The following is a 43,158-nucleotide window of genomic DNA, read 5'->3' on the forward strand; positions in this document are numbered from 1 at the left end:
TCGGGAACCCCTCCAGGGGTGTTTTCCTATCTCTAAGTGGATAGGCTTAAGAAATGTTTTTCCCAACGCATCTCTCAAGTGCGGAGCGCATCATAGCAAACACGTTTAACCTGTAAAGAGTTTTTCTTATGGTTTTGTGTTGAATGCTGCCTTTTTGGGCAAAGATAGCGAAAAGTGCGCGTTTTGCTCGGTAAGTGAACATATGTTCTGGCTGTACCGTATTGCTGTCCTAAATTATAGAGTGGGTAATTACCGTAAATGCCGAACGTAATTGTATTTAGTCGACCATTAAAGTTGGCTGGACTCGCGATATTTTACCGAATGTCAGCATAATTTATCGACATTTACACTTCTTGACGTTATTCGTTGCTATCAGTTGATAGAATACGGTTAATTACTTTATAGAGATCTCGAATCTAACTTACAGACTATCGTTATGACACATAAATCCATTTTATCTCTACTTAGCTTATCTATCATCTTGGCGTCTCCAGCCGTAGTTGCTAAGCGCATGGGGCCAAGCTCAGTGACTGTCGTTACTGAGCAGGTCGATATTCATCAAGTTAACCAGTCACTTTCACTGGTTGGTAAGCTAGAAGCTGAGCAATCAGTGATCATCTCTTCTGAGATCTCTGGCAAAGTTGACTCTATTCATGTCAAAGCTAACCAAGAAGTTAAGAAAGATCAGTTATTGGTTCAACTGGATGACGACAAAGCCAAGGCGGCGGTGGCAGAAGCAAAAGCGTATCTAAAAGATGAACGTCGTAAATTGGCCGAGTTTGAGCGCTTAGTAAAAAGAAACGCTATCACACAAACTGAAATCGATGCGCAGAAAACCAGTGTAGAGATTGCACTTGCAAGACTAGCGGCAGCAAATGCCAACCTAAAAGATCTTCATATTTCAGCACCATTTTCTGGCACCGTGGGTTTCATCGACTTTAGCCGTGGCAAACTCGTCAGTTCAGGTACTGAATTAGTGACACTGGATGACTTATCTGTGATGCAGTTAGACCTTCAGGTTCCAGAGCGTTACCTAGCGATGCTTTCAAAAGGTATGACAGTAACAGCACGCACAAGTGCATGGGGAGATACTGAATTCTCAGGTACTGTCGTGGGTATCGACTCACGCATTAACACAGAAACACTGAACCTGCGTGTTCGTATTCACTTCGATAACCCGAACGACTATCTAAAGCCGGGTATGCTCGTTTCAGCTGAGATGGACTTCCCACCCGTTGAAGCGCCTATTATCCCTGTGCAGGCTCTGCAATACTCAGGCACTAAGCGTTACGTTTATGTCGTCGGCGAAGATAACAAAGCGACGCGTACGGAAGTATTCCTAGGTGCTCGTATTGGTAACGAAGTGGTTATCGAAAAAGGCATCAATATTGGTGAGAAGATCGTGGTCCAAGGCATTGTGAACATGCGCGATGGCGTTCAGGTACAAGAGCTTGGTGTAACAACATCAGCGAAGCGTCAACCTCAGCAAGAGGAATCTAACTAATGCTGTTATCTGATGTTTCAGTAAAAAGACCAGTAGCAGCGCTGGTTCTCAGTTTGCTGTTAGTGGTGTTTGGTATCGTTTCGTTCAGCAAACTTGCCGTACGAGAAATGCCAGATATCGAGAGCCCAGTTGTTTCTATTAGTACTCGGTATGAAGGCGCTTCTGCGACCATCATTGAAAGCCAGATTACCTCCAATCTAGAGGATCAGCTATCTGGTATTAGTGGGATTGATGAGATCGAGTCGACAACTCGAAATGGTTCTTCACGAATTACAATTACCTTTGAACTCGGTTATGACCTTAATACTGGTGTTAGTGATGTTCGTGATGCGGTAGCTCGCGCTCAACGATCTTTGCCTGATGAAGCGGACGATCCGATTGTTTATAAGAACAACGGTAGTGGTGAGGCTTCGTTATACATAAACCTTAGCTCTACTGAAATGGACCGAACCCAACTGACGGACTACACCGAGCGTGTACTTATCGATAGGTTCAGTTTGATTTCAGGTGTTAGCTCGGTTGATATCTCGGGTGGCCTATATAAGGTTATGTACGTCAAACTCAAGCCTGAGTTGATGGCGGGGCGTGGTGTGACGGCAACGGACATTACTACTGCACTACGCAACGAGAACATTGAGAGCCCGGGTGGCGAGGTACGTAACGATGCGATCGTAATGTCGGTTCGTACTGCACGTTCTTATACCCAAGCGGAAGACTTCGAGTATCTGGTTGTTAAGCGTGCATCGGACAACTCTCCGATCTACCTAAAAGACGTTGCTGATGTCTATATTGGCGCAGAGAATGAAAACTCGACCTTTAAGAGTGACGGTATCGTCAACGTGAGCATGGGTATTGTGCCGCAATCGGATGCGAACCCGCTAGAAGTGGCTGACCTTGTTCACAAAGAAGTAGAGAACATTCAAAAGTTCTTACCTGACGGTACGCGCTTAGCGATTGACTACGACTCAACTGTCTTCATTGACCGCTCAATTACAGAGGTGTACAGCACCCTGTTTATCACAGGTGGCTTGGTTATCTTGGTTTTATACGTGTTTATCGGCCAAGCACGTGCCACTTTGATTCCTGCAGTAACGGTGCCTGTATCTCTAATATCTTCATTTATTGCAGCGTACTATTTTGGATTCTCGATTAACTTGATCACCTTGATGGCGCTAATTCTATCGATTGGTCTGGTAGTGGATGACGCTATCGTTGTAGTCGAGAATATTTTCCACCACATCGAACGTGGTGAATCGCCACTGCTTGCTGCCTATAAAGGTACGCGCGAAGTTGGTTTTGCCGTTGTTGCAACAACGCTAGTACTGGTGATGGTATTCCTACCTATCTCCTTTATGGATGGCATGGTTGGCCTGCTGTTCACTGAATTCTCAGTGCTATTAGCAATGTCGGTGATCTTCTCTTCGTTAGTTGCTTTAACACTGACGCCAGTACTGGGCAGTAAGATCTTAAAAGCTAACGTGAAACCGAATCGTTTCAATCACTTCGTTGAGCGCGTTTTCGGCAAGCTAGAGAAAGGCTATCGCAGCGTTTTGCGTCGCGCTCTGGCGTGGCGTTTGGCCGCACCAATCATCATTATTGCGTGTCTGGGCGGCAGCTACGGCTTAATGCAACAAGTGCCAGCACAACTAACACCACAAGAAGACCGAGGTGTGATCTTCGCGTTTGTTCGTGGTGCAGATGCAACCAGTTATAACCGCATGTCCGCCAACATGGATCTGGTTGAAGAGCGTTTGATGCCGCTACTAGGTCAAGGGTTCTTGAAGTCGTTCAGCTTACAGTCGCCAGCATTCGGCGGTAATGCAGGTGACCAAACTGGCTTCGTGATCATGATTCTAGAAGACTGGAATGAGCGTGAAACGACCGCTCAAGAAGCGCTAGGTCAAGTGAGAAAAGCGCTGACGGGAATTCCGGATGTTCGTATTTTCCCATTCATGCCGGGTTTCCGCGGCGGTTCGAGCGAACCTGTTCAGTTTGTTCTTGGTGGTTCGGATTACCCTGAACTGCAAAAATGGGCTGAGATCCTCAAGCAAGCGGCTGAAGACTCGCCAATGATGGAAGGTGCCGATATCGACTACTCAGAGAAGACGCCTGAGCTGTTGGTAACTGTCGACAAGCAACGCGCTGCTGAGCTTGGTGTGAGTGTTTCAGATATCTCAGACACGCTAGAGATTATGCTAGGTGGTAAGAGTGAAACCACTTTTGTAGAGCGTGGTGAAGAGTACGATGTCTACCTGCGTGGTGATGAGAACAGCTTCAACAACGCCAATGATCTCAGCCAGATTTACATGAGAACCCAGTCTGGTGAGCTAGTCACGCTAGATACACTAACTAAGATTGAAGAAGTTGCATCGTCGATTCGTTTGTCTCACTACAACAAGCAGAAGTCGATCACCATTAAGGCGAACTTAATGGATGGCTATACTCTAGGTGAAGCCCTTGATTTCCTTGATGAGCAGGCGATTGAGATGCTGCCAGGTGATATCTCGGTGAGCTACTCTGGCGAGTCTAAAGACTTCAAAGAGAACCAATCGAGCATTCTAGTGGTATTTGCTTTAGCGATGTTGGTTGCTTACCTCGTGCTAGCGGCGCAGTTTGAAAGTTTCATCAACCCGTTGGTGGTGATGTTCACCGTACCTATGGGGATCTTCGGTGGTTTCTTAGGTTTGGTGCTGATGAGCCAAGGTCTGAACGTCTACAGTCAGATCGGCATGATCATGTTGATCGGGATGGTAACTAAGAATGGCATCTTGATCGTTGAGTTTGCCAACCAACTGCGTGACCGTGGCATTGAGTTTGAAAAAGCGATTGTGGATGCGTCTGCGCGTCGTTTGCGCCCAATCATGATGACAGCGTTTACTACTCTGGCAGGTGCTATTCCGCTGATTACATCGACTGGTGCGGGTTACGAGAGCCGCGTCGCGGTAGGTACAGTTATCTTCTTCGGTATGGGCTTTGCGACACTGGTAACTCTGTTTGTTATTCCAGCGATGTATCGTCTGATTTCAGGTGCGACAAGAGCTCCGGGTCACGTTGAGTCTGAACTGAATAAAGCGTTGAGTCACGACACGGTCGGTCGTACTTCACACGGGTAGACTGTCTTTAGACTGAATGTTAAAAAGCTCGGCTTCTGAATTGAAGTCGAGCTTTTTTAACGCTTGGAATCTCGGAGATGAGCAGCTAGTCGTTACGCTCTCCCGACAACCTCTTTTACCAAACGCTCGATACCAGAGTTGGCTTCTGAAATAGAGCCAGCCAACATATAAGCAGGTGTAGAGACAATGTTGTGCTGGTCATCGATAACAATATCATTCACAGGGCACTCTTGGTGCACGCCACCCAGCTGCTGGAATGCGCCAGCGGTTCCTTCATCGTTACCGATTGTGCCCTTTGCTTGAGAAGCGTAAACCATTGGAATGATCACGGGCGCAATACACATGTAGCCAGCCGGTTTGTTCGCTTGTGCAAAAGAAAGACATGCGGTCTTAACATCTTCATTGATTTGACAATCTGCTTGAGCAACGGCAAAGGTGGTTAAGTTCTTCGCTGCGCCAAAACCGCCCGGCACAATCAAAGCATCAAAGTCTTGAGCAACGAGTTGTTTTACATCTTGAACATTGCCGCGAGCAATTCGCGCCGACTCGACCAGTACGTTGCGTGACTCTTCCGTTACCTCGCCGGTAAGGTGATTGACCACATGTAATTGGTCGATATTAGGAGCAAAGCAGTGCCATGTCGCCCCTTCTTTTTCAATAGCGTGCAGCGTTAATACCGCTTCGTGGATCTCGGCTCCGTCAAATACACCGCAGCCACTTAAAATCACAGCAATCTTTTTCATGGTAGTCCCTAAGGTTTGATGGTCGTGTAATGGTGTTCAACGTTTTAGTGGCTTGAACATCTTTAACTCAGAGCCTTAGCGTTGAACTGTTAATGTTATTTTGTCGTCTTGGTTTCGAGGTAGAACCGTATCATTAGTTCTAGATTCAGCATTTTTCATCAGCAAATCAAGCGGTTGTTTGTGATTTGTTGACCTATGTTCTGATACCAAATACCGCACATTTCTTAAGATTACTCTGCAAGATAAACCAGCCATAATGGTTAGGATACTAAGCATATTTAAGGGATGACGTTTACTTTCTAATACACAACGAAAAAGCACGACTTGTGTCTGGCGCGCTTGACACTTTTTTTGTATAACAACAGAGCTCAATACAAATAGAACAGAATAAGGAATGTAAAGTGGCTGAATTCAAATATAAAAATCTGTCTCAAGAAGAACAAGACAAGCTGGATGCGGCGACTTTTCGTCGTTTGTTGGCACATCTAGATGACAACAAAGATGTTCAGAACATTGATCTAATGATTCTTGCGGGTTTCTGCCGCAACTGCTTCAGCAAGTGGTACAAAGCAGAGGCAGAGCAACAAGGTCTAGACATCGATATCGATGATGCTCGTGAGCGCGTATACGGAATGACTTATGATGAGTGGAAACAAAACCATCAACCGAAAGCGACACCAGAGCAGCTAGCCGCGTTCGAAGCGAAGCAAAAGCCTGAGTAAACAACTCGCCCCATATTAAAAAAAGCGGCATGAACCTTTTCATGCCGCTTTTTGTTTTAAGCCTTTCGGTATTGTTTAAACAAACGAGTGTTTACAGCTCGCCAGTTTGGTTAAACACTTTAAGTTTTTCCGCGAATGGTTCAATATCACCGATGTTTTCACGAACCCACTCGTCATCAAAGTATGTGTCTAGGTAACGTTCACCGCTATCACACAACAGAGTCACGATAGAGCCTTTCTCGCCACGTGCTTTCATCTCGCTTGCTAGCTGTAATACGCCGTACATATTTGTGCCTGTTGACGCGCCGACTTTACGGCCAAGCAGTTCTGATAGCCAGTGCGTTGTCGCAATACTTGCTGCATCAGGAATAGTGCGCATTTCATCGATCACACCTGTAATGAAGCTTGGCTCAACACGTGGGCGGCCAATGCCTTCTATCTTACTTCCTTTGTCGCCAGTGAGATCGACATTACCTGTCTTAAAGAAGTCGTGGAACACTGAGTTCTCTGGGTCTACCACACACAGTTGTGTTTCATGTTGTTGGTAGCGGATGAAACGACCAATGGTTGCAGATGTGCCACCGGTGCCAGGGCTCATCACGACCCATGCTGGGATAGGGTGATCTTCCATTTGCATCTGGTTGAAAATCGAGTTGGCGATGTTGTTGTTACCGCGCCAGTCGGTTGCACGCTCTGCATAGGTGAATTGATCCATGTAGTGACCATTCAGCTCTTCAGCAAGGCGACGAGACTCAGCATAAATCTGGTCAGAGCGATCAACGAGGTGAGCTTGGCCGCCGTAGAACTCAATCTGCTCAATCTTTTTCTTGGCTGTGCACTTTGGCATAACAGCAATGAAAGGTAGGCCAAGCAAACGAGCGAAATACGCCTCTGATACTGCAGTACTACCAGATGAAGATTCAATGATAGTGGTCTCTGGACCAACCCAGCCATTACAAATCGCGTATAGGAAAAGTGAACGTGCTAAGCGGTGTTTTAGAGATCCCGTAGGGTGTGTACTTTCATCTTTTAGGTAGATATCGATGCCTTCGACACTCGGTAAATCAAGCTTGATAAGGTGAGTATCAGCAGAACGTTGAAAGTCTGCTTCGATTTTGCGGATGGCGTTGTTGATCCATTTATGGTCAGTACACATAGGGGTATCTCCAGAAATTTGACGTTGTTATTTTTATCTTTGCTATGTCACTAAATTAGCGGGAACCGCAGAGAAAAACTTTGCTATATTTACTGCATATTGATGACTAAGTAGAAAAAAATTCTCTTTTATAGGCTTTTATTAAAAACATGATCGATGCCACGGACAAAAAAATACTGCGTCTGCTACAGCAAGACAGCACACTGTCACTTAACGATATTGCGGAAGCTGTGAACCTCACTACGACCCCTTGTTGGAAGCGCCTCAAGCGTTTAGAAGAAGAGGGCGTAATCGAAAAACGCGTTGCGCTACTCAACCCAGAGAAGCTTGATCTCTCGTTTACCGCCTTCGTATTGGTTAAGACCAGTGATCACTCACATGAGTGGTATGGACGCTTTGTGGGCACCGTTACTGAATTCCCCGAGGTGATGGAGTTCTACCGAATGGCAGGTGAATATGACTACATGCTTAAAGTGCAGGTAAAGGACATGAAGTGCTTTGATGAGTTCTATAAGCGTTTGGTGAACAGTGTCGATGGTATTTCGAATGTGACCTCGACATTTGCGATGGAGCCTCTGAAGTACACCACCGCACTGCCGCTATAATTAATGGATAAGGTGTCGTTTGGTTAACGTAAAACATCAATGAGCTAACTCAAGGTACCAATAAGGAAAATAAGGACGTTTATGCAAGCAAAAGTCTCAATGGCCATTCAGTTGATATTGGCGACGGCGATTTTTTATTTGGGATACAGCATCTTAGCTTTTACCAATAAGGTAGGTGAGGTAGTGGACACTTACCCGCAGGTAATTGATGACCTGTCTGTTGTTACCAAAGAGCTCAAAGTGGAAGAGTTTCTTGCGTTAGCCGAGCATATTGATGAGCTGGCACCAGAGGTACTGCTGACAGTGGAGGCGGTGCGTCAAACCGTTGATGAGGTTAATCAAACTGTCGCTTCAGTGGACAGTAAGATCCCATCTATTCTGCTTGAAGTGAAAAATGTAAGAACAGAGACGGTGCCTACCGTATTGAAAGAAATTAAAGTATTGAGAACGGATGTGATACCTCCGACTCTCAACGAAGTCACACGTTACCGTGTGGATGTGGTGCCGCCTGTGCTGGCAGAAAGCCAAGCTTATCGTGAACAGGTCATCCCTGTCGTTGTGCAGGAATCTGCTCAGTTAAGAGAAGAGGTTCCAGGGATTTTGAATCAGGCAACAGAGCTAGTGGATAAGAGTAAGGTGTTAGCACAAACTGCGACTCAAGGGGCAGTTGAAGGGACAGTGAAAGGGGTGGTGTTGTCACCAATCAACTTGATTCGCGATGCCGGTAATGGGATTAAGACTCGCGTTCAGGGTGAAGAAGAAGTACCAGTCGCAGAATAGGTATTTGAACCATTAAGAACATAGAAAAGGGCTTGATTAGTACTCAAGCCCTTTGTGTTTTGGGTTAGCAATATTGGCTACGCTCGACGAAAATTACTTAGTAAAGCGCATGACGCCTTCTTGTACTGCCGTAGCAACCAGTTGACCTTGCTGGTTGTAGATCTCACCTCGAACCAAGCCACGAGTGTTGCTCGCGGTAGGGCTCTCTATTGCGTACAGCAGCCACTCATCCATCTTAAACGGGCGGTGGAACCAGATTGAGTGGTCAATAGTGGCCACTTGGAAATTCGGTGTCATCAGAGAAACTTCATGAGGATGCAGAGCCGTCACCAGAAAGCCCCAGTCAGAAGCGTAAGCTAGCAGGTATTGGTGAATCAGATGGTTGTCTGGCATTTCACCATTTGCACGAACCCATAAGTATTGCTTTGGTTCAGTCTTCTTCGGTTTTAGCGGGTTCACAACCGTAACTGGGCGCATCTCAATTGGCTTCTCGCCACAGAAAGTCTTTCTTAGTTTCTCAGGCAGGAACTCGGCAATATGGCTAGCAAGCTCTGTTTCCGATGCAAAATTCTCCGGACCTGGAATCTCAGGCATGGTGTTTTGGTGTTCAAAGCCTTCAGCATCACCATGGTATGAAGCGGTGAGATAGAAGATAGGGCGACCATTTTGAATCGCTTTAACACGGCGAGTGCTGAAGCTGCGTCCGTCTCGTAAGTTCTCTACATCATAAATAATCGGCTTCTCTGGGTCGCCTGGATACAGAAAGTAGCTGTGAAACGAATGGACACTGCGATCTTCCTCAACCGTGTAGCGCGCAGCAGACAACGCTTGGCCAAGTACCTGTCCGCCGTAAACTTGTGGCAGACCAAGGTTTTCACTCTGTCCTCGAAACAGACCCTCTTCCAGTTTTTCTAGCTGAAGTAAACTTAGTAATTCTTTTAATGGTTGACTCATTGCCAGAGTACCTCTTAATAAAATGAGAGCAGGTTAAAGGGTTAACCGAGCCACTCAGTCAAATATCTGTCAATAAATCATAGGGTTTCAAGACAGAATATGAAAGCTCTCTTATAATTAGCATTCAGTTTTGCTATATCCAGCAAACACATTGAGAGAAATATTTTATGAAAAAGGCTTTATTAATCGCAACGTCTTTAATCTCTTTTGGCTTCCTAGCTGGCTGCCAAACCACTGAACAAAGTGAGGCACCTCAACAGGTTGTCGCAGAAAACATGAAAATGGTAACCGGTACGGTAAGTTACCGAGAGCGCATTGCACTTCCTGAAAATGCACTAGTAACGGTAACACTAGAAGATATCTCACTGGCTGATGCACCTTCAAAGGTATTGGCGACTCAAGAATTCACAACTGATGGTAAGCAGGTGCCATTTGCTTTTGAACTGAAGTACGACGCTAGCCAGATCAAAACGAACCATCGCTACAACGTACGTGCAAGCATTCATGTTGATAGCAAGCTGCGTTTCACGACTGATACGATTGCCCCTGTAATCACTGATGCAGCGAACACAGAGTCATTGGATTTGCGTTTAGTAGGTGTGCGTTAATTGGTTGCTCTCTAAAAGAGAACGAACTGAATAAAGAACAATGGCAGCGTTACGGCTGCCATTTGTATTTTCTGAGCTTAATTTTACCTGCCTCGCTCACTTCAACGCCTTCCGCTTCTAAATGACGCTTTTGTCGCTCGAAGTCCTCGCCTTTTAGCGAAATCTCACCTTTACTATTAATGACCCTAAACCAAGGGAGCTGACTTCCCTCTGGTAAATTGCCCAAAGCTTTGCCTACGTGACGCGCATAGCCTGGAAAGCCTGAAAAACGTGCTATGTCTCCATAAGTTGTTACTTTCCCATAGGGAATTTGGTGAATTACAGCAAAGATTTGGGGTAAAAATTGGTCCATACTAACTATTCCTAGTTCATTAATACCACGGATCGGTAGAAGGAGAGAGCTATGGTATTTTCAACGTTTCAGTTCTTAGTGACAACCTTATTAGCGGTTGTTTGTGCCCGAGCTATTAGTTTAAGTGATGGTGACATTCCTGTTTTGGCGATGGTTATCCCTGCGCTATGGATTTTGCCGCAAGGAGGAGTCGCAGGCTTAGCTTTGCTTGCTTCAATGACCGTATACGGCCTGACACTTCCAATGCAGCCAATAACTTTATCAGTCAGTGCGTGGGTGTTGTTCCCTCTGCTGATGGTTGTTTTCTCACGCCGCAGTAGCTTGTCAGTACTTGTGGTTTCAGGATTAATTGTCACGACTCTACAAGTCGGCATTATGGTGACTCAGTCTGCAGGTAAGCTTGACGGTACGCCTTGGGTTACGGTTCTTCAAACCCTATCCATTATAGTTATCTGGTGGGCAGCGAATCACCTCAAACCGGCCAGTCGACACAGCTGGTGGTCATTGTTTCTGATATTGCCACTCTGGATAGCAGACTTACCTTATGCGGCACTAGTAGCCTTGTGTGTAACGGGCATCATGGCGTCAATGGAGGCGATGACTAAGCTCAAAACCTTCCGCTGGAATAAACTGTTGTGCTGGACACTGCCCACTGCTGGTTTCGCTGCTCTGGTGATTACACCGAGTATTGAGGTACCGAGCCCAGTATTTGTTGTGTGGTTATGCTTGCTAGGCACTGCGTGGATGACGGACTACATTATTCGTACAGAAGATAACGAAGATATCGATATCTAAGCGAGTGAATCGTACATTCGCAACGATGATCGTTCTAGTTCGCTTCACTTTGATCGCAGGTAAATGACCAATTTCCCTGCGATTTACTCGTGGTTTGAATAAAGGATAAGCACTTAGACCACAATTGTTTAAAAATAGGGTGGAAGGGCTTGCAATGGTTGCGGGGATGCTTAATAATCCAGTCACTCTTTGAGGCAAGCCTCTTAGAAAACGAATCTATGGGGGCCTGGTCCTCCCGCAACAATAGCTCGTGAACTCGGTCAGGTCCGGAAGGAAGCAGCCGCAGCGAGTGACTTGTGTGCCGGGATGTGGCTGGGTTCCCACCCTTTATGAAGCCTGCAATATATGTTCGCATAAATTGCAGGCTTTCTTCATATTTGCACCATAAGTCTTCATAGTCTATTTTTTGTTGTAGGTTTACAACAAAAGTGATTTTGCTATGTTCGACCAAACCAAGAAATCATCTCACGTACACAACATCTGTAAGTTCATGAGCTTGAAGAATGATGCGGTTGTTCGTACTCTCTCCATTTTAGAGTTCGATTTCTGCTTTCACCTCGAATATAACGCAGACATCAAAAGCTTTACGTCCCAACCTTTTGGTTTCCACTATCAATTTAATAATCGAAAGTGCCGATATACCCCCGACTTTTTGGCGACAGATCACGATGATCATTCAACTTTCTTCGAAGTAAAACACTCCAGTCAGATTCTCAAACCTGATTTCAGGGACCGATTCGAAGAAAAACAAAGAGTTGCGTTCAGTGAGTTTAACAGACGCTTGGTTTTAGTTACTGAGAAGCAAATTAGAATGGGACCAACTTTAGATAACTTCAAGCTACTACACCGTTACTCCGGATTGCGAACCGTGACTGAGTTTCAAAAGTTAGTGTTGGCGTTTATTCAACGTAAACAAATGGTGAAGTTACAAGAAGTGTCTTTGTATTTCGGTTTATCGGAGCAGGACACACTTATCTCTACTCTACCTTGGATCTCTTCAGGGCAAGTTAAAACAGACCTCAATAATATTGGCTTTGGGCTCGAAACTTACGTTTGGTGTTAACTATGTCATCGGACTCTAATAACATATTTGGGTTCTTTGATGAGTTTGAAGCTTCAGAGGGAGAGTCTCAGCCGCTTCCAATAGAGCTAATTCAAGAACCTATTGAAATCTCTTCAACTATTGATTCTCAATCACCGAAGGTACAGAAAGAAGTTATCCGTCGTATTAAAATTATCGATTTCGTGGAGAAGCGTTTAAAAGGTGGATGGACCGAGAAAAACTTGAACCCTATTTTAAGTCTCATTGAACCAGAATTACAGCTCACTCCCCCGAGTTGGCGAACTTTAGCAACTTGGAAAAAATATTATTTTGAAGCGGGTAAAGACCCATGTGCACTTATTCCGAAGCATACGTTTAAGGGCAATCGCCAAAAAGAAATGGATTCGCAATCCTTGATTGACGAGGCAATTCAGAACGTATACCTGACACGTGAGCGACTTAGCGTTGCAGAAGCATACCGATACTATAAGAGTCGAGTGATTCAAATAAATCGTGGGATTGTTGAGGGGAAAATTAAACCAATTTCAGAGCGCTCTTTTTACAATCGAATACACGGCTTACCTCCATATGAGGTCGCGATCGCAAGGTTTGGCAAACGATACGCAGACCGAGAATTTCGTTCGGTTGGTCAGCAAGTAGCTGCGACCAAACCAATGGAATATGTCGAAATTGACCATACCCCAGTACCAGTGATTTTGATTGATGATGAGTTGGATATTCCTTTGGGGCGCCCCTACCTGACTATGCTTTATGATCGTTTCAGTAAGTGTATCGTAGGGTTGAGTGTGAATTTTAGAGATCCCAGTTTCGACTCTGTGCGGAAGGCTTTGCTTAATACTCTAATAGATAAAAGCTGGTTAAAAAATAGCTACCCTTCTATAAAGAATGATTGGCCATGTCACGGAAAGATTGACTACCTAGTTGTTGATAATGGCGCTGAATTTTGGACCGATAGCTTAGAAGATTCTTTAAGACCATTTGTAACTGACATTCAATATAGTCAAACTGCTAAACCTTGGCGAAAGTCAGGGATCGAAAAACTCTTTGACCAGATGAATAAAGGGTTAGTGAACTCACTACCTGGAAAAACATTCACCAACCCTACTCAACTAGAAGATTACAACCCAAAGAAGGATGCGGTGGTTAGAGTTTCTGTATTTCTAGAACTACTTCATAAATGGATTGTCGACTATTACCATATGGCACCTGATTCAAGAGAACGTGACATTCCATACCACAAGTGGAAACAATCGGAGTGGACTCCCTCTTACTACAGTGGTGCTGAGAAGGAGCAGTTGAGAGTTGAGCTAGGTTTACTTAGACACAGAACCATTGGAGTGTCAGGGATCAGGCTTCATAACCTCCGCTATCAGTCCTCAGAACTTATTGAATACCGTAAATATTGGGCGTCCAACAATGGCAAAAAGCTGTATGTTAAGACCAAAACAGACCCTTCTGATATCAGCTCTATTCATGTTTATCTAGAATCGGAAAAGAAGTACATAAAAGTTCCAGCGGTAGACAACACCGGATATACAAGTGGTCTATCACTTTTTGAGCACGAACGCATACAGAGAGTACGCAGGCTTAACATCAGACAACTTGCTGATGATGAGTCGCTTGCAGATACATTTTTATATATGAAAAATCGTATTCAGGAAGAAACTGATAGATTCCGCAATGCAAAAAGTAATAAGGCTAGCTTGCCTAAAACGGGCAATACTTCGAAGTTAGCAAAGTTTAATGATGTAGGTTCTGAAGGGCCAAGCTCAATTAATACGACTCCAGATAAACAAGATACCACCTCAGTGTTCGATGCCCCAGAGCAGTTATTTGATGATGATTTCGAAGATATTGAGGGGTATTAATTTGAACTTAACATCTAGTCAGTTTGAGCAGCTAAGATCTTTCGAAACCTGTTTTATCGAATACCCTGCAATAACTGAAATCTACTCTATTTTCGATCAACTTCGTTTTAATCACTCCCTTGGCGGTGAACCAGAGTCTTTCTTGTTAACAGGCGAGGCCGGAAGTGGAAAGACGGCTTTGATTAATAATTACCTATCACGCTTTCCGTCGAGTTCAACTTGGAGCAAGCAACCTGTTCTTAGCACCAGAGTGCCGAGTCGCATAAATGAACAGAGTACGCTTACGCAGTTTTTAGTCGATTTAAATGGAAAGTCCGGCGGAAGAGGTACCCGTCGACTTAATGAAATTGCCCTTGGTGAGGCAGTCGTAACGCAACTTAAACGTAAATCTGTTGAGCTGATTATCGTCAATGAAATTCAAGAGCTTGTGGAATTTTCTACAGCAGAAGAAAGGCAAGCTATTGCTAATACGTTCAAATATATAAGTGAAGAAGCAAAAGTCTCGTTTGTGTTGGTTGGTATGCCTTATGCCGATGTGATAGCGACAGAGCCACAATGGAACTCGAGGTTAAGTTGGAGACGAAAGATTGAGTATTTCAAGATCTTGAAAGCTAACAGTTATTCGAGTGGAACGGCATCTTATGCTTTTGACTTGGAACAAAAAAAGCATTTTGCGAAATTTGTCGCGGGTTTGAGTGCGAGAATGAGTTTTGATGAACCGCCAGTGCTTACAAAAAATGAAGTTTTATATCCTTTGTTTGTTATGTGTAAGGGAGAATGCCGAGCGTTGAAGCACTTCCTGAAAGATGCACTACTGATGAGTTTCAATGACAACGTTGATACGATAGACAAAGCGATATTGTCGCGCACGTTTTCATTTAAGTTCCCCTATTTGGATAACCCATTTGATGCTCCTGTAGAGGAGCTTCGTCTTCATCAAATTGACTCTGGCTCTGCGTACAACCTAAATGCTATTGCCGCAGAAGATAAAATACTTGCCCCGCGATTTACAGATGCAATTCCGTTGAGCATGTTGTTGAGTAAAAGCGGACTTAAAGCTTAGAGATTACTTTCGCCATTTAGGTTTTCCAGTAGCGCCTTTTTCTCTTCATCACTCATCTTATCAATGGCACACGCCAGTTCAGCACTTAATTCGTTCCTACAGAAAAAATAGTTCAAGGGAACATTTAACTCTTCAGCCATTCGTTCGAGTGTACCAATATCCGGTACGTGTCTACCTTTCTCATAATGGTTCATTCGCCCACTAGCAGAACTTGGTTCCATGCCGATTTTCACCCCTAAATCTTTTTGGGTGATCTTGGCTTTTTTACGCGCAGCTTTGAGCCTCGCTGGGATTGGGTTGTCTTTCTGCACTTACACATTTCTTTTCAACCTTTAGATAACTTAGATTGTCTAAGTTTTACTGATTTTTGTATACTTAGCAATCCTAAGTTTTTATTGCATGTAAGAGTCACATGAAGAAAGTAACCAGAATTAACCCTCATATGTTTAACCTATTGATTGAAAAAGGGATGGACAATTTCTCTGTTATAGAAGCTAGGGATGCTTTGTTAAATGGTACTTCAACCTTTACGAGCAGTGACGAAGCTCGAAAGTATGTTTATAAGCAACTTCTATCACTTGAGGAGAAAGGCTGGCTTTCTGCCATTGGGGCTCGTAGAGGGAAGCGTTACCATCAAACTAATGAATTCAAAGCGCTCACAATTGAGCCTCGAGCAGCTAGAAATAAGAAAGCAAACGTTGATTCAATAACTGTTCAAACTCCGGAGTTCTCTCTAAATGCACTAGAACAAGAGAAAAAACAACATGAAGGTGAGTTAGCGATTACTTTGGGCGAGATTGAGGAATATCAATCTTTGTTAACGCGTTTTCCAAACAACAAACATGATATGGAGCCGTTATTCAATGCAGCGAGAGAGCGATCAGCTAAGCTATTGGGCAAAATCAATGCACTAACCAACTGGATGCAAGTAGCCCAAAGCAAGGCTTCCCAATGTTAAGAACATGGCAAGCTGAATGTGCAGCTCAAGTTATCGATAAATTCACTTCAAACAAACGTTCACACTTCTTCTGTCAAGCGACTCCAGGAGCAGGTAAAACTGTTATGGCTGCAGAGGTTGCTAAGCGTCTTTTTCAAGAAGGTATGATTGACTTAGTGCTCTGTTTCTCACCATCACTTTCGGTCGCTGAAGGAATGAGAAAGACCTTTTCATGGAAACTGGAATGTTCCTTTAATGGAGGCTTGGGCTCTTTAGGTGGGTCTTATACCTATCAATCCATCCGTTTTTTAGATGAAAACTTCTGGAACACTGTCAGTAAATATCGGGTACTAGTCGTATTTGATGAGATCCACCATTGTTCGTTTGATGACGAAGGGAGGTCAAACTCATGGGGGCTAGAAATTGTCTCGAAGATCCAAGGCTTTGCTCATTATACTTTGGCGCTGTCCGGCACTCCTTGGCGTTCTGATCGACTGCCGATTGTTATGGCCGAGTATTCTGGTCCTGATGGCAAGGTTGTTTGCGATTACCAATACGGCTTGCAACAGGCCGTTGAAGATAAGGTATGCCGCCGCCCTAAAATCGTTTTAATCGATAATGAACACCTGAGCGTTAAGGCTGGCAGTGACAATCAACACTTCGCCTCTATTCTTGATTGCCTTAAACAATCCGATGTCTCTTATCAAAGCGTCATCCACAACGAAGACGCTATGAATTACATACTAAATAACGGTTGCCAAAAGCTAGCCCAAATAAGACAAGAGTCCCCAAATGCAGGTGGTTTAGTCGTCGCTGCTTCTATCAAGCACGCTAAACATATTCAAAAGCGACTGATTGAGCACTTTAATCAGTCAGCATGCATAGTGACTTATCATCATGATAATCCGTTGAATGAAATTGAGTCTTTTCGTCATTCGAATGTTCAGTGGATAGTCAGTGTTGGAATGATCAGTGAAGGCACGGACATCCCTCGGCTGCAGGTTTGTTGTCATATGAGTTCGGTCAAAACAGAGCTTTACTTTAGACAAGTCCTTGGAAGGATATTGAGAGTTAATGATTCACCCAACCAAGAAGCATGGTTGTATACCTTTGCCGAAGAAAGTTTGATTGGGTTTGCTGAACGAATTGAACAGGATGTTCCAGAAGTTTGTATGTTAGTAGAGTCGAATCTACATTTTGTTACTTACGAACATAGTGAATTAAAATCGGATCATCAAAGTAAAGAGCTACGTGGCTTGGTTTCTACTAAGGTGGATAATACTGTTGCTTGGGGTGACAGATTAGATTTTAGTCTAGACCCCCTCTCGTCGCTCAACAGGGAGCTTTGCTTTGGAAGTTTTAAGAAAAGGGTATTGTCAGCTTTTTTGAACTGAAGAATATTCGTCCAAGTACTAATTTGATATTCGTACTTGGACAAAACAAATCAACTAGTAACCTCGTTAACTTGTAACTGAAAGCTCACCGAGTGTGGTAATACCCCATAACTTGATTGAACTTGTTATTGGCACGTGACCAATATGCTACAAGAGACAATTAGCTTGCTTTATCTATTGCTTTAACCTGATTGATATGTCGAGAAAGTGCTTCTATGAGATCCTTTTTTATCAGAGGCTTAGTTAATACTTCGTCCGCTCCAGCCTCTAAGAAAGCATGCGTTGACGTTTGCATAATATCTGCAGTCCACCCCATGACTACAATGTTACCTTTAACTGCTTCTCGTATTCTCCTAACCGTTTCCACACCACTTATTTTCGGCATGTGATTATCAATGATTACAAGGTTGAAGTTACCTGACTCCAGATGACTCAAGGCCTCAAACCCATCCCCACAAGTAACACATTCAACGTTCAACTTATCTAAAAAACCTTTGGCGATAATCCGGTTCATCTTGTTGTCATCAGCAACAAGGGCTTTAAATTGGGATAGGTCTACTACCTGAGATTCTGTATTCTTCTCATCCGAGTGGGCAATTGTAGGGAGGTCAATGACAAAACTGAATCGACTTCCTTTAGAAAGCTCACTTTCCACACTGATTTGACCATTCATCAATGTTACAAGCTTGTGGCAAATTGCTAGCCCCAGCCCGGTGCCACCGTAGTTTCGCGTTGTTGATATATCAGCTTGTTCAAACTCATTAAAGATTGATTGCAACCTATCATTAGGGATCCCAATACCCGAGTCCTGAACAGCAAACTCCATTTTAGAATGACTTAATTGTTTAATATCAATATCAATCGAACCACTTTCAGTAAACTTCATTGCGTTTCCAGCCAAATTAAGTAGTACTTGCCGGATTCGGACAGAGTCACCGTAGTATGTTAACGACGGATCGCAATGATCGGTCAGATTGAACTTAAGGCCTTTCTCCGAACACAAAGTTTGGTAAGTGTTTAATACTGGACTAATAATTTCAGACATTTTAAATGCGTGCTGATCAATCTCAAGGCTATCGTTTTCTATTTTAGCTAGGTCCAAAATATCATTTAGAATTGCAATCAAATGTTCTCCTGAACCTAGGGCTAATCTCAGAACCTCTCTCTGTTGTTCTTGCTCTAATTCGTCTACAAGCATCTGTAGGAGCCCAAGTAAACCATTCATAGGGGTTCTAATTTCATGGCTCATCGTTGCCAAAAAGAGTGATTTCGCTTGATTGGCCTGATGTGCTTTGCTCGCTTGCTCTTCAAGCTCAAGCTCAAGCTTTTTGAAGTCAGTAACATCACGTTCAATCGCGATAAAATGTGCAATCTCGCCGTCTTCGTTACGTAAAGGCACGATGTCAATATCCACCCAATAAGGCACTTTATCAATTGTATAATTCAAAATTTCAGCTTTAACTTGTTTACCTTTCTTCAGTGCAGAGCCAATTCGGCTTGCTGTTTCATTACATGTGTCCTCACCTTGAAGAAATGAACCTGGCGTCAAACCTTTCACCGAGTCTAATTGATGCCCAGTCATGACCTCAAAAGCGTTATTGACCCACTCAATACGCCCTTCTTTATCAGTAATAACAACGGCATCTCTTGCAGCTTTGACTACTGTTGCAAGAAGGTGGCTATCATGCTCTCTTTCTGCTAGTAATTTGTTAGACTCTTCTAGTAGTTTCTTTGATCCTTCTAACTCCTTATGGGGGTTTACAAATAGCTTTTGGCCCAGTAAAAAGACCAAAATAGAACTAGTGATTAGAACGATCAAAAGTCCATTCAATAGTTCTCTTTTAAGAGTTGATAGTTGTTCTTTAAGAAAAGAGCGACTGATACCTTGGGTTAACACTAAGTTGCCTCTAGCGAGGGGGGTTTGAGTTAGCAACCAGTCCTTTTCATTGTATTTACTTGCGTGTGAGCTAAATGAGTGATGGTTGTGCTCAAGTTTACGGTTTGTCTCTACTAGAGAAGCAACTGGAGGCTCCGTCTGGCTCAATTCATACCAACGTTCCCTATTTGTTACAAATGATCCAAAAAAGTCATCGTAGTCAACGGCAGTTTCCCCATATATAACACCAGTAAACTCACCGGATTGATACAAAGGCATAAACAGTTTTATGCAAATATGGTTAGTATCGTCATGCAAAAGATACAATATACGTTCATGCACGTTTTGATTTGCGATTGCAGAAAAGATTGCTTGTTCTTGTTTAGCTGCAGGGTGGCGAAAAGTATCTTCAAACAATAATTTCCCTGTACGGTCTCGGACTGCAAATTGCATCGATTGGTTTTGCCCTTTGAAGCGCTCTAGGTGATAAGAAAGGCGTTCTATGTTCGATTGTGATGCGGCGTCAATCACTCCTTGATGTTGAGAGGCTAATACAATGCGGTCCTCCGCCACCTCTAGATACTTTTCCATAAAAATTTTAGCGGATTCAATCTCGAAACTGCTGTTGCCTTTTTGTAACTGTTTGGCAGTCGATTGACTATGATTAGAAAGCACATAGAGTGATATACCACCGAATGTTAAAGATGTGAGTAATATGAAAAGAAATAGCAACACTTTAGGGCTAACTGAGGATAGTTTGACCATATCAAATGACTTCTATGTGGTTTCGATTAATTCATATGAAAACTATAGAATAGATAACGTTGCTAAAGTAGTGAGGGAGTCCATTTTTATCAAATTGCTCAACTAAAAAGTATTTCGTTACGAAATTTTTAGAAAGCCCTATCAGTTAGGCAGAAATGCATCATCACAGCACAAAATAAATATTATGGTTGCAATATACGAAAGATCTTCAATACTAAAACTTAGCAATTCTAAGTTTTAGTGGTGGCATGTGAAAACGGACATTCAATTTTACCTTGACGAATCGCTCGAAAGCTTCTTGTTGCGTTTATCGCAAGAGCAAGGTTACGAGCGATTTTCTCATTTTGCCGAAGATATCTGGTTCGACACCATGGATCAGCATAAGGCGATTGCTGGTGCTTTCCCCTTAGAGCTCAATCGCGTCAATATCTACCACGCTCAAACGACAAGCCAAATGCGAGTGCGGGTTCTTATCCACCTTGAGAACCAATTAAAGCTCAATAACTTTGGCGTACTTCGCCTAGCGCTATCACATTCAAAAGCTCAATTCTCTCCGCAATACAAAGCTGTGCATAGATTTGGTGCTGACTACCCTTATGCTTTTCTCCGCAAATGCTTCACGCCTATTTGTCCTCTGTGTATTGACGAAGCTCCCTACATTCGCCAGCAGTGGCAATTTATCTCTCACCAAGCTTGTGAACACCATGGCTGTAAACTGGTTCATCACTGTCCTGAGTGTAAGTCGAGACTTGAATACCAAAGCACCGAGAGTATTAGTCAGTGTGAATGCGGTTATGAACTCCGAAACTCGCCAGTAGAGGATGCGCAAGAGGTTGAGGTATTGGTCGCTCAATGGTTGTCAGGAAGCGATTCAAAACTCTTGGGATTGTTAACGGGGAAAATGACGTTATCCGAGCGCTATGGCTTTTTACTTTGGTATGTAAATCGTTATGGTGATATCGATGACCCTAGCTTTGAGTCATTCATTGAATATTGTTGCGCTTGGCCAGCGGCACTGTGGCAAGACCTCGATGTTTTGAAAGAGAAGGCAGAACTTGTTCGAGTAAAAGATTGGAAAAAGGTGTTTTTCAATGAAGCTTTTGGTGCTCTGCTTAAAGATTGTCGCCAGTTACCTAGTCGGCAGTTGAGTCACAATATCGTGCTTACTCAGGTGTTAGCTTACTTTACACAGCTGATGGCAGCAGTACCTTCAAGCGTGAAAGGAAATATTGGTGATGTACTGCTCAGTCCCTTAGAAGCTTCTACATTGCTCTCTTGCACCACAGATGAGGTATATCGGTTGTATGAGTTTGGTGAGATCAAAGCCGTTATTAGGCCGAGAATGCATACAAAGATAGCGAGTCATGAATCGGCGTTTACTTTACGAAGTGTCATCGAGACAAAGCTGACTCGAATGAGCTCTGAAAGTGATGGCTTAAATGTGTATTTGCCAGAGTGGTAATTATGACGAAATTAAGTGACTTATTGGCAATTGAAGACGAAGCGGTAAAGCAGGTTACGCTAAAGAAGATGTTCATGCCCTATACGGAAGATGTCTGTGTCAAAGGGTGTGAAAAAGAAGCGTTAACGATCTTGCTCAATCTCAGCTCAAGCCATCAATCAGATAGATGCTCGGATTGGTTGGATGTTGCCCGTGCTAAAAGGCATTTAAAAGCCGCAGAGAGCCTAGAGGCATCCCTTGATGAAATTAAGTGGTTCCACACTCATAATCTCAAGTTTCCAGACTGCCGAGTTAAAGATCAGCGAATAATTGCACAGCCTCTTTTGACAACCGAGGCATTGATTTCAAGCGCAGTATTAGAGCAACGCTTAGGGTGGGCGCATAATTCTGCAGTGTATCGCCATACATTGTGGTTATTGAATCCTTTCCGCTGGCAATCACAGTCCGAGTGTCTTCTTTTACTTGTTCAGCAAGAAACCTCTGTTTGGGTTGAGCTGCTCAAAGAATTTGGTTTAGGCATTAAGTCACTTGCTCGCTTAAAACATACAATTGAAGAACAACTTCCTGAAAATAGTTTTCCTGACAGTGTCAGCACTTACAGCAAGCAACTGCGGTTTCCATGGGGGGGGGATTATGTTTCGGTGACCCCAGTGGTCAGTCATGCCATCCAAAGAGAATTAGAAGTGAGATCGAGAAGTCGAGAAAGTAAGCTCAGCTTTGTGTCTTCATCGCTGCCAAACTCGGCAAGTATCGGGAATCTGTGTGGCAGTTTAGGTGGGCATATGAAAGTCCTAAACTACCCGTTAGACGTCAAACCAGCGCAGGGTGGGACGTTAACTGAAAGTCGCAAAAAGAGTGGCCACTACTTTGATGACCATCAGGTAACTAACGTTAAAATCTGTCAGGTGTTAAATCATCTAATTGGTTCAGAGCCATCAAAAACACAGAAGCAAAGGGAGAGCGCTCGTAAGGTTAGAAGTAAGATATTGCGAAAGCAGATAGCCCTGTGGATGCTTCCATTAATTGAATTAAGAGATATCGTTGATGTTGACCCTAATCAACAGCAATTGGAACATGATGACACTTTGGCTCAAGCCTTTTTGACCCAACCAGAATCGGATTTGGGCTCTTTAGCTAGCGAGTTTAACCGTTGCTTACATCTCGCGTTTCAGAATAACAAGTATGCCGCCAAGTTTGCCTATCATCCTAAGCTAATGCAGGTCATCAAAGCCCAAATCGTATGGATACTTGAACAGCTCAGTAAACCAAATGGCAATGAAGATAAGGTAACGGGTGAGCAGTATATCTATTTGTCATCAATGAGAGTGCAAGATGCGGTCGCAATGAGTAGCCCATATCTGTGTGGTGCTCCTTCTTTGGCGGCTATTTGGGGGTTCATGCACCATTACCAAAGAGAGTTTAATAAGCTAGTTAATTGTGATTCCCCGTTTGAGTTTTCGAGTTTCTCTTTTTATGTTCGAAGCGAGAAGATTCAACCGACAGCGAAGCTTACCGAACCCAACTCTGTCGCCAAAGCACGAACGGTTTCGAACGCTAAGCGACCAACCATTCGTAGTGAACGATTGGCGGACCTAGAAATAGACTTAGTTATCAGAGTACATAGCGACAGCCGAATTTCAGATTTTAAGTCCGCGCTTAAAACGGCACTTCCCGTTGCTTTCGCCGGAGGGGCATTATACCAACCACAGCTTTCGACACAGGTTGAGTGGCTTAAGACGTTTACCAGTAGGAGCGAGCTCTTCCACGTCATAAAGGGGTTACCCGCATACGGGCGATGGTTATACCCAAGTGAGAGCCAACCGAGTAGCTTTGATGAACTAGAGCGTTTAGTGACTAAAGATGCCGATAATTTGCCAGTTTCTATTGGCTACCATTTGTTAGAACGTCCAACTAAACGGTGCAACTCGATCACTGATTGTCACGCGTATGCAGAGAACGCCATAGGGTTAGCTAAAAAGGTGAATCCAATAGAAGTACGTTCTAGTGGAAGAGATCACTTTTTAAACCATGCCTTTTGGTCGATAGAATGCAGTAGCGAAACTATTCTTATAAAAAAACTATAGGGATTAATCGTTTATGGAACTTTGCACTCAGTTAAACTACGTTCGATCACTCTCTGCTGGCAAAGCATATTTCTACTATCTATCTAAAAGTGGTGAGATGTGTCCCCTTGACATTGATAGGACTAGGTTGCGTGCGCCAAAAGGTGGTTATTCAGAAGCCTATAAAGGAGGTAAGTTCGTAAAAAAGAATGTTGCTCCACAAGATTTAGCTTACTCCAATCCACAGTTTATCGAAGAGTGTTATGTAAAACCTGGTGTCGATGATATCTACTGTGCATTCTCCCTTCGAATTCGAGCCAATTCTCTAACTCCAGATACCTGTAGTGATGACGAAGCGCGCTCTAAACTTTCGTTACTTGCGAAAACATATCAAGAGCTCAATGGGTATCAGGAACTTGCTCTTAGATACGCGAAGAACATTCTGCTTGGTACTTGGCTTTGGAGAAACAGAGAGTGTCGAAAATTGTCGATAGAAGTGGCCACCAGTGATTCACAAACCTTGATTGTAGAAAACGCAACAAGGCTTTCTTGGTATGGTCATTGGGATAAAGCTTCAGCAGAATGCCTAGAAAAGCTCACAGCCTATTTGATGCGAGCCCTATCTGACCCGACCGAATATTTCTACATGGATGTCAAAGCTAAAATTGGAGTTGGTTGGGGGGATGAGGTTTACCCAAGCCAAGAGTTCTTGGATGATCGAGAAGATGGTGTTCCTACCAAGCAGTTAGCTACTGTCGAACTATTAAACGGAAAGGAAACTGTTGCATTTCATGGTCAAAAAATTGGTGCAGCGTTGCAATCGATTGACGATTGGTGGCATGAAGATGCAGATAAGCCCTTAAGAGTGAATGAGTATGGAGCTGACCGAGAGTACGTTATAGCAAGGCGACATGTTTCCTATGGGAATGACTTTTACCAGTTAGTCAGAAATACAGAGAATTGGATTGAGACAATGATAGCTTCTCAGACCATCCCAAATGACGTGCACTTTATTATGTCGGTCTTGATTAAAGGTGGTCTCTTCAATTGTTCCAAAGCGAAGTAAGGGATAGATATGACTAAGCGTTACTATTTCTTAATACGTTACATGCCTGCACAAGCCGACCATGAATTATTGGCAGGGCGGTGTATATCTCAAGTGCACTTGTTTATGGTCAATAACCGACAAGCGATGAATAGGATTGGTGTGAGCTTTCCTGATTGGAATGAATCGACAGTCGGCCAAACTATTGCCTTTGTTGCCGAAGATAAAGAGATGATGGTTGGGCTCTCTTTTCAGCCCTATTTCTCTGTGATGGTAAATGAAGGTTTATTTGAGATCTCTAGTGTATGTGAGGTTCCAGCCAATGCTTTAGAGGTAAGGTTTACCCGTAATCAAACGATTGGGAAAAGCTTTTTAGGCTCTAAGAAACGCCGAATCAAACGTAGCATGGCGAGAGTGGAACTATCTGGCGCTGGAACATCGTTACCAGCCACTAATGAAGAGCGAGTCATCGAGAGTTTTCATCGAATCCCAGTTTCTAGCGGCTCCTCAGCGCAAGATTATATTTTGTTCGTGCAAAAGGAGTTTGTCGATGAGCGCGTTGCAGCAAACTTTAATAGCTATGGTTTAGCCACCAATCAAGAAAGAAAAGGCACGGTACCTGAGTTACGCTTTTTACCTTTTTTCTAAAGCTCTTTTTTAGAGAAGTAAAAACAAGGGCTACAGAAGTAAGAAGAAAAAGGGTATTTTGGTGAATTGTGACTTTAAGCATACAGAATGAGATAGTTAAAGACTATATTCTACAGTGTCCTGCCGAATAGGCAGCTAAGAAAATTTCCGGCGGTACTGCATTTCCGATCATCATGTGTCCTGCCGAATAGGCAGCTAAGAATAGGTCAGGAAGAAAGCAACCTACCTGCTGAACAAGCAGTAGATAATCAAAACCATCATGTTTAGGCTTGATGGTTTTTTATTAGTTGGTCGATTTTATCGGGGGTGATTTTTAATACGGAAATAAATTTATCTTTGTCCCCGCGTCAGTTAAAAAATACTCGTGCGATTATCATATTAGTTGTCCCACAACTCTTGCACTCATCAATAAAACTCCTCTTAGATTTTTTCTCAATATGCTTGACCTATGTCTAACACATAGGTTTTAAGCTACAACTAATACATCATTAATTACGAATTGGAGAGAGTTATGAGTTGTTGTAACAAAGCCCCAAATGGTGGGAGCAGTGACCCTAAGTTGTTGTTAAAACTGTTCATCGGGTTGTTTGTGATTATATTTTTAGTCGCCTTTATTTTTGGCTAGCAACATAAAACGAACAAAGTCTCATGTGCATTAAACCTTCAGAGGAGTTGGTTATGTTGACAACTGAAATTGCGAGAGTAGCGGGTGTGACCGCTGAAACAGTCAGGTTTTACACTCGAAAAGGTCTTCTTTATGCAGAGAGAGATCCTAACAATGGCTACAAGATATACCAGCAAAGTGCGGTTAATCGCCTGAAGTTCATTTCTCATGCAAGAGCTATTGGTTTTAGCCTTAGTCAGATTCAAGAAATCATTGATTACTCTGAGCAAGGGCAGACTCCTTGCCCTGCTGTGAGGCAAATGCTGACTGATAAAATCGTAGAAACCAAGCAAAAGATCGAAGAATACCAACGACATTTAGCGATGATGGAAGCGACTTATACAGAGTGGGATGAAAAACCGGATATGGAGCCCAACGGCAACGCATTGTGTTGCCTAATCGAAGACTGGTCCGAGAAACACCATCAAGTATTACCCGAGGAAAACTAACATGAACACCACACAGTATTCTCTAGCACTTTCCGGCATTAATTGTGGCCGATGTGTCGCTAAAATTGTAGATGAGTTACGTGAAAGAGACCCGGATGTATCTTTCACTATTAATGAGACAAAACACAGAGCAGAGCTTATTACCACGTTAATGCCGGAAAGCGCGATAGAAGTCATTGCAAAGTTAGGATATGTGGCTTCAATACCTACGCAACAAGAGTATCGTACATCAGTATCCAATGTTACTTGTCAACACTGTGTAGGTAAAATCACTAAAGCAATAGTTGAACTGGACGCTACCGCTCAAGTAGTTGTTGATTTAGACAAGCAAACATTGGTGGTGAATAGCAGTTTGAACGGCGATGAAATTGAAAGCGTATTAGTCGAACAGGGCTATAGCGGTAGTACTGATGGCACACAACCACAAACTACGGATGTTACTAAATCGAATAAAGTGAAAACAACACAGGCGGTGGATGTCAGTATTGAGCTGTCATTAATCGGTGTCACTTGCGCAAGTTGTGTCAATACGATTGAAGGTACGCTTAGATCGGTGTCAGGAGTCGACTCTGTTGACGTGAACTTTGCGAATCGTACGGCGACCGTGGTTTCAAGTCAGCCTGCCAGCGTACTCATTGAGGCGATACAAGGCGCAGGATATGACGCAGAAGAAATTGTCGATCAGGCGTTAGCAAGCGACCTAAAAGAAGAGCGTGAAGCTGAGGAGTATCGCTTTAAAGTAAAACAAAGCGTTATTGGTCTTGGTCTCGGCGTGCCGTTGATGGTATACGGTCTGTTCGGCGGACCAATGAATGTTAATACGCAATCTGAGCAGTTGCTATGGTTGGCCGTAGGTTTAGTGACATTTTTTATTTTAGTCCGTGCGGGCAAGCACTTTTTTACTGGAGCTTGGAAGACCTTTCTGAGCCGTAATGCGAACATGGATACGTTGATAGCGTTGGGAACGGGTACCGCCTGGCTCTATTCAATGGTGGTCGTAGTCGGGCCGCAGTGGCTTCCAGAAAGTGCAAGGCATCTCTACTTTGAAGCTACTGCCATGATCATTGGTTTAATCAATTTAGGACAGGCGCTTGAGTTAAAGGCGCGAGGCAGAACTTCGCAGGCCATCAAGCGTTTGCTTGATTTGAGAGTCAAAACTGCCATGGTGATTCGTGACGGCAAAGAGATGTCTATACCGATTGAACAAGTTATCGCACGCGACTTGATTCGCGTTAGAGCCGGTGAAAAAGTCCCTGTTGATGGTGTGATTACAGAGGGGGAGACAACCATTGATGAGTCTATGCTCACTGGAGAGCCAATTCCTGTTGTTAAACAAGTGGGCAGCTCAGTGTCTGCCGGGACGATTAATGACCACGGAAGTTTCGTTTTTGAGGCACAGAAAGTGGGCAGTGATACTGTTCTTGCTCAGATCATCAGTATGGTGTCGAACGCGCAAAACTCAAAGCCACCAATCAGCCATCTAGCCGATAAAGTGTCTTCAGTGTTTGTACCAACTGTGATGATTCTATCGATTCTGACAGCGCTGGCTTGGTATAACTTTGGCCCTCAACCTTCCTTAGTTTATATGATTGTGGCAGCAACCTCGGTGTTGATCATCGCATGCCCATGTGCACTTGGTCTCGCAACGCCGATTTCTACTATGATCGGTGTCGGTAAGGCCGCCGAGTTTGGTGGGCTAATCCGAAATGGTGAAGCACTGCAAAGAGCCAGTGAATTGGATGTCGTTGTATTGGATAAAACTGGCACGATTACTCAAGGTAAACCTGAAGTAACAAATTTTGTCTTGTTGTCAGAGGACTCAGAGCTTCTGCCTTTGGTCAATGCTTTGGAGAAAGGGTCTAACCACCCGCTAGCTAAAGCGTTAATCGCATTTACTCAAAGTGAAGTGAGTGATGAAGCGAATCTACTAGAAGTGTCAGACTTCGAGTCATTAACCGGACTTGGTGTTCAGGCTCAGTATGCGAGTCAACGCGTGTTGCTTGGCAATCGCAAGCTGATGAACCAGTTTAAGGTCAATGTTGAATCGGTAACAGAGCATGCGTTGCAGTGGGAGCAAGAAGCTAACACAGTGGTGTATTTTGCGATAGGCGATCAACTGAAAGCGCTGTTCGGTATCAGTGATCCGATTCGAGATGATGCTCGAAGTGCGATAAATCGTTTTCATCAGCAAGGCATCCATGTCGTGATGCTAACGGGGGATAACCACAATACAGCGAAAGCGGTGGCATCACTCGCGAATGTTGATGAATATCACGCGCAATTGATGCCTGAGGATAAGCTTCACTGGATCAAGCAGTTGCAAGCGAAAGGGCATGTTGTTGGCATGGTCGGTGATGGTATCAATGATGCGCCAGCACTTGCTCAATCAGACGTTGGCTTTGCTATTGGCAGTGGTACGGATGTCGCGATTGAAAGTGCCGATATTACCTTGATGCGCAGCTCACTCCACGGTATCTCAGATGTGATTGGGATCAGTACTGCCACAATGAAGAACATTAAGCAGAACTTGTGGGGGGCGTTTATCTATAACAGCTTAGGTATTCCCGTGGCTGCAGGGCTTCTGTTTCCGTTCACAGGGTGGCTATTAAGTCCGATCATCGCTGGGGCAGCGATGTCACTGTCCTCTGTTACCGTCGTAACCAATGCGAACCGCTTGCGCTTATATACCCCACCTTCAGCCCCTACAACCAATGAGGAGTAGTACCATGTTAGTCAATTTTTTAGGTCTTACAGCAATCGTATTTATCGTCTGGTGGTTTTGGGGTAAGAAGAACGGCTAAGATGACAAAATTGTCATGAACCCCTCCCCATTACTGATCTAAGTGCTGCGATAAACTGAGTCTAAGTTAAACGAGTTCAAGTAACTTTGGAGAGCAAGAGAATGAAAAGCAAAAAGCCTGATTGTCACAAGAATGGTCATCACAAAGGTCATGGATGGATGATGATTCTATGTGCGTTATTAATGGTAGGTATTCCATTGTTTATTCTCACTTCTAGTCAAGAAGTGTTTAGTTGGGCATACCTGAGTAGTGCGATTGTTCCGTTAATCATCTGTTTAGCTATGCACGGTTTAATGATGAAGATGATTATGCCGAGTGAAAAGAAAGATTCAGAAACTAACGATCAATCGATGGCAAAGATTGAAAACAATCCAGAGTTCAAAGCATAAGTAAGGGTTTAGGTGATTTTATGAAAAAGTTATATGTATCAGTAATTCTTAGTAGTTTGATAGCTGCACCAGTGTTTGCGACTAGTACTAGTGAGCAGCATCTCAAGAGTTATACAAATCAAGATGTTCAGACACACATGAAGCAATCTAAGATGAGCAGTCAACAGGAATCCAATAGTATGATGGATGGTAAGAGTATGGAGAATATGCTTAACGATTGCAGAAAAATGATGGATAAGGTCTAAACATGGAAATGTAGGATTAGCGAAAGGACTTCAATTCTTCCAATTAAGTAAAGAGCTACTTTTGAAGTAGCTCTTTTTTTAATGAACATCAAACATAGTGCTGAAGCTTTGAAAGGTGTAGGACGAATTATAAGAACTGTTGATATTTTTGGCCAATTGAGCTCCCAGCATTTACGTGATCTGTATCTATTGGCTAACGGCCCTACCAGCCCCAACCTTGATCTCCTGGATTGATAGACACAGCTAACTAACGGTTCCATATATAAAATACAAATTAGTTTTAGGCGATTTCGAATTGCGGATTAACGATAAAAATGAAGGGCTCATCCAATTATGACAAAAATGTCATAATTGGATACCAATAGAGTCAGACCTGACCTGCTAAATTAAATTCGTCAACAACGAGAAAGGAAAGACGAATGAATACTCTTAATAAGATTTTGTTATCAGTTACTTGTTTATTGGTTAGTTCAGTATCAATTGCACAGCCATTACATTCCTCTGGTAATTATGTGAGCAGAGTAGACCATAAAACTGTTTCTATCGATGCGGTTAGCTCAAAACAAAGAGCATATATGTTAGGGGCAAAAAAATTGTCAGAGTTTGAGGGGATGAGTGGCAGAGAATTAAGTACGACTCTTATTCCTGTAACAACCAATGGTAGCCGACGAAATTCTACTCATCTGAAAGATGGAGGGTACGTAACTGTTCAAGAAAGGCTGAACAGTCAAGGGCAGCTTGAGTACGTAGCCAAAATCCACATTAATGTCCACTATCAGGAACGAGATAGTAATAACTAAACTGGCAATGTTCTTAGAGTTCTATACTACTTAAGGAGCTAAGGAGCTAAGGAGCTAAGGAGCTAAGGAGCTAAGGAGCGAATTATGATTGATAAAGTATCAGTAATATTTCAGGAGCATAGACTCGAAGAAATCGAATCTATTCTTATGGATGAAGGTGTTCGAAAGTTCACTATCTATCCAGTGCAAGGTCGCGGGACTCAAGCCAACTTAATTGATACACATGTATTGAGCTCGTACTACAAACTGGATGTGTTTATTGGTCAAAATTACACTGGGAGATTAACAGAAATATTGCTTAATACCGTAAGTGTATCGCAAGAAGGCAATGGGGTGACCTCTGTAGAAAGAAATGTTTTAGTATATGATAACAATACGAAACAGCAGATTTCATTATCCTCATACAATCACAAGCCGTGAGAGAAATTTGAGATCTGAAAAAGGTTTAATGTTATATGAAACTACTAGTGGTCGAAGACGAAGAAAAAGCAGGAGCTTATCTTAAGAAAGGGCTAATTGAGTCGGGCTATAGTGTAGATTTGTCAAAGGATGGCGTCGACGCATTATACTTAGCTACGTCTGGTGATTACGACCTCATCATCTTGGATATCATGCTTCCAAAATTGAATGGTTGGCAGATATTACACACACTTCGAAGCAGTGACATTTCGATCCCAGTAATTATTTTATCGGCAAAGGATGAAGTTGAAGATCGAGTTAAAGGGCTTGAACTGGGTGCGAATGACTATCTTGTTAAGCCTTTTGCATTTGTAGAATTACTTGCGAGAGTAAAAAACGTATTGCGTAATCAGGCTAGTACCAGCCGAGAGGTATCCACTTTAGATATTGCCGATTTGAGCTTTGATCTACTCAAACGTAAAGTTACACGTCAAAGTGATACGATTCAGTTGACGGCGAAAGAGTTCTCCTTACTAGAATATTTCTTTTCGAAAAAAGGACAAGTTGTGACTCGTACACAAATCGCATCGGCTGTTTGGGATATGAACTTTGATAGTGATACGAATGTTATTGATGCAGCAGTGAAGAGACTGAGGTCGAAAATCGACAAGCCTTATAAGCAAAAACTAATCCATACTGTCCGTGGTATGGGGTACAAACTTGATGACGCGGTAGAATGAAAAAATTATTAAGACAATCCATCGCTCGCAAACTGGTGTTTATGTTTGTCACTGCCTCTTTTGTTGTTTTAGTCGTTTTTGCTTTGACGATTCAGCACGCTATCAAGAATCACTTTAATGAACAAGATTATAAACATCTAGAAACAAAGCTCCTTCCTTTGATGGGCACTATCGAGCGAGATTTAGATATTTTTCATTCTTGGGATATCTCGGCTTGGATCTTAAACAACAAACAAGTGGTTCAAACGAATAATGGAACTATTGACTTTCCACCTGAACTGATAGAGGGCTCCTCATACGAATGGAGTGTAGGCAATAATCATTACCAAGCTTTTAAGTTTGATTATTCAGAGGTAGAAGGTGGTGCTATTGTTCTTGCAATAGATGTGACTCACCACAAGCTGTTTTTCGACAAGTTAAATACTATCCTATTTTGGACATTGGTTTTGACTGTAAGTTTATCTGGTGCTTACGCTTTAATTATTGTTAGAAATGGCCTGCTACCTCTAAAAACATTGAAGGAGTATATTGAGCAAGTGAATACGAGCAATCTCAGTATACGTATCCCAAGTGAATCACTTCCAAAGGAGCTAAGCAGTTTAATTGTTTCTCAAAACGAAATGTTAGAGAGGTTGCAAACAGGCTACCTCAGGTTGAGTGAGTTTTCATCCGATATTGCTCATGAGTTAAGAACACCGTTGAACAATATCATGACTCAGACTCAAGTGGCACTTGGTACAGAGCGCTCCATTGAAGAGTACGAAGATATTTTAGTATCGAATATCGAAGAACTAGAACGATTCAATAAGACCATTTCGGATACGCTGTACCTAGCTAAATCAGAGAACAAACTTTTGCATAAGACCGAATCAGAGCTTGAGTTGAAAGAGGTTATCACGCCCTTACTTGAGTACTATGAGGTATTGGCGGAAGAGAAAAACGTTCGATTTACTCTAGATGGTTCGTCGACTCTGTTCGGTGACAAAGATATGCTTCAACGAGCATTTGGCAATGTGTTGTCTAATGCGTTAAGGCATTGCTTTCATAATACGGATATATCGGTAGTAATCTCCGAATCAGAAACGAGCAACAAGGTGACAATTAGCAATACCGGTGAGCCTATTCCTTTGAGTTCTTTGCCATATATATTTGAACGGTTTTATCGTTCCGATAAGTCGCGTGTCCATAACGGAAGTGTTGGCGCTGGATTGGGGTTACCGATAGCTAAAGCGATTATGAAAGCGCATAGCGGGGATATCTTGGTGAACGCGAAGGATGAGCGAACTGAGTTCGTCTTTATTTTTAACAACTCTTAATTCCAACAAATTTTAAAGAACACTATTGCCCAACAGTTTCTATACTGTATTATGAATGCAAAGTAAAAGGTACGATATGATAAACTCTCTGAGACAGACAAGTATTATGATTATCAGCATCTTAGCAATGTTGATGTCTAGCTATGTCTCGAGTATGTCAATGATGGACATGAGTCCAATATCGACCTCTTCTTCACTTCAACCTAAACTTTCTCATCATGACTCGATGGGAATGACTGAGACAACAGCAAGTCATCATGCGATGATAGGCTGCCAACCGATGGAAGTGGCAGAGAGTGAAAGTTCTACTCATTGTGGTAGCTCATCTGTATTTGGTGGTGATTGCTGTAAAAGCGTTTGTTCTAGCGTATTCTTCCCACTCTCATCTTCTCGCTTAATCAATATATCTGAACCTGATTTAGCTCTGCGCCACCCAATAAAAATAGGCGTTACAGTAACTCGCATTCAGAGTTTACTGCGTCCACCCTCTGTTTAATTCAACTATTCTAACTATTTAGCTCTCAATTATTTCTGCTGGAAGGCAGAGGTTGAGGTATGTCCATATCGTTTTACGTGGATAAACAACAATGAATATTGAATCAAATGGTTCAAGGGTTCTTAGAACCTTGAGCCTTGGGGTTGCAATTGCACTTTATGCAATGCCTGCCCTGTCACATACGAAGTCGAACGTGACTCCTCAAACTATCGCTACTTCGACGCACCAGCTGAATGCACTAATTGAAGTGGCTCTAGAAAATGATACGAGTCGTTCTCAATATGCTGCGCAATCACAGGCTGTGCGTGAAATGGGCGTTGCAAGCGCTACTCTCATGGATCCAAAACTCAAGGTGGGTTTTGGGGGGTTACCCGTCGATTCATTTAAGTTTGACGAAGATCCCATGACGAATATCTCTGTTGGACTAATGCAGCAGTTTGAACGTGGAGCAACGCTAGATCTTAACCAACGCAAAGCGAATCAACAGGCCGATGGTATTGCGTATCAGGTTCAGGTTCGTGAGCGTGAAGTGGCGAATAGTATTACTCAACTATGGTTGGAACTGGGCTACCTTCAACACGCAGAAACGTTGATTGAATCTAATCAACGTCTCATGGTAGAGATGGAACAGTATATTCAAACCAATTACTCAATCGGTAAGAGCGAAGCGCAAGATCTGCTTAACACCCAACTTCAAGTTAATAAGCTTGACGAAAAGCTGCAATCGAATCAACAAATGCAAAATCGAGTGGTTGCCCAGCTATCAGAATGGTTGGGCTCAGAGTGGTTGCATCGTCGTGCTATTGATTCGAATCAGGTTGGTTATCAACTAGACTGGTCGCGTTTGAATACGCTTCTGGATCAGCAAACCAGTGATACCCAGTACTACTCGCTTCTTAATCAAAACCCCATGGTACAAATGGCTGATGCTAATATCTCTGCCAATCGCACTCAAGTTGAGGTTGCAGAGCAATCTTATACACCACAATTCGGTGTCGAAGTGATGTACGCCTATCGTCAAGCTGACAACATGAAGGGTGAGCCAACTTCAGATTTGCTGAGTGCCTATCTTACTATGGATATCCCTCTGTTTACTGACAGCCGCCAAGATAAAAATGTAGCGGCCGCTCAATATCAAGTGGGCGCGGCTCAATATCAAAAAGATACATTGCTTGCGCAGATGAATTCCCAAGTCGTTGCCTTAACAACTGATAGAGAGAATCTTGCTGAGCGTATTGAGCGCTATCAAAGCCGGTTCATTCCTCAATCCAAAGCACGTATCGAAGCGGTTGAGCGCGGTTATCAGAATAATACCGCTCCGTTTGGCGATGTAATTATTGCGTCAACGGATGACTTGGCTCTTCAAATGGAACTTGCTCGTCTAATAACCGATATGAACCAGATCAATAGCAAGTTATCCATGTTACTTGGTGGTTTCGCGTATCAAATTTCTGCGCCAAATACTCAGTACAAAGAACAATAATAAAGGAATCAAGATGAGTACATTTAAAGTTGCAAGCCTAGCGCTACTAATAGGTGGCGCACTGGGTTATGGAGCGAATATTTACCTTTCAGACATGAACCACAACATGACTGGAATGACAGCTTCTGAGTCTAAATCAAGTGATGAACCACTGTATTGGGTTGCACCCATGGACCCAAATTATCAACGAGATAAGCCAGGAAAGTCGCCTATGGGGATGGATCTTATTCCTGTTTATGCTGATGACCTTAATGGTAGTAACGACAAGCCGGGAACAGTGAAAATAGATCCTGCTGTTGAAAATAACCTTGGCGTTAAAACGGGCACTGTGCAACAAGAAGCGCTTGCACCACGCATCGAAACTGTCGGCTATGTCGCCTTTGATGAGAGTCAACTTTGGCAGACCAATGTTCGTGTCTCTGGGTGGGTTGAAAAGCTTTATATCAATGCTGTTGGTGAAAAAGTTAATCAAGGTGACACGTTGTTTGATTTGTATTCACCTGAGCTTGTAAAAGCGCAAGAAGAACTGATCAGTGCCTACAAAACTAAGCGTAAAGGCATGATACAAGGTGCAACCGATCGTTTGATTTCTTTGGGGGTTGATCGTAGTCAAATTGAATCAATTGTACGTATAGGTAAAGCCTCACAAACCATTGAAATTAAAGCACCGGCAGACGGTGTTATTGCAAGCCTCAATATTCGCGAAGGTGGCTACCTTTCTCCAGCTCAAGCGGTGATTAGCGCAGGCCCTTTGAATCAAGTATGGGTTGATGCAGAGGTCTTTGAACGTCAATCCCATTGGATCAAACAAGGTAGTCAAGCATCTATGACATTGGATGCATTACCAGGTGGCGAATGGAATGGTGAAGTGGATTACGTCTATCCCATCCTTGATTCTAGTACGCGTACATTGCGTGTTCGCCTTAGATTTGATAATCCACAAGGCGAACTTAAGCCAAATATGTTTGCAAATGTCGCTCTGAAGCCAGTATCAAATGATGAAGTGTTAACTATCCCTCGATCGTCGGTCATTCGATCTGGTGGTATGACTCGAGTAGTACTTGCTGAAGGTGATGGAAAATACCGTTCTGCTCGAATCGAAGTTGGTCGTGAAGCCGCTGACAAGATTGAGGTTCTAAAGGGATTACGACAAGGAGAGCGAGTTGTTACTTCAGCACACTTTATGTTGGACTCTGAATCAAGCCAATCTGCCGATCTATCAAGAATCAATGGCCTCGAATCAATTGATGAAACGGCGTGGGCAACAGGTGAAATTACTGATGCAATGGTTGGACATAGAATGCTAACTATTAATCATAAGCCTGTTCCTGAATGGGAATGGCCAGGAATGACCATGAATTTCATAGTGTCAGAGCACGTTGAAATGGAACCACTTTCAAAGGGTCAAACGATTGACTTTGAGATGAAAAAATCTGAATCGGGTCAATATGAAATCGTTGATTACAAAGTAACTGAGCTGAGCATAAATACGGAAATATGGATAGACGGTGATGTTTCTATGTTGATGGCGGATTTTGGTATGGTGACTCTAAATCATGTTCCTGTGGCTGATTGGTCATGGGACGCTGGTGAGCTCAACTTTTCAGTAGGTGGCGACATAGAACTCTCAAGTTTTCAGGAGGGTGACAAAGTTCGGTTTCTAGTGGAGAAACAAGGCTCTGATTATCTTCTCAAAGAGTTAGTTAAAAGAGAGGATAAGCAATGATAGGTGCAATCATCCGATGGTCTATCAATAATCGCTTTTTGGTATTGGTAGCGACTTTTGCTCTAGTCTTTGGTGGATTATATAGCGTAAAAAATACACCAGTTGACGCTCTCCCTGATCTATCAGATGTACAAGTGATCATAAAAACAAGTTACCCGGGTCAGGCACCCCAAGTGGTGGAAGACCAAGTCACGTATCCGCTGACAACGGCAATGCTTGCCGTTCCTGGTGCTGAAACTGTTCGTGGATATTCGTTCTTTGGTGATTCTTATGTGTATATCATTTTTAATGATGATACAGATATGTACTGGGCTCGCTCGCGAGTACTTGAGTACTTGAGTCAAGTAGCGCCAAACCTTCCTCCAAGCGCCAAGCCAACCCTTGGTCCAGATGCGACAGGTGTGGGCTGGATTTATAATTATGTATTGCAAGATAAAACTGGAAAGCACGACCTTGCAGAACTTCGCAGCTTACAAGATTGGTTCTTGAAATATGAGCTACAAACTGTTGATGGAGTGTCTGAAGTTGCGACTGTTGGCGGTATGGTTAAACAGTACCAAGTACAAATTGATCCGGCTAAATTACGTGCATATGACCTTACCTTACAACAGGTCAATATGGCTATTCAAAATGGTAACCAAGAAAGTGGAGCATCTGTAGTAGAAGTTGCAGAAGCTGAACATATGGTACGAACAACTGGTTACCTGTCTAGTATTGATGACATTAAAGCGCTTCCTCTCAAAGTAAGTAAAAAGGGGGCTCCTCTATTATTAGGTGATGTGGCTGATATTGATCTCGGACCTCAGATGAGACGAGGAATCTCTGAGTTAAATGGTGAAGGTGAAGCCGTAGGTGGCGTAATTGTTATGCGTTTTGGAGAAAACGCGAGCGAAGTGATCAGTGATGTTAAGGATAAACTAAGCGAACTTCAGCGTAGCTTGCCGGATGGGGTTGAGATAGTTGCTACTTACGACCGATCTACGTTAATCAATGCAGCGGTTGAGAACCTTTGGAAAAAGCTCGCTGAAGAGTTCATTGTTGTCGCTATTGTATGTGCGCTGTTCCTATTCCATATACGATCTTCGCTAGTTATCGCATTGAGCCTTCCGGTCGGTATTCTAGGGGCCTTTATTGTCATGCACTGGCAAGGCATCAACGCCAATATTATGTCGTTGGGTGGTATCGCGATCGCAATAGGTGCAATGGTAGACGGTGCTATCGTTATGATAGAAAACGTACATAAACACATTGAGCGGACGCCATTGACTGACAAGAACCGATGGCAAGTTATTGGAGATGCGGCGCAGGAGGTTGGTGCACCGTTATTCTTCTCGCTACTGATCATCACGCTGAGTTTTGTCCCTGTATTCGCATTGGAAGGTCAAGAAGGCAAGATGTTCTCACCACTTGCGTTTACTAAAACTTATGCAATGGCGGCAGCGGCAGGTCTTGCGATTACGTTGGTACCGGTTCTCATGGGGTACCTTATTCGAGGAAAAATATTACCAGAGAACAAAAATCCTATTAATAAAGGATTAATTGCTCTTTATAAGCCCTTACTGAATATCAGTCTTAAATACCCGAAAAGTATGATTGTATTGGCTATTGCTCTCATGGGGTCTGCTTACTATCCAACAACGAAGCTAGGTAGTGAGTTTATTCCTCCTCTTGATGAGGGTGATTTGATGTACATGCCAACCACCTATCCAGGTATTTCCATTGGTAAAGCACGAGAGTTACTTCAGCAAACAAACAAGCTAATTAAGACCGTACCTGAAGTGCAGACAACATGGGGTAAAGTCGGTCGTGCTGACACAGCAACAGACCCTGCTCCCTTAACTATGATTGAAACGGTCATTCAGCTTAAACCTCGAGATCAGTGGCGTGAGGGTGTGACAACTGAGTCGCTAAGAAAAGAGTTTGATGACTTAATTCAATTTCCTGGTTTAACTAACGCATGGGTGATGCCTATAAAAACACGCATCGACATGTTAGCAACGGGTATCAAAACTCCAATAGGTATCAAGATCGCAGGGAGTGACTTAGCTGAAATTGAGAAAATAGGTGCTCAACTAGAACCTATTCTTAACAATATTGCAGGCACTGCATCTGTATATGCAGAGCGTGTTGCCGGTGGTCGTTATGTCACTATTGATATCAATCGACCAGCAGCAGCTCGATACGGTCTTAACATCAAAGAGATACAACAAGTTGTTTCTACCGCAGTCGGGGGTATGAATGTTGGAGAAACCATTGAAGGTCTCGAGCGTTACCCAATTAATGTCCGCTATCCACAAGATTATCGTGATTCAGTCGTTAAGCTTCAGCAATTGCCATTGGTTACACCTAGTGGGGCTAGAATTGCTTTGGCTGATGTCGCTGATATTCGCTATGAAGATGGACCACCAATGATTAAAACAGAAAATGCTCGCCCAAATGGCTGGGTGTTTGTTGATATTGATGGCCGAGACCTAGGATCTTACGTTGAGGAGGCAAAACAGGCAGTTGCAGAGCAACTTGATATGCCAGCAGGCTATTCAATTGCATGGTCAGGTCAATATGAATACATGGAACGTGCGAAAGAACGCTTGGGTGTCGTTGTGCCGATTACAATTGCCATCATCATGCTACTGCTTTATTTCAGCTTCCGACGCGTAGGTGAGGTGATGATTATCATGCTGACTCTGCCTTTAGCGATGGTTGGTGGTTTGTGGCTCATGCATTACCTCGGTTACAACTTCTCAATCGCGGTAGGTGTTGGTTTTATTGCTCTAGCTGGGGTTGCTGTTGAGATTGGAGTCATCATGTTGGTGTACCTCAACCAATCATGGCATTACACAAAGCTGGACGCCAAAGAGCAAAGTAAATCCTTGAATGAACAAGATTTAAGTAACTCGATTCAAGAAGGTGCTGGCTTGCGTGTTCGTCCGGTAATGATGACGGTACTTACTGTGATTATCGGTTTGATCCCAATCATGTACGGTGAGGGGACTGGATCTGAGGTAATGCAGCGTATCGCTGCCCCAATGATTGGTGGCATGGCCTCAGCTCTCTTATTAACACTCCTTGTACTTCCAGCGATTTTCAAGCTTTGGAAAACACACGAACTTAAACACGGCTAAAACACCTTCGGGCTAAGAATGAACTTAGCCCGTCAAACTCATAAATGAATTACTAAGGAAAACAATATGAACATGAAAAAAACACTACTTGCCGCTCTTCTTTCGATTACAGCAACATCTGCAATGGCAGAAATAGACCACTCTAAAATGGATCATTCAAAGATGGATCACGGTAATATGAATCATGGTGATATGGACCATAGCAAAATGGATCACTCAATGATGTCTATGGAAGGGATGTCTGACGTTGGTATGCCAGCAACAGGTGCAAAGCCAGATAAAGTGGTCCATGTCTTGCTGGCAGATGACATGACAATCAAGTTCAAAAGAGAAGTACAAATTGAACCTAATGATGTAGTTCAATTTGTGGTTATGAATGTTGGCAAAATTGATCATGAATTCACTATTGGCTCAGCGAAAGAGCAACTTGAACACCGAGAAATGATGAAGAAGATGCCTCATCATATGCATGATTCTGGGAATGCAATTACAGTACAACCGGGTAAAGCTAAGCAGTTGATTTGGCACTTTCACGGTGATAGCAAGGTTGAATTTGCATGCAATATTCCAGGACATGCAGAAGCTGGCATGATTAAAAAGGTGAGCTTATAAGCAATAAAGGAATCTGATGATGCTAAAGCGTTCATTCATACTCGCGAGTATGTTTAGTGTGAGCTTATTCTCTTATGCTTCAGAAGACTCAATTTCGGTCGGTGAATCCACTTTTCGTACTGTAGGTGGATATGGATGTATTGCTTGTCATGGACTTTACGGACAAGGTGGGGGCAATGTCGGCGGAAATGTTAGGGGGAGCACTCTTGCAGACTTGGAATATAGCCTAAAGCATGAAAACACAATGAAGCTCCTAGGTGACGTATTGAGTCACCAAGATAAGGTAAATCTAGCGAATTACTTGGAATACCTTGGTGCGTTTCAATTAGTAGATTGGATTTATGAAGACTTTGAAGGTTCAAAGTTTTTTTTCTCAATAATGAATGGTGCAAAGAGCCAATTGATAGTGTTCAATAAAACTTTTGAGCCAATGTCGATTGATCTTTCTTCTTTGGCTGGTGAGCATTTAATTTTGCGTGTTGAGCCTTACGAGACTCAGCTATTTGAATGGCTCCCCGAGAAAGGTGTCTATGAGCTGAACTATGGTAATGAAATCATAAACATTGATGTAAAATAGAACTTAGTTAGGTAATTATTATGAATAACAAATTGAGAATTATTGCGTTTTCCTCTCTACTTTTTAGTTTTAATGTACTTGCTAAGCCAGTAATTGAGCTATACAAATCTCCTACGTGTGGTTGCTGTAAAGAATGGGCTGCAATTATGGAGAAGAAAGGCTACGAAGTTAATGTTAACCCTGCTCGTGATTGGAGTGATGTCAAGCAAGAGTTTGGTATGCCTAATCAACTTATGTCCTGCCATACAGCTGTCATTGATGGGTATATGATTGAAGGGCATGTTCCTGAGTCTGATATCAAGCGCTTGCTGGAGGAGAGACCCGAAAATATTTCAGGACTTGCCGCTCCCGGTATGCCGCAGCATTCGCCGGGAATGGCACGACCGGGGCAGGAGTACAAAGACTTTAACGTTGTGTCTTTTGATAAGACAGGTCAAATGAAACTATACAGTAAGTATTAAAGGACTTAGTTTCTACTATGCTCTTGGATCAGGCTCTTTCTTCGATATAGGGAAAGAGCCTTTTTCATGCAATCTCGCAACTCAGTATGTTCACCAACACAAGCGACTTTAATAATTTGTTTTTATTAGATAGGTACACATATTACAACTATGCTTTTCGAACAGCTGACTTGAGTGTGGTAATTTTACAACCTTGAACTTAAGTTGTTGTTCAAATTTGCAGACTTTCGATACAGTTTTATGCGAACTTGTGTTGCAAATAGTATTTTAACTCTTTGAGAGTTGGTTCGCGTTATGAAGACTTATGTTGCAAGCATCACTTTAAAAAAGCCGCTCTTCATGAGCGGCTTTTTGCTTTTCTGGCCCCTTCCAATTCACCTCTGTTTCTCCTCATCTCTTTGGTTAGAAATTGTTTTCTCTCGCTTTGCAGGCTTGGTATTCCTTGATAGCTTGAGTAATATGAACCGAACCCCCTTAGTTTTTATGGAATTATGACTGAGTTATTTGAGCAAAAAAATCTGCAGCCGCTGTACATTCAAGTCGCGGGAGAGTTAAAGCGCGAGATTGATAAAGGCACTTACCCTGCGGGCAGTAAGCTACCTTCTGAAAATCAGCTGGTTGATCTGTTGAAAGTCAGCCGAGTTACGGTGCGTAAAGCGTTGCAGCAGCTCAATGATGGCGGTTATATCTTTTCAGAGAAGGGCAAAGGCAGTTTTGTTAAATCCAATAAGCTGCGTCATGACTTCTTATCTATGTCTGGTTTGGCGCAAGAGGCGGCAGGTGCGGGTCTGGAAGCGACCAATATTGTCGATGCCTTTGAGGTGCAGCCTGCAGATGAGCTTGTCGCTCAAAAACTCAATATCTCTGCTGGTGAGCCGGTTAATTTTGCTCGTCGTTTAAGGCTAGTTAACGACCAAGTCGTCTCATTTGAAGAGTTCTACATCCCACGAGTACTACTTCCCAACCTAACAAAAGACGATCTCAAGGGATCAAAGTTCGAATATTTGAGTCGTCACGGTATTGAGATGGTCAAGACGCAACAAAAGTTATTACCGGCGTTGCCTGATGTGACAGTTCAGCAATTTTTAGATGTTGGAGAGCTTGATCCCATCTTGATCAACCAATCTCAGAACTACTATGAAGAGCAGAAAATATACGAGTACTCAACGGTTTACTATAAATCTAGTCTGTATGATTTTGAGATAACCGCACGAGTTTAGAGAGTGTCGAATAGCCCACGTTTGTGGGCTATTTTTTTATCTATAGGTTTTTGAATGTAAGCAATCTTATGCATTTCAGGTAAACAACAAGTGTGACGAATAACAAAAAACGACAACGAAAAATACAACCTGTATCTAACTT

General features: G+C 43.0%; 38 protein-coding genes and 1 other RNA gene. 33 read left to right on the plus strand and 6 right to left on the minus strand.

Annotation, left to right across the window (positions count from 1 at the left end):
* Positions 1–436: 436 nt before the first annotated feature.
* Both KI743_RS21500 and vexH read left to right on the plus strand, forming a co-directional pair.
* Positions 437–1,504: an efflux RND transporter periplasmic adaptor subunit gene (locus tag KI743_RS21500; protein ID WP_032549582.1), complete on the plus strand. Its 1,068-nt coding sequence runs from the start codon at positions 437–439 to the stop codon at positions 1,502–1,504.
* The gene (vexH, locus tag KI743_RS21505; RefSeq protein WP_285468111.1) at positions 1,504–4,617 is read left to right on the plus strand and encodes a vibriobactin export RND transporter permease subunit VexH; all 3,114 of its coding nucleotides are present in this window, start codon (positions 1,504–1,506) and stop codon (positions 4,615–4,617) included. Before KI743_RS21500 ends, vexH begins: the two co-directional genes overlap by 1 nt.
* A 92-nt stretch (positions 4,618–4,709) precedes the next feature.
* On the opposite strand, the gene elbB is transcribed toward vexH, so the two are convergent.
* Positions 4,710–5,360, minus strand: a complete 651-nt coding sequence (gene elbB, locus KI743_RS21510) for an isoprenoid biosynthesis glyoxalase ElbB (protein ID WP_285468112.1) — start codon at positions 5,358–5,360, stop codon at positions 4,710–4,712.
* 401 nt (positions 5,361–5,761) lie between these two features.
* Between elbB and KI743_RS21515 the strand changes: the two genes are divergently transcribed.
* On the plus strand, positions 5,762–6,082 hold the full coding sequence (locus KI743_RS21515; RefSeq protein ID WP_261903803.1) for a DUF1244 domain-containing protein: 321 nt from the start codon (positions 5,762–5,764) through the stop codon (positions 6,080–6,082).
* Positions 6,083–6,173: 91 nt separating this feature from the next.
* Here KI743_RS21515 and KI743_RS21520 read toward each other — a convergent pair whose 3' ends face one another.
* On the minus strand, positions 6,174–7,238 hold the full coding sequence (locus KI743_RS21520) for a PLP-dependent cysteine synthase family protein (RefSeq protein WP_150871575.1): 1,065 nt from the start codon (positions 7,236–7,238) through the stop codon (positions 6,174–6,176).
* A gap of 149 nt (positions 7,239–7,387) precedes the next feature.
* Between KI743_RS21520 and KI743_RS21525 the strand changes: the two genes are divergently transcribed.
* Positions 7,388–7,843, plus strand: a complete 456-nt coding sequence (locus KI743_RS21525) for an Lrp/AsnC family transcriptional regulator (protein WP_285403118.1) — start codon at positions 7,388–7,390, stop codon at positions 7,841–7,843.
* A gap of 81 nt (positions 7,844–7,924) precedes the next feature.
* Positions 7,925–8,623, plus strand: a complete 699-nt coding sequence (locus tag KI743_RS21530; RefSeq protein WP_285468114.1) for a hypothetical protein — start codon at positions 7,925–7,927, stop codon at positions 8,621–8,623.
* Positions 8,624–8,716: 93 nt separating this feature from the next.
* On the opposite strand, the gene tesB is transcribed toward KI743_RS21530, so the two are convergent.
* A complete protein-coding gene (tesB, locus tag KI743_RS21535; RefSeq protein ID WP_032549575.1) occupies positions 8,717–9,577 on the minus strand; it encodes an acyl-CoA thioesterase II in 861 nt (286 codons plus the stop codon).
* Positions 9,578–9,744: 167 nt separating this feature from the next.
* Here tesB and KI743_RS21540 point away from each other — a divergent pair, with 167 nt between their 5' ends.
* Positions 9,745–10,185: a YbaY family lipoprotein gene (locus tag KI743_RS21540; protein ID WP_285468115.1), complete on the plus strand. Its 441-nt coding sequence runs from the start codon at positions 9,745–9,747 to the stop codon at positions 10,183–10,185.
* Positions 10,186–10,234: 49 nt separating this feature from the next.
* On the opposite strand, the gene KI743_RS21545 is transcribed toward KI743_RS21540, so the two are convergent.
* Positions 10,235–10,537 (minus strand): DNA base-flipping protein, encoded by a 303-nt coding sequence (locus KI743_RS21545; RefSeq protein ID WP_285468116.1) that lies wholly within the window; start codon positions 10,535–10,537, stop codon positions 10,235–10,237.
* A gap of 51 nt (positions 10,538–10,588) precedes the next feature.
* On the opposite strand from KI743_RS21545, the gene KI743_RS21550 reads away from it, so the two are divergent.
* The 5 genes from KI743_RS21550 to KI743_RS21570 all read left to right on the plus strand — a co-directional run bounded on the left by KI743_RS21550 (position 10,589) and on the right by KI743_RS21570 (position 15,326).
* Positions 10,589–11,332, plus strand: a complete 744-nt coding sequence (locus KI743_RS21550; protein WP_032549572.1) for a hypothetical protein — start codon at positions 10,589–10,591, stop codon at positions 11,330–11,332.
* A gap of 224 nt (positions 11,333–11,556) precedes the next feature.
* Positions 11,557–11,653, plus strand: an RNA gene (ffs, locus tag KI743_RS21555) — signal recognition particle sRNA small type.
* Positions 11,654–11,771: 118 nt separating this feature from the next.
* A complete protein-coding gene (locus KI743_RS21560) occupies positions 11,772–12,395 on the plus strand; it encodes a TnsA endonuclease N-terminal domain-containing protein (RefSeq protein ID WP_152471233.1) in 624 nt (207 codons plus the stop codon).
* 2 nt (positions 12,396–12,397) lie between these two features.
* On the plus strand, positions 12,398–14,263 hold the full coding sequence (locus KI743_RS21565; RefSeq protein WP_152471232.1) for a Mu transposase C-terminal domain-containing protein: 1,866 nt from the start codon (positions 12,398–12,400) through the stop codon (positions 14,261–14,263).
* Positions 14,232–15,326, plus strand: a complete 1,095-nt coding sequence (locus KI743_RS21570) for a TniB family NTP-binding protein (RefSeq protein WP_172974337.1) — start codon at positions 14,232–14,234, stop codon at positions 15,324–15,326. The genes KI743_RS21565 and KI743_RS21570 overlap by 32 nt, the downstream gene beginning before the upstream one ends.
* Here KI743_RS21570 and KI743_RS21575 read toward each other — a convergent pair.
* Positions 15,323–15,637 carry a helix-turn-helix domain-containing protein gene (locus KI743_RS21575; RefSeq protein WP_152471230.1) on the minus strand — a complete coding sequence of 105 codons (315 nt, stop codon included), beginning with the start codon at positions 15,635–15,637 and terminating at the stop codon, positions 15,323–15,325. The genes KI743_RS21570 and KI743_RS21575 overlap by 4 nt on opposite strands.
* A gap of 101 nt (positions 15,638–15,738) precedes the next feature.
* Between KI743_RS21575 and KI743_RS21580 the strand changes: the two genes are divergently transcribed.
* Together KI743_RS21580 and KI743_RS21585 are read left to right on the plus strand one after the other, a co-directional pair.
* Positions 15,739–16,284: a hypothetical protein gene (locus KI743_RS21580; protein WP_152471229.1), complete on the plus strand. Its 546-nt coding sequence runs from the start codon at positions 15,739–15,741 to the stop codon at positions 16,282–16,284.
* Entirely contained in the window at positions 16,278–17,657 is a 1,380-nt protein-coding gene (locus KI743_RS21585; protein WP_285468124.1) for a DEAD/DEAH box helicase, read from the plus strand. Before KI743_RS21580 ends, KI743_RS21585 begins: the two co-directional genes overlap by 7 nt.
* Before the next feature lie 160 nt (positions 17,658–17,817).
* On the opposite strand, the gene KI743_RS21590 is transcribed toward KI743_RS21585, so the two are convergent.
* On the minus strand, positions 17,818–20,298 hold the full coding sequence (locus tag KI743_RS21590; RefSeq protein ID WP_285468125.1) for an ATP-binding protein: 2,481 nt from the start codon (positions 20,296–20,298) through the stop codon (positions 17,818–17,820).
* A gap of 250 nt (positions 20,299–20,548) precedes the next feature.
* Here KI743_RS21590 and KI743_RS21595 point away from each other — a divergent pair, with 250 nt between their 5' ends.
* The 20 genes from KI743_RS21595 (at position 20,549) to KI743_RS21690 (ending at position 43,016) form a co-directional block, all read left to right on the plus strand.
* On the plus strand, positions 20,549–21,760 hold the full coding sequence (locus KI743_RS21595) for a TniQ family protein (RefSeq protein ID WP_152471226.1): 1,212 nt from the start codon (positions 20,549–20,551) through the stop codon (positions 21,758–21,760).
* 2 nt (positions 21,761–21,762) lie between these two features.
* A complete protein-coding gene (locus tag KI743_RS21600; RefSeq protein ID WP_285468128.1) occupies positions 21,763–23,844 on the plus strand; it encodes a type I-F CRISPR-associated protein Csy2 in 2,082 nt (693 codons plus the stop codon).
* A gap of 13 nt (positions 23,845–23,857) precedes the next feature.
* Positions 23,858–24,889: a type I-F CRISPR-associated protein Csy3 gene (csy3, locus tag KI743_RS21605; protein ID WP_152471225.1), complete on the plus strand. Its 1,032-nt coding sequence runs from the start codon at positions 23,858–23,860 to the stop codon at positions 24,887–24,889.
* A 9-nt stretch (positions 24,890–24,898) separates the two neighbouring features.
* Complete coding sequence (gene cas6f, locus KI743_RS21610) at positions 24,899–25,516, plus strand: type I-F CRISPR-associated endoribonuclease Cas6/Csy4 (protein ID WP_152471224.1); 618 nt, start codon at positions 24,899–24,901, stop codon at positions 25,514–25,516.
* Between the two features lie 678 nt (positions 25,517–26,194).
* A complete protein-coding gene (locus tag KI743_RS21615) occupies positions 26,195–26,629 on the plus strand; it encodes a MerR family transcriptional regulator (RefSeq protein WP_253895671.1) in 435 nt (144 codons plus the stop codon).
* A gap of 1 nt (position 26,630) precedes the next feature.
* Entirely contained in the window at positions 26,631–29,351 is a 2,721-nt protein-coding gene (locus tag KI743_RS21620; protein WP_285468129.1) for a heavy metal translocating P-type ATPase, read from the plus strand.
* A gap of 180 nt (positions 29,352–29,531) precedes the next feature.
* Entirely contained in the window at positions 29,532–29,819 is a 288-nt protein-coding gene (locus KI743_RS21625; protein ID WP_152471221.1) for a hypothetical protein, read from the plus strand.
* Between the two features lie 20 nt (positions 29,820–29,839).
* The gene (locus tag KI743_RS21630) at positions 29,840–30,064 is read left to right on the plus strand and encodes a hypothetical protein (RefSeq protein ID WP_152471220.1); all 225 of its coding nucleotides are present in this window, start codon (positions 29,840–29,842) and stop codon (positions 30,062–30,064) included.
* A gap of 419 nt (positions 30,065–30,483) precedes the next feature.
* Positions 30,484–30,864, plus strand: a complete 381-nt coding sequence (locus KI743_RS21635) for a DUF3316 domain-containing protein (RefSeq protein WP_152471219.1) — start codon at positions 30,484–30,486, stop codon at positions 30,862–30,864.
* Between the two features lie 84 nt (positions 30,865–30,948).
* Positions 30,949–31,284 (plus strand): P-II family nitrogen regulator, encoded by a 336-nt coding sequence (locus KI743_RS21640; RefSeq protein WP_152471218.1) that lies wholly within the window; start codon positions 30,949–30,951, stop codon positions 31,282–31,284.
* Positions 31,285–31,319: 35 nt separating this feature from the next.
* The gene (locus KI743_RS21645) at positions 31,320–32,003 is read left to right on the plus strand and encodes a heavy metal response regulator transcription factor (RefSeq protein ID WP_152471217.1); all 684 of its coding nucleotides are present in this window, start codon (positions 31,320–31,322) and stop codon (positions 32,001–32,003) included.
* Entirely contained in the window at positions 32,000–33,319 is a 1,320-nt protein-coding gene (locus KI743_RS21650; RefSeq protein WP_152471216.1) for a heavy metal sensor histidine kinase, read from the plus strand. Before KI743_RS21645 ends, KI743_RS21650 begins: the two co-directional genes overlap by 4 nt.
* A gap of 106 nt (positions 33,320–33,425) precedes the next feature.
* A complete protein-coding gene (locus KI743_RS21655) occupies positions 33,426–33,815 on the plus strand; it encodes a hypothetical protein (protein ID WP_152471215.1) in 390 nt (129 codons plus the stop codon).
* A 91-nt stretch (positions 33,816–33,906) separates the two neighbouring features.
* Entirely contained in the window at positions 33,907–35,298 is a 1,392-nt protein-coding gene (locus KI743_RS21660) for a TolC family protein (RefSeq protein ID WP_152471214.1), read from the plus strand.
* Positions 35,299–35,311: 13 nt separating this feature from the next.
* On the plus strand, positions 35,312–37,024 hold the full coding sequence (locus tag KI743_RS21665; protein ID WP_152471213.1) for an efflux RND transporter periplasmic adaptor subunit: 1,713 nt from the start codon (positions 35,312–35,314) through the stop codon (positions 37,022–37,024).
* A complete protein-coding gene (locus KI743_RS21670; RefSeq protein ID WP_152471212.1) occupies positions 37,021–40,146 on the plus strand; it encodes an efflux RND transporter permease subunit in 3,126 nt (1,041 codons plus the stop codon). The genes KI743_RS21665 and KI743_RS21670 overlap by 4 nt, the downstream gene beginning before the upstream one ends.
* Before the next feature lie 72 nt (positions 40,147–40,218).
* Positions 40,219–40,758 (plus strand): cupredoxin family protein, encoded by a 540-nt coding sequence (locus KI743_RS21675; RefSeq protein ID WP_152471334.1) that lies wholly within the window; start codon positions 40,219–40,221, stop codon positions 40,756–40,758.
* 58 nt (positions 40,759–40,816) lie between these two features.
* The gene (locus KI743_RS21680; RefSeq protein WP_152471211.1) at positions 40,817–41,335 is read left to right on the plus strand and encodes a hypothetical protein; all 519 of its coding nucleotides are present in this window, start codon (positions 40,817–40,819) and stop codon (positions 41,333–41,335) included.
* Between the two features lie 20 nt (positions 41,336–41,355).
* Complete coding sequence (locus KI743_RS21685) at positions 41,356–41,796, plus strand: DUF411 domain-containing protein (RefSeq protein WP_285468130.1); 441 nt, start codon at positions 41,356–41,358, stop codon at positions 41,794–41,796.
* Positions 41,797–42,287: 491 nt separating this feature from the next.
* The gene (locus KI743_RS21690) at positions 42,288–43,016 is read left to right on the plus strand and encodes a GntR family transcriptional regulator (protein ID WP_285468131.1); all 729 of its coding nucleotides are present in this window, start codon (positions 42,288–42,290) and stop codon (positions 43,014–43,016) included.
* Positions 43,017–43,158 lie beyond the last annotated feature (142 nt).

Origin of the sequence: Vibrio sp. D420a (assembly GCF_030248625.1) — a bacterium.
Classification (GTDB): Bacteria; Pseudomonadota; Gammaproteobacteria; order Enterobacterales; family Vibrionaceae; genus Vibrio; species Vibrio fortis_A.

Bases quoted from the DNA above. Each gene is read 5' to 3' on its own strand.
- KI743_RS21500 (WP_032549582.1), top strand. From the start codon at position 437: ATGACACATAAATCCATTTTATCTCTACTTAGCTTATCTATCATCTTG.
- vexH (WP_285468111.1), top strand. From the start codon at position 1,504: ATGCTGTTATCTGATGTTTCAGTAAAAAGACCAGTAGCAGCGCTGGTT.
- elbB (WP_285468112.1), bottom strand. From the start codon at position 5,360: ATGAAAAAGATTGCTGTGATTTTAAGTGGCTGCGGTGTATTTGACGGA.
- KI743_RS21520 (WP_150871575.1), bottom strand. From the start codon at position 7,238: ATGTGTACTGACCATAAATGGATCAACAACGCCATCCGCAAAATCGAA.
- KI743_RS21525 (WP_285403118.1), top strand. From the start codon at position 7,388: ATGATCGATGCCACGGACAAAAAAATACTGCGTCTGCTACAGCAAGAC.
- KI743_RS21530 (WP_285468114.1), top strand. From the start codon at position 7,925: ATGCAAGCAAAAGTCTCAATGGCCATTCAGTTGATATTGGCGACGGCG.
- tesB (WP_032549575.1), bottom strand. From the start codon at position 9,577: ATGAGTCAACCATTAAAAGAATTACTAAGTTTACTTCAGCTAGAAAAA.
- KI743_RS21540 (WP_285468115.1), top strand. From the start codon at position 9,745: ATGAAAAAGGCTTTATTAATCGCAACGTCTTTAATCTCTTTTGGCTTC.
- KI743_RS21545 (WP_285468116.1), bottom strand. From the start codon at position 10,537: ATGGACCAATTTTTACCCCAAATCTTTGCTGTAATTCACCAAATTCCC.
- KI743_RS21550 (WP_032549572.1), top strand. From the start codon at position 10,589: ATGGTATTTTCAACGTTTCAGTTCTTAGTGACAACCTTATTAGCGGTT.
- KI743_RS21560 (WP_152471233.1), top strand. From the start codon at position 11,772: ATGTTCGACCAAACCAAGAAATCATCTCACGTACACAACATCTGTAAG.
- KI743_RS21565 (WP_152471232.1), top strand. From the start codon at position 12,398: ATGTCATCGGACTCTAATAACATATTTGGGTTCTTTGATGAGTTTGAA.
- KI743_RS21570 (WP_172974337.1), top strand. From the start codon at position 14,232: ATGATGATTTCGAAGATATTGAGGGGTATTAATTTGAACTTAACATCT.
- KI743_RS21580 (WP_152471229.1), top strand. From the start codon at position 15,739: ATGAAGAAAGTAACCAGAATTAACCCTCATATGTTTAACCTATTGATT.
- KI743_RS21585 (WP_285468124.1), top strand. From the start codon at position 16,278: ATGTTAAGAACATGGCAAGCTGAATGTGCAGCTCAAGTTATCGATAAA.
- KI743_RS21590 (WP_285468125.1), bottom strand. From the start codon at position 20,298: ATGGTCAAACTATCCTCAGTTAGCCCTAAAGTGTTGCTATTTCTTTTC.
- KI743_RS21600 (WP_285468128.1), top strand. From the start codon at position 21,763: ATGACGAAATTAAGTGACTTATTGGCAATTGAAGACGAAGCGGTAAAG.
- csy3 (WP_152471225.1), top strand. From the start codon at position 23,858: ATGGAACTTTGCACTCAGTTAAACTACGTTCGATCACTCTCTGCTGGC.
- cas6f (WP_152471224.1), top strand. From the start codon at position 24,899: ATGACTAAGCGTTACTATTTCTTAATACGTTACATGCCTGCACAAGCC.
- KI743_RS21615 (WP_253895671.1), top strand. From the start codon at position 26,195: ATGTTGACAACTGAAATTGCGAGAGTAGCGGGTGTGACCGCTGAAACA.
- KI743_RS21620 (WP_285468129.1), top strand. From the start codon at position 26,631: ATGAACACCACACAGTATTCTCTAGCACTTTCCGGCATTAATTGTGGC.
- KI743_RS21625 (WP_152471221.1), top strand. From the start codon at position 29,532: ATGAAAAGCAAAAAGCCTGATTGTCACAAGAATGGTCATCACAAAGGT.
- KI743_RS21630 (WP_152471220.1), top strand. From the start codon at position 29,840: ATGAAAAAGTTATATGTATCAGTAATTCTTAGTAGTTTGATAGCTGCA.
- KI743_RS21635 (WP_152471219.1), top strand. From the start codon at position 30,484: ATGAATACTCTTAATAAGATTTTGTTATCAGTTACTTGTTTATTGGTT.
- KI743_RS21640 (WP_152471218.1), top strand. From the start codon at position 30,949: ATGATTGATAAAGTATCAGTAATATTTCAGGAGCATAGACTCGAAGAA.
- KI743_RS21645 (WP_152471217.1), top strand. From the start codon at position 31,320: ATGAAACTACTAGTGGTCGAAGACGAAGAAAAAGCAGGAGCTTATCTT.
- KI743_RS21650 (WP_152471216.1), top strand. From the start codon at position 32,000: ATGAAAAAATTATTAAGACAATCCATCGCTCGCAAACTGGTGTTTATG.
- KI743_RS21655 (WP_152471215.1), top strand. From the start codon at position 33,426: ATGATTATCAGCATCTTAGCAATGTTGATGTCTAGCTATGTCTCGAGT.
- KI743_RS21660 (WP_152471214.1), top strand. From the start codon at position 33,907: ATGAATATTGAATCAAATGGTTCAAGGGTTCTTAGAACCTTGAGCCTT.
- KI743_RS21665 (WP_152471213.1), top strand. From the start codon at position 35,312: ATGAGTACATTTAAAGTTGCAAGCCTAGCGCTACTAATAGGTGGCGCA.
- KI743_RS21670 (WP_152471212.1), top strand. From the start codon at position 37,021: ATGATAGGTGCAATCATCCGATGGTCTATCAATAATCGCTTTTTGGTA.
- KI743_RS21675 (WP_152471334.1), top strand. From the start codon at position 40,219: ATGAAAAAAACACTACTTGCCGCTCTTCTTTCGATTACAGCAACATCT.
- KI743_RS21685 (WP_285468130.1), top strand. From the start codon at position 41,356: ATGAATAACAAATTGAGAATTATTGCGTTTTCCTCTCTACTTTTTAGT.
- KI743_RS21690 (WP_285468131.1), top strand. From the start codon at position 42,288: ATGACTGAGTTATTTGAGCAAAAAAATCTGCAGCCGCTGTACATTCAA.